Source organism: Tannerella forsythia (genome assembly GCF_003860135.1).
Lineage (GTDB): Bacteria > Bacteroidota > Bacteroidia > Bacteroidales > Tannerellaceae > Tannerella > Tannerella forsythia_A.
Genome location: NZ_RQYN01000014.1, coordinates 1 through 56288 on the forward strand (window position 1 = coordinate 1; position 56288 = coordinate 56288).

Annotated in this window: 45 protein-coding genes; 14 read left to right on the forward strand and 31 right to left on the reverse strand. The window is 47.1% G+C overall.

The genetic code is table 11. The annotated features are described in order from the left end of the window. Positions 1-46: 46 nt before the first annotated feature. The 3 genes from EII41_RS05315 to EII41_RS05325 all read right to left on the reverse strand — a co-directional run bounded on the left by EII41_RS05315 (position 47) and on the right by EII41_RS05325 (position 3041). Entirely contained in the window at positions 47-322 is a 276-nt protein-coding gene (locus tag EII41_RS05315) for a transposase (protein ID WP_411292579.1), read from the reverse strand. Between the two features lie 80 nt (positions 323-402). Continuing rightward, positions 403-717 (reverse strand): DUF4491 family protein, encoded by a 315-nt coding sequence (locus EII41_RS05320; protein WP_124789733.1) that lies wholly within the window; start codon positions 715-717, stop codon positions 403-405. Positions 718-728: 11 nt separating this feature from the next. After that, positions 729-3041 (reverse strand): TonB-dependent receptor, encoded by a 2313-nt coding sequence (locus EII41_RS05325; RefSeq protein ID WP_124789734.1) that lies wholly within the window; start codon positions 3039-3041, stop codon positions 729-731. A gap of 408 nt (positions 3042-3449) precedes the next feature. Here EII41_RS05325 and EII41_RS05330 point away from each other — a divergent pair, with 408 nt between their 5' ends. The 5 genes from EII41_RS05330 to EII41_RS05350 all read left to right on the forward strand — a co-directional run bounded on the left by EII41_RS05330 (position 3450) and on the right by EII41_RS05350 (position 12299). Continuing rightward, a complete protein-coding gene (locus EII41_RS05330; RefSeq protein WP_124789735.1) occupies positions 3450-5483 on the forward strand; it encodes a M13 family metallopeptidase in 2034 nt (677 codons plus the stop codon). A gap of 5 nt (positions 5484-5488) precedes the next feature. Then, positions 5489-6958, forward strand: a complete 1470-nt coding sequence (locus EII41_RS05335; RefSeq protein ID WP_124789736.1) for a T9SS type A sorting domain-containing protein — start codon at positions 5489-5491, stop codon at positions 6956-6958. A 23-nt stretch (positions 6959-6981) separates the two neighbouring features. After that, on the forward strand, positions 6982-8697 hold the full coding sequence (locus tag EII41_RS05340; protein WP_124789737.1) for an SGNH/GDSL hydrolase family protein: 1716 nt from the start codon (positions 6982-6984) through the stop codon (positions 8695-8697). 876 nt (positions 8698-9573) lie between these two features. Next, positions 9574-10800 carry a beta-ketoacyl-[acyl-carrier-protein] synthase family protein gene (locus EII41_RS05345; RefSeq protein WP_124789738.1) on the forward strand — a complete coding sequence of 409 codons (1227 nt, stop codon included), beginning with the start codon at positions 9574-9576 and terminating at the stop codon, positions 10798-10800. 35 nt (positions 10801-10835) lie between these two features. After that, entirely contained in the window at positions 10836-12299 is a 1464-nt protein-coding gene (locus EII41_RS05350) for a phytoene desaturase family protein (protein WP_185711837.1), read from the forward strand. Between the two features lie 25 nt (positions 12300-12324). Here the strand turns inward: EII41_RS05350 and EII41_RS05355 are convergent, their stop codons facing one another. Next, a complete protein-coding gene (locus EII41_RS05355; protein ID WP_124789740.1) occupies positions 12325-13062 on the reverse strand; it encodes a lysophospholipid acyltransferase family protein in 738 nt (245 codons plus the stop codon). Positions 13063-13462: 400 nt separating this feature from the next. Further along, positions 13463-16447 carry a glycoside hydrolase family 3 N-terminal domain-containing protein gene (locus EII41_RS05365; protein ID WP_124789741.1) on the reverse strand — a complete coding sequence of 995 codons (2985 nt, stop codon included), beginning with the start codon at positions 16445-16447 and terminating at the stop codon, positions 13463-13465. A gap of 257 nt (positions 16448-16704) precedes the next feature. Between EII41_RS05365 and rplS the strand changes: the two genes are divergently transcribed. Together rplS and EII41_RS05375 are read left to right on the forward strand one after the other, a co-directional pair. Beyond that, positions 16705-17061: a 50S ribosomal protein L19 gene (gene rplS / locus EII41_RS05370; RefSeq protein ID WP_124751186.1), complete on the forward strand. Its 357-nt coding sequence runs from the start codon at positions 16705-16707 to the stop codon at positions 17059-17061. 345 nt (positions 17062-17406) lie between these two features. Further along, positions 17407-19800: an ABC transporter permease gene (locus EII41_RS05375; protein WP_124789742.1), complete on the forward strand. Its 2394-nt coding sequence runs from the start codon at positions 17407-17409 to the stop codon at positions 19798-19800. 130 nt (positions 19801-19930) lie between these two features. On the opposite strand, the gene dnaA is transcribed toward EII41_RS05375, so the two are convergent. From dnaA to rpsF, 6 genes are all read right to left on the reverse strand, one after another. Further along, positions 19931-21334 carry a chromosomal replication initiator protein DnaA gene (dnaA, locus tag EII41_RS05380; RefSeq protein WP_124751184.1) on the reverse strand — a complete coding sequence of 468 codons (1404 nt, stop codon included), beginning with the start codon at positions 21332-21334 and terminating at the stop codon, positions 19931-19933. A 364-nt stretch (positions 21335-21698) separates the two neighbouring features. Beyond that, positions 21699-22583, reverse strand: coding sequence for an MlaD family protein (locus EII41_RS05385; RefSeq protein WP_124751183.1), 885 nt, complete (start codon positions 22581-22583; stop codon positions 21699-21701). A gap of 22 nt (positions 22584-22605) precedes the next feature. Beyond that, complete coding sequence (locus EII41_RS05390; protein WP_124789743.1) at positions 22606-23751, reverse strand: N-acetylmuramoyl-L-alanine amidase; 1146 nt, start codon at positions 23749-23751, stop codon at positions 22606-22608. A 105-nt stretch (positions 23752-23856) separates the two neighbouring features. Next, positions 23857-24303, reverse strand: coding sequence for a 50S ribosomal protein L9 (gene rplI, locus EII41_RS05395; protein WP_124751181.1), 447 nt, complete (start codon positions 24301-24303; stop codon positions 23857-23859). Positions 24304-24329: 26 nt separating this feature from the next. After that, positions 24330-24608 (reverse strand): 30S ribosomal protein S18, encoded by a 279-nt coding sequence (gene rpsR / locus EII41_RS05400; RefSeq protein ID WP_124751180.1) that lies wholly within the window; start codon positions 24606-24608, stop codon positions 24330-24332. 2 nt (positions 24609-24610) lie between these two features. After that, positions 24611-24967 carry a 30S ribosomal protein S6 gene (rpsF, locus tag EII41_RS05405; protein WP_124751179.1) on the reverse strand — a complete coding sequence of 119 codons (357 nt, stop codon included), beginning with the start codon at positions 24965-24967 and terminating at the stop codon, positions 24611-24613. Positions 24968-25085: 118 nt separating this feature from the next. On the opposite strand from rpsF, the gene EII41_RS05410 reads away from it, so the two are divergent. The 5 genes from EII41_RS05410 (at position 25086) to EII41_RS05430 (ending at position 29991) form a co-directional block, all read left to right on the forward strand. Next, on the forward strand, positions 25086-26624 hold the full coding sequence (locus EII41_RS05410; protein ID WP_124789744.1) for a capsule assembly Wzi family protein: 1539 nt from the start codon (positions 25086-25088) through the stop codon (positions 26622-26624). Between the two features lie 225 nt (positions 26625-26849). Continuing rightward, positions 26850-27281: a hypothetical protein gene (locus EII41_RS05415; protein ID WP_124789745.1), complete on the forward strand. Its 432-nt coding sequence runs from the start codon at positions 26850-26852 to the stop codon at positions 27279-27281. Positions 27282-27309: 28 nt separating this feature from the next. Beyond that, positions 27310-28791 (forward strand): bifunctional metallophosphatase/5'-nucleotidase, encoded by a 1482-nt coding sequence (locus tag EII41_RS05420; RefSeq protein WP_185711838.1) that lies wholly within the window; start codon positions 27310-27312, stop codon positions 28789-28791. 9 nt (positions 28792-28800) lie between these two features. Beyond that, complete coding sequence (locus EII41_RS05425) at positions 28801-29226, forward strand: hypothetical protein (RefSeq protein ID WP_124789747.1); 426 nt, start codon at positions 28801-28803, stop codon at positions 29224-29226. A gap of 18 nt (positions 29227-29244) precedes the next feature. Beyond that, positions 29245-29991 (forward strand): DUF6261 family protein, encoded by a 747-nt coding sequence (locus EII41_RS05430; RefSeq protein WP_124789748.1) that lies wholly within the window; start codon positions 29245-29247, stop codon positions 29989-29991. A 174-nt stretch (positions 29992-30165) separates the two neighbouring features. On the opposite strand, the gene EII41_RS05435 is transcribed toward EII41_RS05430, so the two are convergent. From EII41_RS05435 to EII41_RS05510, 16 genes are all read right to left on the reverse strand, one after another. Beyond that, entirely contained in the window at positions 30166-31512 is a 1347-nt protein-coding gene (locus EII41_RS05435; RefSeq protein ID WP_124789749.1) for a glucose-6-phosphate isomerase, read from the reverse strand. A gap of 37 nt (positions 31513-31549) precedes the next feature. Continuing rightward, positions 31550-32548, reverse strand: a complete 999-nt coding sequence (locus EII41_RS05440) for an NAD(P)H-dependent glycerol-3-phosphate dehydrogenase (protein ID WP_124751195.1) — start codon at positions 32546-32548, stop codon at positions 31550-31552. 32 nt (positions 32549-32580) lie between these two features. Further along, positions 32581-34317 (reverse strand): lysine--tRNA ligase, encoded by a 1737-nt coding sequence (lysS, locus tag EII41_RS05445; protein WP_124789750.1) that lies wholly within the window; start codon positions 34315-34317, stop codon positions 32581-32583. Between the two features lie 426 nt (positions 34318-34743). Further along, positions 34744-35247, reverse strand: coding sequence for a thioredoxin family protein (locus EII41_RS05450; protein ID WP_124789751.1), 504 nt, complete (start codon positions 35245-35247; stop codon positions 34744-34746). A gap of 396 nt (positions 35248-35643) precedes the next feature. Next, positions 35644-36348, reverse strand: a complete 705-nt coding sequence (locus tag EII41_RS05455) for an MgtC/SapB family protein (RefSeq protein ID WP_124789752.1) — start codon at positions 36346-36348, stop codon at positions 35644-35646. A 1-nt stretch (position 36349) separates the two neighbouring features. Further along, entirely contained in the window at positions 36350-37621 is a 1272-nt protein-coding gene (locus EII41_RS05460) for an alpha/beta fold hydrolase (RefSeq protein WP_124789753.1), read from the reverse strand. Between the two features lie 64 nt (positions 37622-37685). Next, positions 37686-39947 (reverse strand): leucine-rich repeat domain-containing protein, encoded by a 2262-nt coding sequence (locus EII41_RS05465; protein ID WP_124789754.1) that lies wholly within the window; start codon positions 39945-39947, stop codon positions 37686-37688. Positions 39948-39959: 12 nt separating this feature from the next. Further along, positions 39960-40874: a dihydroorotate dehydrogenase gene (locus EII41_RS05470; protein ID WP_124789755.1), complete on the reverse strand. Its 915-nt coding sequence runs from the start codon at positions 40872-40874 to the stop codon at positions 39960-39962. Continuing rightward, positions 40862-41641 carry a dihydroorotate dehydrogenase electron transfer subunit gene (locus EII41_RS05475; protein WP_124789756.1) on the reverse strand — a complete coding sequence of 260 codons (780 nt, stop codon included), beginning with the start codon at positions 41639-41641 and terminating at the stop codon, positions 40862-40864. Before EII41_RS05475 ends, EII41_RS05470 begins: the two co-directional genes overlap by 13 nt. 37 nt (positions 41642-41678) lie before the next feature. Further along, complete coding sequence (locus tag EII41_RS05480) at positions 41679-42125, reverse strand: DUF4870 domain-containing protein (RefSeq protein ID WP_124789757.1); 447 nt, start codon at positions 42123-42125, stop codon at positions 41679-41681. 171 nt (positions 42126-42296) lie between these two features. Next, positions 42297-43175 carry an ion transporter gene (locus EII41_RS05485; protein WP_411292580.1) on the reverse strand — a complete coding sequence of 293 codons (879 nt, stop codon included), beginning with the start codon at positions 43173-43175 and terminating at the stop codon, positions 42297-42299. 458 nt (positions 43176-43633) lie between these two features. Beyond that, positions 43634-44233 (reverse strand): IMPACT family protein, encoded by a 600-nt coding sequence (locus EII41_RS05490; RefSeq protein ID WP_124751165.1) that lies wholly within the window; start codon positions 44231-44233, stop codon positions 43634-43636. 41 nt (positions 44234-44274) lie between these two features. After that, on the reverse strand, positions 44275-44493 hold the full coding sequence (locus tag EII41_RS05495; protein ID WP_124751164.1) for a hypothetical protein: 219 nt from the start codon (positions 44491-44493) through the stop codon (positions 44275-44277). Between the two features lie 3 nt (positions 44494-44496). After that, positions 44497-47370, reverse strand: a complete 2874-nt coding sequence (uvrA, locus tag EII41_RS05500) for an excinuclease ABC subunit UvrA (RefSeq protein WP_185711839.1) — start codon at positions 47368-47370, stop codon at positions 44497-44499. 32 nt (positions 47371-47402) lie between these two features. Next, positions 47403-48377: a lytic transglycosylase domain-containing protein gene (locus tag EII41_RS05505; protein ID WP_124789758.1), complete on the reverse strand. Its 975-nt coding sequence runs from the start codon at positions 48375-48377 to the stop codon at positions 47403-47405. Between the two features lie 3 nt (positions 48378-48380). Next, positions 48381-49703: a gliding motility-associated C-terminal domain-containing protein gene (locus EII41_RS05510; protein WP_185711840.1), complete on the reverse strand. Its 1323-nt coding sequence runs from the start codon at positions 49701-49703 to the stop codon at positions 48381-48383. A 161-nt stretch (positions 49704-49864) separates the two neighbouring features. Here EII41_RS05510 and EII41_RS05515 point away from each other — a divergent pair, with 161 nt between their 5' ends. Both EII41_RS05515 and EII41_RS05520 read left to right on the forward strand, forming a co-directional pair. Further along, complete coding sequence (locus EII41_RS05515; RefSeq protein WP_124789760.1) at positions 49865-51655, forward strand: LysM peptidoglycan-binding domain-containing protein; 1791 nt, start codon at positions 49865-49867, stop codon at positions 51653-51655. Next, positions 51652-52341 carry a porin family protein gene (locus EII41_RS05520; RefSeq protein WP_411292581.1) on the forward strand — a complete coding sequence of 230 codons (690 nt, stop codon included), beginning with the start codon at positions 51652-51654 and terminating at the stop codon, positions 52339-52341. Before EII41_RS05515 ends, EII41_RS05520 begins: the two co-directional genes overlap by 4 nt. A gap of 69 nt (positions 52342-52410) precedes the next feature. Here the strand turns inward: EII41_RS05520 and EII41_RS05525 are convergent, their stop codons facing one another. The 4 genes from EII41_RS05525 to EII41_RS05540 form a co-directional block, all read right to left on the reverse strand. Beyond that, positions 52411-53346: a DUF4300 family protein gene (locus EII41_RS05525; protein WP_124789761.1), complete on the reverse strand. Its 936-nt coding sequence runs from the start codon at positions 53344-53346 to the stop codon at positions 52411-52413. A 408-nt stretch (positions 53347-53754) separates the two neighbouring features. Further along, positions 53755-54090, reverse strand: coding sequence for a YegP family protein (locus EII41_RS05530; protein WP_124789762.1), 336 nt, complete (start codon positions 54088-54090; stop codon positions 53755-53757). Between the two features lie 131 nt (positions 54091-54221). After that, on the reverse strand, positions 54222-54824 hold the full coding sequence (locus tag EII41_RS05535) for an RNA polymerase sigma-70 factor (RefSeq protein WP_124751158.1): 603 nt from the start codon (positions 54822-54824) through the stop codon (positions 54222-54224). 89 nt (positions 54825-54913) lie between these two features. Beyond that, a complete protein-coding gene (locus tag EII41_RS05540) occupies positions 54914-56122 on the reverse strand; it encodes a sensor histidine kinase (RefSeq protein ID WP_124751157.1) in 1209 nt (402 codons plus the stop codon). Positions 56123-56288: the final 166 nt, after the last annotated feature.

Genomic DNA, 56288 nt, shown 5'->3' on the forward strand with positions numbered 1-56288 from the left:
ACTTTATGGATATGGTATACTACATAAACGGAGGAAGGAATTTCCATTACCCACTCAAATCAACATAGAGCCAGATTTTTTCTATCGCGGAATCTGGGTTGATTCCGGTTACAAGATGGATGCCGTCATCAAAGAGGCTTTCAAAGAGTTTAGGGGAGATATATCTCTTATCTTCAAAGAGTTTTCCGTATAGTTCTTTAGCCGGAACCTGCCGGACTTTCGGGTTTCTGTCATCCATGTTAGACCCTGTAAGACAAAACGTAATAAACTCTTCACGATCATTGCATACGAAATGAAGTTTCAATCCATGACACCATCCCATGGTACTTTTTCCGTTTGTGGCTATACCTTTGGTTTCTCAGGGGCTTGAGCGTTCGTGCTGTCCTTGTTATAGAGAAGAAGTTATTTCTTTTTTTTTCGTTTCGGATTGGCAGGGAACCAGCCTTTTTCGACACGTTGGGCTTGTTCGAAAATCTCGATAATAGACCAAAAGCACGAAAAAGCGACAACTCCCGCCAAGGTCGATAAAAAAATATGGTCGAGCATAATGGATACTCCTGTTAGAATAAGCCCGGCGATTAAAAATACCCACCAGCAAGCTGTTCCGAAATAATACTCTGTTTTAATGACGATCGGATGAAAAAGTCCGATGATCAGAAACGTTGAAATTCCTGTTGTTAACCCCCAAAGGTTATATGTCGTAAGAAATTCCGTCATGATTGTTAATTTTAAAATGTAATATTAAGTTTAGTGCCGAACTGCAAAGGGCTTCCCTTTTGCATGAACGACTTGTCGAATGATTTGAAATAGAAAGCCGAATAATCCGTATCGGTCAGATTCTTTATCCATAGATCGAGTGAAAAGATGCCTTTGCGCACGCCGGCTTGCGTATGGATCGTTGCATAAAACTTTTGTAAAAGATCGTTGTGTTCTGTCCAGTAGATGGGGCCTGCTCCATTACATTGTGCCGATGCGAAGAATTGGTTGATCCAGCAATGTTTCAATGACTTGGTGTAATGCAACCCGACACCCAGCGTATGTCGAGGGGTATAAGGGATATAACGACCGGAAAAATCTGTGCGACCATCATGATAGTCACGAAACGTAGCATGCGTATAGCCGTAGTTCAGGTCGGCGGTAAGATCATTTGTCAAGATGGCACGTAAAGAAAGTTCTGCTCCGTAACTTTCGGCTTTTCCTGCATTGCTGAGGATACGTCCGTGACCGCTGGTTACGAATTTTGTGATCTGAAGATTCGCAATATCCAGATAAAAGAATGTCAACTCTGCGTGAAGATGATCGCGTATCAATTCACTTTTTACCCCTATTTCATAATTCCAGCTCGTTTCCGGACGATACGAAATAACGTCTTTAACGGCTTCCGGTTCTATTTTCGGAATAGAAGGCATAAATGTGCTGAACACATTCATCATATCGTACTGCATCCGGGCTTGCATGATGTCGGCAGACATTTGCATATTGTATCCTCCCGTTTTATACCCTTTAGAAGCGGAAAGATAAGTTACCGTACGTGGAGAACATTCATATTTGATCGAGATTTTGGGTAACACCTGCCATAAATCGGACGAAATGGATTCGTCGATAACCGAAGCGGGGTAGAGGCTGCTGATATCTTTGGGTTCGGGCATTTTGGGCGGCAGTTGCATCGTCAGGTGCATTTTGCCTTTGGCATTGTAACGCAAGTCTTGTTTTTCGTAATCGAGCCGAACTCCTGCCGTCAGTGAAAGACCTTTGATGAACAGGTTTTTATAGGTGGATTGATGGTAAAGAGCGGCGCCGTACGAAGGCGTCTCGAACGTGCTGGGGATACCGATAGACTTGTCGGTGATAACAAGCGAGGGCATTTTCGGATTAATCGCCTTCAGTCGGTCGAAGATGGGTTGCAGGTTTCTTTTAATGCCGTCCTCCTTGAGTTCGACCGGGGCTTCCGTGCGCATGTCCGTGTAAAATCCGTATGCACCGACTGACCACTGATAATTCTTTTCGGTACGACTTTTAACAGAAACTTCTTGGCTGAAGGCGTGTTGTTTCTGCAATTGATTCAGAACAAAGACGGAGGCTGCCGAAAAGTCCTGATCCATTTTCATGTCATCGTCAAAATACTGGTAACCGGTTGTCGAGGACAAAAGGATTTTTTTTGTCTCATACGTCAATGAAAGGCTTTGATGAAGCATTGTCCGGCGATACGATGAAGGATCATTCATCTTTACTTGTGCTACTTTCCCTGTTGTTAGGTCGTATAATCCGTAAGGGAAGGCACCCTGATCGGAATATTCGCCCGAGAGGGAGTAAAGAGCTTTAATACCGGGAGTAATCTGCCAATGTAGTTTCAGATGTCCGCCGGTTGTCTTTTCGGCATCGGCTTTCTTCCCAGTGTATTCATTCTTGAAAAAACCGTCTCGGCGGCTATAATATGCACCGGCCGACAGTCCGAATGAATGGGTGATCTTCATATAATGCGATGCTTTCGCGCGAAATCTCCCGTAATTTCCATACGCCAGCGAAAGTTTTGTCCCTTGGTAGTCGAGCGGAGAAAGCGTATGAATATTAATGATTCCTCCCATCGCATTGCGTCCGTAAAGTGTGCCTTGGGCACCTCTTAACACTTCGATGCGCTGCACATCGGGCAGCTCGAAATCAAAAGTGCTTTTATCGGGATAAGGTGCGTTGTCGACATAGAGTCCGACAGACTGTCCGCTGCTTCGTGCCCCGACACCACGGATATAAATGGCCGACGTCAGTTTGGCTCCGTAATCGGGCAGATACAAGTTGGGGACGAAAGAGCGGATATCTTTGATAGATGTCATTTGTCGCCCTTTGATCTGCTGGGGGGTAAGAATCGAGACGGCTCCCGGCAGCGTACGTAAGCTGTTCGTTTCTTTCGCCGATGAAGTAATCACCACCTCATCGATGTTATACGTTTTGAGCGTATCGGGCAATATCTTTCCTTTTTCGGCATGTACTTTCGCTGTTGTCAAACACATACAGGAAACCCACCATAACAAATAAAATTTCTTCATTCTTGAACGTTTTTTATGTTGCAAAGGAATATAAAAACGTCTGTCAAGGCAATCACTACATGTAGTGATTTTTTGCTTTTTGTTCGATTATAGTTGAATGATTATTCGTTTTAAATGCTTATGCCGTCCTGATAAAGCACGAAAAATCATCGTTCTTGTTCCGGAGCGATTGCTAAAAGAAAGGCGGGAAAAAAAGAGGAGAATGGTATTGATTCAGATTGTCGTTTATAACGCTTTGTTACCTGAAGACCATCTGCGGTTCAGGTAATAAGTGAGCTCGATATCATCGAGCGAAACATAACTTATCTTCTTCATACCGTCGGATACGGCTTTGCGATACAAAAAAAGGACGATATACGTTTCGTTGATTATAAATAATGTATACCTTTGCCAGAAAAAACAGTTAATATGAAAAAAAAGTATTTATCAGTAGCATTAATCCCATTGATGATGGCTTGGAATTCAAATCCGAAGACGGCTACCTTAACGGACGATGCCGGTATCCGTCTCGAAAACCTCGACACGACCACCAATCCGGGTACTAATTTTTATCAGTATGCTTGTGGCGGGTGGATGAAAAATCATCCCCTCACGGGTGAATATTCGCGTTTCGGCTCGTTCGACAAACTGGGTGAAGACAACCGCGAGCAACTGAAAAGTCTGATCGAAGAAATTGCCGGAAAAGAGCATGAGAACGGTTCGGTTGCACAGAAGATCGGCGACTTGTACCATATCGCCATGGACAGCGCCAAACTCAATACCGACGGAACAGCGCCGTTGAAGCCTTGGCTCGATAAGATCGCAGCCATCAGCGATAAAGCCGAACTGTCCACCTTTCTGGCCGAGATGAAACTGTCGGGTATGTCAGCGTTTTTCAGTGTGTATGTTGGTGCGGATGTAATGGATAGCAAGAAGAACATCTTTTCGACGTATCAGGGCGGACTCTCGCTGGGAGAACGTGATTATTACCTCGAAGAGGATGAAAGCACGATGAAAATCCGTAACGAATTCAGAAATCATGTCGTCAAGATGTTCGAATTGTTCGGGATTTCGGGCGAACAGGCACAGCGGCAAATGGAAGATGTGATGCGTATCGAAACACGTTTGGCCAAGTCACATTTCGACAAGGTGAAAACGCGCGATCCGTATGCGAATTATCATAAAATGACGGTCGACGAACTCCGGAAACTCGTTCCGAATATCGATTGGACGAAGTTTTTGAACACCCTTAACGTCGATGTCAAAGAACTTTCCGTATCGCAGGAGGAACCGATGGTCGAGGTGAATAAGCTGATTGCCGAAGAGCCATTGAGTGCGATTCAATCGTATCTTTCATGGAAAGCGATCAATCATGCCGCTTCCTACTTGAGTGACGAGATTTATGCGCAGAACTTTGAATTTTACGGTAAGGTGCTTTCGGGCAAGACCGAGATGCAACCGCGTTGGAAACGTGCGCAAGCCAGTGTGAACAACTGTCTGGGCGAAGCGGTGGGACAGATGTATGTTGCGAAATATTTTCCGCCCGAAGCCAAAGAGCGTATGGTCAATCTTGTGCATAACTTGCAGAGTGCTTACGCCGAACGGATTCGTAATCTCGACTGGATGGGCGATTCGACGAAAGCCAAAGCGATCGATAAACTGAATGCGTTCTATGTGAAGATCGGTTATCCCGACAAATGGAAAGATTACACGTCGCTTGAGGTGAAGAAAGATTCCTACTTTGCCAATATCGAACGTGCCACGCAGTTTGCCATACGCGAAATGCTCGATAAGGCAACGAAACCCGTCGATCGCGACGAATGGTACATGACACCGCAGACCGTGAATGCTTATTATAATCCTACCACGAACGAGATTTGTTTCCCGGCGGGGATTCTTCAGTATCCGTTCTTCGATATGAATGCCGATGACGCCTTCAATTACGGGGCGATAGGGGTCGTGATCGGCCATGAAATGACTCACGGCTTCGATGATCAGGGACGCCAGTTCGATAAGGACGGTAATCTCAAAGATTGGTGGACGGCATCGGACGCGGAGAAGTTCCAGGAACGTGCCAAAGTGATGTCCGATTTCTTCGATAACATCGAGGTGGCACCCGGTGTGCATGCCAATGGGAAGTTTACATTAGGCGAAACACTGGCCGATTACGGTGGTTTGCAGATTTCCTACCAAGCCTTTAAGAATGCGACGGCCGGTAAAACATTGGAGAATAAACTCGGCTTTACCCCTGATCAGCGTTTCTTCCTTGCGTATGCAGGCGTTTGGGCAGGTAATATCCGGGACGAAGAGATTCTTCGTCGCACGAAGACGGATCCTCATGCCTTGGGTAAGTGGCGTGTAGACGGTGAACTTCCGCATATCGATGCATGGTATCAGGCCTTCGGCATCACGGAGAACAGTCCGATGTATATCGCCAAAGAAAAACGAGTAACGATCTGGTAGTGTAAATGAAACAAATTGTAGTCGTATTTTTAAGTATCGTTTGTCTGTCAGGTGCCTTGCGCCTGACAGCACAGACGTATAACGCGCAGGAAGTAGCCAAGCTGAAAGCGTTTTTAATCCAGAACTCGGCGGAGAAAGGGAAAAAGAATTATGAACAATTGGGGGTTGCTCCACTTGATGCCGTAGACTGGAAGAACGTTCCCGGACTGACATGGAACGCGAACGGGCGTGTGGAGAGCATAAACTGGAACAAGAAGAAACTGGGAGGCGATTTAGATGTCAGTGGCTTTACCGATTTGTTGGTAATGCATTGTGAAAGGAATCAGTTGCAGTCTTTGAATGTCACCGGCAATACGAAGATGACTTATCTCGACTGTTACAATAACGAATTTAAGTCGATCGATATCTCTACCAATGTCAATCTGACACGTTTCTGTTGTCGTTATAATCAGTTGACGAAGCTGGACGTGACCCATAATCCGAAACTTACGTTTCTCTGTTCGAGCGGGAATCGGTTCGAACACATCGATCTCTCGAACAATGCGGAACTCGTAGAATTTTATGCGGCCAACGGTAAACTGAAGCGTATCGATCTTTCTCATAATCCGAAACTGAAAGAGGTGGCTTTGCGTACGAATCAACTCACATCGCTGGACGTCTCGAATCTGACAAAATTAGAAAACCTGACTTGTTACGAGAATAAATTGACAACATTCAAGGCGTCCGGGTGTAAATCGTTAAAATTGATTCGCGCTTACGAAAACAAAATCACGTCTCTCGATGTGTCGGGGTGTACGGCATTGGAGACCTTGGCTTTCTATTCCAACAACCTCGCGGAGTTGGATGTGTCGGAATGCCCGAATATTGAGTTTATTTCGTTGATGAACAATGGGACACATACATTAAAACTTCCGCCTAATCCGTCGGATAAGCTGCGAATCATGTGCGAAAGAAACCGCTTTACTTTTTCCACGTTACCCCGGCCTTCGTTCTTGCGCTCTTATGCACCGCAAGCCAAAGTGACGTTATCGGCGCCATGCGACAAAATCGATCTGAGAAGCGAGTATAAACTGAATGGAGTGGCATCCGTGTTTGTCTGGACGGACAGGGGCGCTCCCGTGATTCCTGAGGCTAATCGAGACGGACTCTTTTCGTTTGCCGAATCGTATGTGGGCAAAACGTTGACGTGTACCGTCACGAACCCCGCATATCCCAAGCTGACGATGACGTATGAGGTGTCGTTGACGGAGCCGGTAGCCAATATCATCGTCGAATCGGAAGTAGCGTTCCGGACACAAAGAGAATTGCTTTGTCTGACGGCAAGTCGTCCTGTGACCGTGCATATTTATACGATCATCGGCGCGCTGTTGCGGAAACAAAGACTGAGCGAAGGCGAGACCTGCTTCACGTTGCCGCAGGGGATATATATCGTGTCGTTGAGCAACGGTACGGTACGAAAAATAGTGATACCGTAAAACAAACAACTTTTTAAACAAGTATGAATAAAATATATACCGTAATAGGTCTGTGCCTGATCTCGATGACTCTACAGGCGCAGACCATGAAGTGGTTTAATCCGCAACAGAGTGAAACACCCTGCATTCAGCAACGCGGCTGGGCCGATGAGATGAAGAACAGTTATGCACGCCTTCCCGACCGTGCCCGCTCCGAGGTGCGCGAACCGGTTTGGAAATTATCGCGCAACGCTGCCGGATTGGCAATTTATTTTTATACGAATGCTTCCGAAATACGCGTGCGATACACGGTCAGTAGTGGGATGAGCATGCCTCACATGCCGTCGACCGGTGTTTCGGGTGTGGATTTGTATTCCATCGACAAGCAGGGACGCTGGATGGATAACGGAGTTAAATACATCTTCGGAGATACGATTCTCTATACGTATACCGATCTGAACACGAAGATGGAACGTGAATACCGGCTGTATCTTCCGCTTTATAATTCGGTGACGTGGATGGAAATCGGAGTTCCCGAAGGATCAGTCTTCAAGGTCGAACCGGTGCGAAGGGAGAAACCGATCGTCGTTTACGGCACTTCGATTGCACAAGGTGCCTGCGCTTCGCGACCGGGCAACGCGTGGACGAATATCCTGGCCCGCAAGCTGGACTGGCCGGTCGTGAATTTCGGTTTTTCGGGTAACGGACAATTGGAACCTGAGGTGCTCAAATATATCAACGAAGTAGACGGAGCGGCCTATCTGCTGGATTGCTATCCGAATCTCGGAAAGTTTACAGTCGAGGAGAAGACGCGTCGTACCATCGAAGCGGTGCGCTCTATTCGTGCGAAGCATGCCGCTCCGATTGTGATTGTGCAGCATACCGGATTTAATCAGGACGAGGTGCAGGCATCGACCCGTATTCAGGTGGCGGAAGCGAATGAGGCGGCACAGAAGGCGTACGACCAACTCAAGAACGAGATCAAAGACCTTCATCTGATGACGTTCGACGAAAGTGTTCGCACAACGGAGACAACGGCCGAAGGCATTCACCCGAACGATTACGGCATGGTCGTTTTGGCCGGTCATCATGAAGCGTTCTTGCGTCGGCTTCTGCGTATGCCGAAAGGAACGAAGAGCACCATGATTCCGGTGACGCAACGCCGTGAGCCGGGTACGTACGACTGGCAGGCGAGGCATCAGGATATCCTGCGCCAGAATGCCGAACAGGCTCCGCGGCGTGTCATCATGGGCAATTCCATTACTCACTATTGGGGAGGAGCGCACAGGATTCAAGACGGCAAGGAAAGCTGGAACAGAGAGTTTGTGCCGGCGGGATACCGCAACATGGGCTACGGTTGGGACTATGTGCAGAATGTGCTCTGGCGAGTGTATCATGGCGAGCTGGACGGATTTGAGGCCGAAAAGGTGGTGCTGAATATCGGTACCAATAATTTGACGTTCGATAGTGACGAAGATATCGTCGAAGGACTACTCTTTCTGCTGGCCGCGATTCGCGAGCGTCAGCCCAAGGCGGCTATTAAAGTCGTTGCCCTGTATCCGCGTCGGGCGATGGAGGAGCGCGTAGCCGGGCTGAATCGCAAGATTGAGCAGGCTGTGCTTCCGTTGGGTTACGAGTACTGCGATGTGGGCAGTTACTTTCTCAAGCCCGACGGAAAAATCGATGAAACGCTCTTCAGAGACGGTTTGCATCCCAATGCGAAAGGGTACGAACGGATCGCCGCGAAAGTAGCGGAATAAGCGCGAAAGTAGCCGAATAAGATAGAGTGAAGAGGAGGGTGTGTCAAAGCGGAATGCTTGGGCACACCCTCTTTAAGAATAGGCGAAAAGCCAATCTCCCGGTATGATTAAGTCTTCCGATGGCCATAATGAAGCCTTCACATCGTTATGGTTAAGCTTGCCGATGCTTATGAGTTATTTAAACCACAGTTGTGTTCCAATTGGAACACAACTGTGAAACAATTGTCTCACAACTTTGATCCAATTGGAACTCAATTGTGGGACAAGTAACCGAATGTGATCCGTCGGCTTAACTGTACGCATCGGAGGGCTAAACTGTGCCGATCGCTTGGGTTACCCCCGGATTCCGCAATGGAACCAAATAAGAATGAATTTAATTCAGGCTTTCAGCCCTCTAAATAGGGTGCGGACATCGATACCCCACCCTTACGGGATGGGGCTGAAATAATTCGGGCTTTCAGCCCTTGGATGCCCTTCGGGGGGGGAGTTGTTGAGTTGTTGAGTTGTTTATTTGTTGATTCGTTGAGTTGTTTGATTGTTGAGCTGAAGGCTGATTGCTGAAAAAGCCCTGCAGGGGCGCGTTAATTCAGCCCAATGTGGAGCGAAGCGAAGCGTTGGGGAAAAAGGCATTGCATCTCGGCGGAGGGCTGTAAGCCTGACATAATGAATGGTTATGAATGATAAACGCCGAACTGTGTATCGCGTAATTTGGGTTAAAAGCAGGGTGGAAGTACCGATAGGTTTTGCCAAAAGGAGCTTAATGGCTGTTATGCTTCGTAAAGAGATGCTTTTTTGTGGGCTCGTATATCGGTATTTCGGCTTTTTTATCTATGTTTGCTGCGTTTTGCACAGACGATAACATTAGAACAGAAGAACGTGAATAGAAGAGTAGTTATTACCGGTATGGGCATTTATTCGTGCCTCGGAAAGAATCTGGACGAAGTGCGGGAATCGCTTTATCACGGAAAATCAGGAATCATCTTTGATCCTGTCCGAAAAGAGATGGGATTTCGTTCGGCGTTAACGGGGCATCTTGAAATCCCCGAATTGAAAGGGATACTCAGCCGCAGTCAACGCGGATATATGCCCGAGCAGGCTAAATATGCTTATGTCGCCACATGTGAAGCGATGGCGCAGGCACGACTCGATGCCGATTATATCGAACGGCACGAAGTCGGTATCCTTTATGGGAACGACAGCACCTCGGAAGCCATGGTCAGAAGCGTGGACATCTTGCGCGAAAAGAAGGACACGACCTTGATCGGTGCGGGGGCTATTTTTCAGTCGATGAATTCGACGGTGACGATGAATCTTTCGTGCATCTTCAAGTTGAGAGGTATGAATCTGACGGTTTCGGGCGCCTGTGCGAGCGGATCGCATGCGATAGGTCTGGGCATGTTGCTAATCCGTGACGGATTGCAAAACTGTGTGGTTTGTGGGGGAGCCCAAGAGATCAATCCATTTGGCGTTAGCAGCTTCGACGGAATCAGTGCGTTCTCGGTCAGAGAAGGTGAGCCCACGAAGGCTTCCCGCCCGTTCGACCGCGATCGTGACGGATTGGTGCCCGGCGGTGGCGCCGCAACGGTTATCCTCGAAGACTATGAATCGGCCGTACGCCGGGGAGCACCGATTCTCGCCGAAGTGTGCGGGTACGGCTTTTCGTCGAACGGCGACCATATTTCGGTGCCGAACGTCGAGGGCCCGGTACGTTCCTTGTATATGGCGCTCAGGCAGGCAGGCATAGACATCCGCGAGATTGGCTATGTGAACGCTCATGCGACTTCAACCATCGTGGGCGATAAGAATGAAGCGAAATCGATCGATACTGTGTTCGGCGACTGGAAGCCCGAAGTGACTTCGACCAAGTCCATGACCGGACATGAGATGTGGATGGCGGGAGCGAGCGAGGTCATCTATTCGATGCTGATGATGAAGAATGATTTTATCGCGCCGAATCTCAATTTTGAAAATCCTGATGAAGATTCGGCCAAACTTAATATTCCCGCGACACGCATCGATAAACATTTTGATATGTTTTTGTCGAACTCGTTTGGCTTTGGCGGAACGAATTCGACCCTTGTCATCCGAAACATGAACGGCTGACCGTTCGTATCACCTACCTGTCAACATATACAACAGTGAATTACGACGTAATTATTATCGGAGGAGGTCTGGGGGGACTGGAGTGCGGTTTCATATTAGCCCGTCACGGACTGAATGTATGTGTATTGGAACAACATACACAGGTTGGCGGCTGCTTACAGACTTTTCGGCGAAAAGGCGTGACGTTCGACACGGGTTTTCATTATATCGGAGGATTGGGCGAAGGCGAATCGCTTTATCCTTTCTTCCGTTATTTCGGGCTGCTCGATTTGCCGTGGCAGCGAATGGACGATCTGTTCGACGAAGTGGTTATCGGAGAACAGTCTTACTTTTTTGCCAACGGACACGAACGCTTCGTCGATACATTGGCAGAATCCTTTCCGCATCAGCGCAAACAATTGGAGACTTATACCGCTTTTCTGAAAACGGTCGGCGAGCATCTGCTCGATGTGTTTGATCCCGACGTGATGAATGGAGAGTATGTGCTTCCCCTGTTCGGACGGTCGGCGTATGAATTTCTGCATGAAACGATCGACGATCCGCTGTTGCGAAAGGTCCTTTCGGGTACTTCGCTCAAGATGGAGCTGGATGCCGACAAATTGCCGCTCTATACGTTCGCGCAGATTCATAATTCCTATATCCAGAGTGCGTGGCGGCTGCGTGGCGGAGGCTCACAGATTGCCGATCGTCTGGTACAACAGATCGAGGCGATGGGAGGTGTCGTTCGTACCCGTAGCGGAGTAACACGGCTGATCGAAACGAACGGACGAATTTCCGCAGTCGAGGTGAACGGTGACGAGCAACTTACCGCCCGCTTTTTCATCTCCAACGCCCATCCGGCCTATACGTATTCGATGCTCGAAGAGAGCCGGTGTATCCGTAGAGCCTTCCGTAAACGCATCACCCATCTGCCTAATACGACCGGCGTATTTACAGCCAACATCCGCCTGCGTCCGGGCTGTGTGCCCTACTGCAATCGCAATATTTACCTTCACGACGAAGCGTCCGACCTCTGGCACTACCGTTTCGACAAAGAACCGTCCGGCATGTTTATCAGCTATAAGACGCCGGAGAACGGTGATTGCCATACGTCGAACATCGATTTGCTCACGCCCATGTCGTGGGGCGAGGTGGAGCGCTGGAAAGACGGCCCTCGCGATGCGGATTATGTTGCCGTCAAGCGCGAAAAGGCCGAGGCATGCCTTGCTTTTGCCGCACGCCGGATGCCTTGGCTGCGCGATGCCGTCGAAGAGATATATACCAGTACGCCTCTGTCGTACCGTCGCTATACGAATACGGTCGACGGTTCGGCGTACGGTATCCGAAAAGACTGTACATCTCCGATCAGTACCGTACTGATGCCGCGTACGCCTGTTCCTAACCTGTTCCTGACAGGACAGAACCTGAGCCTGCACGGCATCCTCGGCGTATCCGTAACGGCTCTCTTTACTTGTGCCGAAATCCTCGGTATGAAGACGGTAACGAACGATTTTGGATAGAGTGGGGGAGAAGAGATGCGGCAGATTACTTGAACTCTTCCCAAAGGGCTGACGTGATCATCTGTTTGGTGGTATCGGCCCACTGTTGCAGATGAGATGAATCGGCCGATTGTTCCGTATCGCAAATCGGCGGATGAATCACCATCTCCATCCGGTGAGGCCGTACACGCCATGATCCGATGGGTAAGACGTGATATGGACCGTTCAGCGTAATGGGCACAATCGGCAGATGGAGGTCTAACGCTATCTGAAAGGCACCTTTCTTAAAACGCCCGACTTTCCCCGTTTCTGATCGTGATCCTTCCGGAAAGACCGCCAGCGATGCCCCGTTCTTAAGCCTCTGTTCGGCTTCGGCGATACTGCGTCGCGCAGCTTTCGGCGATGAATTATCGACAAAAATAAATCCTGCCGCACGACAGGCATATCCCACGAAAGGAATTTTAGCCAGCCCCTGTTTCATCATCCATTTCATGGGGACGCCCAGAAAACCGTATATCAGAAAAATGTCGAATGCTCCCTGATGATTGGCTACAAATACATACGACTGTCCTTTACGCAGATGTTCGCGTCCGCGTACTTTAACCGGACACATGGCGAGCCGGCACGTTACCTTCGACCAAAACATCCCCGGATAGAACGAAAAGAATTTTTCTCCTCCCAGCAGGCAGCCGACCGTTACGATCAGAGCGGTCAGAATGGTATGCACCACAAAAACAGGGGCTGCGATCAACCAGAAATAAACGGTATAAAGTATTCTCAACATCTGTTTGTCTTTTTTCAAGGGCAAATATAAAAGGTTATTTGATTCATTTCATCATTTTTTTGCCGAAATATTTTTCGAATCGAAGAATTATTCCTTTATTTGTGCTTAAAATTAGCATGTAATAATAATTAAAATATCAAACCATGAGTGCATTAAAGTATTTAGGAGTTCTTGTTCTCCTGATTGGAGTGGTCATATTGGCAATCCCTGCAATAAGCGGAAGCGCCGGGAGTAATGTCATGCTTGTTTTAGGTCTTGTGCTCGTTCTTTTAGGATATATAGGTCATATTTTCCTGAATAAGAACAGCAAAAGAATCGAATAGAAGCGATACGTCAACAGGTAGAGAAAAGGGGCTGTCCGATTAAGTCGAAAGACTTTGCGGACAGCCCCTTTTCTCTTTTATTTCTTTATCGCGCGATAAATTGCGTCCTGAATGCGTGTGCGGATTTCGAGCGATGAGAGTTTCCCGTTAGAACGTGTCGGATGAACCCGATTGCTTAGGAAGATATAGATTAATTGATTGTCCGGATCTACCCAGAAAGCCGTTCCGGTATATCCGGTGTGTCCGTAAACCGAAGCAGGTGCTAATACACCACAGGGTGACGCATCCGGATTGCCGGTATCGGGTTTGTCGAATCCCAGCCCGCGACGGCAAGTCGGACTTTTGCTTTCCGTAAAAAGCTTGCAGGTCTCGGCTGAAAGATACGATTCGCCGCCATACGTACCTTTATTTATATACAATTGCAGCAGCTTGGCCAGATCGCCCGCATTGGAGAACAGGCCTGCGTTTCCCGAAACACCTCCCTGAAAGGCTGCGGCTTCGTCATGTACGTAACCACGCAACAACTGCCGACGTATAAACTCGTCGTTCTCGGTCGGAACAACCACCATCGTATCCATTTTATGCAGCGGGTTGTAAGTCGTTGTACGTGCTCCCAATCGATCGAAAAAATGAGTCTGCAACAGCTTGTCCATCGGTTGTCCGGTTTGCTGTTCAACAATCATCTTCAGCAGAATAAAGTTTATGCAACTGTATCTGTACTTGCCGCGCTCACCGAGCTTCGAGTCTTTGATCTCTTGCATGATGATATCCTTGAACGAATCGTGCACATAGATATGCTTCGCAGCTTCGGCTGTGAACCCGGGCTTTTTCGTCTCCGATATCAGATGAGAGAAGAACTTGAAATCGTTACGGGCATAAGTGTGTGCATCCAGACGTACGGGATGGGTAGCGCTTTGGGTACGGCTGTATAACTTGCCGGTGTAACTTTTTTCATCGATGGCATTCATGTAAAAAGGAATGGACGGTACGAGGCCCGACTGGTGATACAACAACTCCTCAACCGTCAGATGCACTTTGTTGCTTTCTCGCAGGGATGGGATATAGGAGGAGACAGGGCTGTTCAACGTGATCAACCGGTCGTCGTAAGTTTTCATCACGGCCAGCAGGGTGCCAGTTGCTTTTGAGACTGACGCCAGATCATACACCGAGCGGCTCGTTACTTTCTGCTTCCGTTGGTAGTCATAATATCCGAACGATTTGTCGTATACGACCGTCCCATTCTTGACTACCAATACTTGACATCCCGGATAGGCCTCTTTACTCAATCCTTCTTTTACAATGGCATCGATTTCTGCCAGACGGGCCGCATCCATCCCGACCTCTTCGGGAAGATGATAGCCTAAACGTGTCTTTTCCGTGAAAACGCCTGTTCCCGCGTAAAACATACCGGGGATGGTGACAGCCAATTTGCCCTTCGTCGGGATACCGCCGAACACTGCCTGCGCCGCGTATTTCTGTGCGAAAGGAGTGCCTTCATAAGCCATGACTACAGCCTTCGCATGCTTGATAGACACTTTATACTCTTTGCAGAAGTAGGGCAGAGTGAAGAAAACATATATCCAATCTTTCCGTGCGGCGAGTTTGGCTAATGCGGGATGTTCGTTGATTCGTACCGTATAGACACCGCAGATAATCACATCATATTTCTCTAAATCACGCACGATGGTCTCGATTTCTGCTTCCTTTGTCGAAAGCGTAATCCTATAATGGTCAATGGCGTCATATTTACCGAGTGTCGATTGAAACTCTTCGTCATATAAATCGCCGACGGAAAGCAAGGCAATCTTTTTCTTTTCGAGTTGCTTCAAAGGCAGGTAGTCCGATTCGTTTTTCAATAACGTAATCGATTCTTCGTTCAACTTGGCTGCGAGCCAAGTGGCATGGGCGGAGTTTAATCGTTCCGGAAGGCCTTCGATCTTAATCGGACGATAATTGTTCAATCCGGCAATATATTTATACGACAAGACCTTTTTGCACTTCAAAGCGATATCATTCTTACTAAGCGTACCGTCGGTAATCGCCGCTTTTACGGCTTCTATTTCTTTGGCTAATTTATTCGGAGCAAGGGCAATGTCGTTTCCTGCCTTTAAGGCCAGAACCGAAGGACTTTCCTGCTTGTTGCGTTCGGCACCTTTCATGGCCAAAGCATCCGTAAAGCAAAGTCCCTGAAAGCCGTCTTTCTTCTGTAGTAGATCCGTAACGACCGCATCCGACAACGAAGCCGCTCTTCTCTCTTTTTTGTCGAGGGCCGGCACATACAGATGAGCTGTCATGATACCTGCAAATCCGGCCTTGATATAATGACGAAAAGGAGACAGTTCAATGCTGTCCATCTCTTTTAGGGAACGGCGTAAAACGGGTAAGGTATGATGCGAATCGTCCGACGTATCGCCATGCCCCGGGAAATGCTTCGCTACGGAGAAGATGCCTGTGCTTTCAAGTCCGCGCGCATACGCTACCCCTTTTTCCGCTACAGCATCGGGATCTTCACCGAATGAGCGGAGACCGATAACGGGATTATCCGTATTGCTGTTCACGTCGATAGTCGGTGCGAAGTTGATATGGATGCCCATCTCTCGGCATTGTCGTCCGACTTCGGCGCCGTAAGCTTCAATCAGACGGATGTCTTCAATAGCCCCCAGCATCATGTTTTTGGGAAACCGTGTAGTTTCGCTCAGACGCATCGATAAGCCCCACTCTCCGTCGAGAGCGATGAACAGCGGAACGCGTGAAACTTTTTGCAACCGATTCGTCACCTCGGCCTGTGTCAACGGATTGCCTTTTTGAAAAAGTACGCCGCCCACTTTCTGATTTGTGATATAACTTTCGATCTTCCGCATATTCGCAGCATCAGATTTCGGTTCGGCTATGACCATAAATAATTGTCCGATTCGTTCATCGTCAGTCATTGTCCGGTATACGGAATCGACCCAATGGTTCATCTTCGCTTTATCTGCTTTCCGAAATAAGGCAGGCTCTACTTGCGACGTCATGCTCATCCCAAGCAGAAAAAACAGCAAAATATAATTGATCTTATTCATGCGTTACGTTTTTATATCCCGCAAAAATACACGCCCGGGGACAAAAAACAACAATAATTTGTTTGCTTTTTATCAACAAGCGGTGATAAGAGCGACTTTTCTCGTTCGAACAGGCCGTAAAAACATACTTAGAAAATGCGTGTATATCTGTTTTTTTTGTATCTTTGCAGCCGCTTTACGTAATCGCTGTCGGGAAAGAGTGAGACCCGTTATGTTGCGTTTTGTTCGAATTATAAACATATAAAGAGCTATAAACAATGGATTTAATTAAAGTCGCAGAGGAAGCATTTGCTACGAAAAAAGAACATCCCGCGTTCAAGAGCGGCGATACGATCACGGTTTCGTATCGAATCAAGGAAGGAAACAAAGAGCGTATTCAGCAGTATCGGGGCGTGGTAATTCGCATTTCGGGACAGGGTGACAAGAAGCGTTTCACGGTTCGGAAAATGTCCGAAAATGTCGGTGTAGAAAGAATTTTCCCGATCGAATCTCCTTTTATTGAGAGTATTGTACTTAACAAAGTCGGTAAAGTTCGTCGTTCTAAATTGTATTATTTGCGCAAGCTTACCGGAAAGAAAGCACGTATCAAAGAAAAAAGAGTTACTACGATTTGATCGATTTCGTAACAAAATTAAAACAAGGCCGTCTCGAATCTGTAACGAGGCGGCTTTTTCGTTATAGCAACCTGAAAATCATTTTTTCCTACACCGGAAAGTCTACTGTGTTTTATGCTCTTGAAGTCGGTTTCAACTCAAGTGCCTAATTGAAGCTAAAAAGGTTGTTCAAAACATTTGTCTTGGTACAAAAGACTAAAGTGTCCAAAAATTAGACATCGTTGTCCAATTTTTGGACACCATAAAGCAAATAGAGTTTTTACAACTGACTGATTCGTTGATTGATTGCTGTATTGGCATTGTTTTTGAAAGAACATGACCGAAAGAATCTAAAAGCGAAAAAAGATGTTGTTAAGGCGATTAAAGAAAAGTAAATCATTGCGATTAGTCAACTTATTGGGACTATCGGTTATTTTTGCGTGTCTGCTACTTTCGTATGCCTATATCTGCAAGGAAACAAGCTATGACCGGTTTCACCCGTATGCCGAGCAGATCGTCCGGTTATCTTTTCGGACAGATAACGAACCGATCGATGTGCGTATTCACGGATTCGGACCATCCGATCCGGCATTAGCAGGCATTACAGGAATAGAAGCCGTCGTCAGAATGCACAAAAGCGAGAGTGGAGAATTGCGGCACGAAGGAAAAAATTACCTGACGGATCATTTCTATTTTGTAAGTAAAAATTTCTTTGAAGTGTTTGATTTTAGTCTTTTGAACGGTGATCCGCATACCGTCCTGAACGCTCCGGAGAAAGCCGTAATCAGCCGCAGTTATGCCAATCGACTGTTTGGCGATACTTCCCCCATAGGGAAAGAGTTGGAGCTTGTTAACGGACGTAAATTTGCCGACCGTAAAGTGTTTATCAGCGGCGTTTTTGAGGATTTTCCGGAAACGTCTCACTTCCATACGGATTTACTTGTCCATTTACCGGACGATGCTATAAGTTTGTTTTCATACGTTTATCTGTTGCTTCATCCTCAGACCAATATGACAGACTTGGAGCAAGGTATTGCCGCCAATCTGGAAAAACTGAACAGCAATGCTCCGCGTAAGGTATCTCCCTTGTTATTTCCGCTAACCGATATTCATTTGCATAGCCATTTCCAACGTGAACACGAACCGAATGGAAACATTTATTACATTTACTTGATTATCGGTGCTAACTTGCTATTGTTACTAATTGTGCTCTTCAATCTTTGGCTGAATGCCGGACTGATTTTTTCGTTCAATCGCCGATATTATCAGTTGTTACGGCTTAACGGAGCATCGTCATGGCGCGTCTTTTGGGACGAATGCTTGCTGGCGATCATTCTGGGAGGCGCAGCGGTGTTTGCCGGGCTGCTTTCCGCACAATCGGTGATGCCCGATTTATTTTCCGAAGCTGTATCAAACACAAAGGCTCTAATCTTGCTTTGTACTTTATTTCCGATCTTGGTGATGGTAACGTCTGTCATACCGGTTATCCGTCATATGTCTTCTACGCGCTTTTTAAGTATGCGCTTCCATCCTCACGGTGCGGGATTTGCTTTATCGAATATCAGGTATATGTTGATCGGGCAATATGCGATTGTTATGTTTGTGGTCATTGTGAGCGTCTGTATTTCAAGACAAATCGGGCTGATTCGTATCAGCCAGATCGGAGGTAAAGAGCGAACTATTTTGGTGATGAGAGAACAGCCGTCGAGCGTGATACGAGGCTACGGGTTGTTGAAAGCCGAATTGGCTAAGCATCCCGAGATTCATCGGGTTACCTCGGCTATGCAGCTGCCCGGCTCAGCCATTCGGGACGGCGTGTATGTACGTACTGACCAGGAAAGCGAAGAAGAAGGTCGACGACTTCCTGTACTCGTTGTCGGTGAAGATTTTGTTCCATTCTTCGGCATTCGTCTTCTCTCGGGAACAGATTTTAGCAAAGGATTACATACCCTCGAAGAAGAAGAGCAAATGCTTTTTGACTCGATAGACGGCCAACCTGCACCAGACCTAACGGAAGAATATATTATTAACCGAAAAGCGGTGGAAGTGCTTGGATTTGAAACACCGGAAGAAGCTGTCGGGCAACAGCTGCATATTCGTCATGGGAAAGGAGGGATCGATTATATTAATAAAGGAACAATCGTCGGGGTAACGGAAAATTTCAACTATACGACGACTTATGACGATGCGATCCCTCAACTGCTACTGCAACGTGCCCTCTTTCAACATTGCCTGATGGTCTACCTCTCACCCGATAATACGGAAGAAGCTCTCCGCACATTTAATCGTGTCTGGCAGCAAATTAATCCGGATTATCCGGCACACTACACTTTTCTGCACGATGTATACGACGGCATCTATTACAACGAACTGCATGCCGAACAACTGACCCATATCTTTTCTGCACTATGCTTGCTGGTGGCTACATTAGGCTTGATTATTGTAATGGCTTTCATCGTGAAACGGAAGACAAAAGAGATAGGTATCCGTAAAATAAACGGAGCGCAGCCTTCGGATATTCTTCGTATGTTGAACTATCGCTTTGTACTTTGGATTGGAATCGCTTTTTTGTTAGCCGTACCGGGAGCTTATTTCGTGTTGGTGAAATGGTTGGAAATCTTTGCTTTCAAAATCTCACTGGATTGGTGGGTATTCCTATTGGCAGGATTGTGTGTACTGCTGCTTTCGGTTGCGGCCGTTTCGTGGCAAAGTTTGCGTGCCGCTACGATCAATCCGGTTAAAACGCTGAAAAGCGAATAGAAACTTATTCAAAAGAATATAAAAAACGTTCCGAAAAACTGACTGTCGGGCGAAAGCGCATATATGCTGCGTGTTTCACCCGATAGTCAAACGACATATTCTTTTATTTCAATTAATTACCGGTTGGATATTAGTTTCTTAAACAGCCTTCAATGGTTTCCACGGTCGAACGGAAAGTTTTATTTATTTCCATTTGATCTTTCACAGTCTTACAAGCATGCAAAACAGTGGCATGATCTTTTCCTCCGACGATTTTACCGATATGTGAAAACGACGACTCCGTGTATTTTTTGGCCAGATACATCGTGATTTGACGTGCCTGTACAATTTCTCTTTTTCGTGAGGGGGTTTGAATCAGCGCCTCCTCGAGGTTAAAATAGTGACATACGGTCTCTTGAATCTTCTCGATAGAGAGCTGCTTCTCCTCGATTCTTACCGTCTGGGCAATCACCCGCTGAGCCATTGCCATATCGATACTTTTGTTGTTTATCAACGAATGGGCCATGAGAGAGACTAAGACGCCTTCCAGATCACGAACATTATCCGTTACGTTGTCAGCGATATAGTTAAACACATCGTCGTTGATTACTAATCCTTCGTGGGCGATCTTGTTACGTAGAATTTTTCTGCGCAATTCCGGATCGGGACGTCCCAATTCGGCCGTGAGTCCCCATTTCAGACGGGTAATCAGTCGCTCTTCCATCCCTTGCATATCAACCGGAGCCTTATCCGATGTCAGCACCAGCTGTTTTCCCAGCTGGTGTAGGTTGTTGAATATGTGAAAGAAGGCTTGCTGTGTCTTGACGAGTCCCACCAACTCATGGATATCGTCCAGAATCAAGACATCCAGACTTTGATAAAAATTCAAGAAGTCGTTCGATGTATTTTTTCGTACGGCATCCGTATATTGTATGCGGAAACGGTTAGCCGACACATATAATACACGTTTCTCGGGATGTAACTCCCGAATGCGAACACCGATGGCATGACAGAGGTGAGTCTTTCCGACCCCTGACGGCCCATAGACAAACAACGGATTAAAGGTTGTTTTTCCCGGATCGTTCGCAATAGCTTCGCCGGCTGTCCGTGCCAATTTGTTGCTGACTCCTTCGAAGAACGTTTCGAAAGTATATTTCCGGTTCAATTGTGAATCCAGATCTTGCGGAGCCACCTGTGAAAAGGGGGTGAACGGGACTTTGTTCACATCAAGCGGCGTATTCCGTTGAGGAGCGGCAACGCCGTTTTCGGTCGGGTAATCTACCGTACCGTTCGAAGAACCTTGATCAACCATTACGCGGTAATTCAGAATGGTTCCCTCGCCAAAGACACGAGGAATCGTCATCTTGAGTACACTGACGTAGTTTGCTTCCAGATATTCGTAAAAGAAAGGACTGGGTACCTGAATCGTGACCTTACGATCTTCGTAAGACAAAGGGACAATTGGCAAAAACCATGTTTTATAAGCCGCTTCCGGTACAATATCCTTGATAATGGACAAGCATCTACTCCATAATAATTGACAGTCTGATTCCATATTTTAACAATATATAAATAATCTCACAATATCCAATTCGATTTTCGAGTTGTAAAGGTCGGCATTATTTTCAAAATAAAAAATGAGGTGTGTCCCTACATAAGCAGGTTGAGCGTCAGTAGGCGATTGTATCATAGCTGTTTGTGTATATTGTGCTGATTCTTTATGCCTTATGACTGCTTCGAGAACATGACTTCTTGATAATACGGCTATTTTATGCCGGCGTGTTCTTTTTTACACATTGCGTAAGTTTTTCTTTGTTTTCCGGAAAACTCGCCAATAAACCGTCTGCGGTGCCATTTTCAAAAAAACAAGTGCCTTTTTAAATATAGAATGGCTCTAAGTTTGTTTTGCTTTTAAGGAGCTAAAACAATGAAAAACGAACATACCGTTTCGGGTTCTGTTTCAAGTCAATAAGCAGATCAGAAGCGTTTATAACCGTCTTATTCAAATTGTTATAGAGCAATGTGTCGTTAAGTAAAAGCCCCAATGAGTTATCTTTTGCATTTAATTTCGTGGTTGTTTGTCCCAAATTGTCGATCGTTAAATTCAACGACTGAATGCTACCTTTTAAATTCAGATTTTTCATTTCCTCACTCAAGGCTGCAAAATTATCCGTTGTCGTTTTTAAATTTGAGGCAATCACCGGCACATCATTACCGAGTAATTGATTTAATTGCCGCGACGAGACTTCAAGGCTGGCCGTTGTTTTTTCGATATGGTCTAATGACCGCGAGAGCGCCGGATGGCTGACTAATAATTGCAAGCTGTATAAGATCGAATCCAATTTGGGGAGCAGGTCGATAATCTGAGGAAGCATTTTCTCTTGTACCGAGGTCATCATATCTTCAGGAGACCGCCCTTCGATCGTATCACCGGATTTCAGGTATTCGTCTACATATTTATTCAAATGGATATGCAGTTCTCCTCCGCTCAGAAGTGTTTTTTCCAGAGAAATATAGCTTCCTTTATTGATGCGCATGCTCTCTTCCAGGCTGATCTCAACCATGATTTTTCCGGTTGTTGAATAGTCATAAGAAATACTGCGTACGAGTCCGACTTTAAAGCCTTCAACAAAAACAGGACTTGATATGGTTACGTCTTTAACATTCGAGCAGGCGACGTAATAATGATTGGCCGGGCGAAAGAGGTTAATCCCTTTCAAATAATTCACACCGATATATAACAATACGAGGCTGATGATGGTTACGATACCGATTGTTACCTCTTTACTAAACTTCATCTTCATTTTCTTTCGCTGTTTTATAAGTTTATTTTAAACGTTTTCCGTCTTTCATCCGGATGATGAAAGCGTCTCGGAAGTCTTTGGATATTTTTTTCTGAATCTTCTGAATTTCTTTGAAGTCCGATGATTCTCCGTACGTATATTTATAGGTTTTACCTTCCTGATAGAAATCTGCTTTGTAACCTTTCAGTTTGGGAGAATGTGCCGGCAACCGTCTGTCCGAAGTCAGAATCTGTACTTTATAAACGACTTTTCCGCTTATCTTTTCATTTGCTTCAGGACGAGGCGTCTCTGTCCCTGTTTTCTTTGCGTTCTGCTGTTCTTTTTTCCGGAGCGTCGGTGGATCTTCGTTGGTCTTTTCGGTTATTTGCGTATTCGTGATTCCTCCCTGTTTACGAACATAATTCCGCTTATAACGCGAAAAAGCACTATAAATCGCTTTGGCCAATTTGTTTTGTCCTTCGGTCGAATGCATGTAGCGTTCTTCTTCATGATTGGAAATAAATCCCAATTCGATAAGTACACTGGGCATACTGGTGGCTTTCAGCACGAGAAATCCGGCTTGCCGAACTCCACGATTTACACGCCGGGCTGCTACGAATTCTTTCTGAATCTCCGAGGCAAACGAGACGCTCTGTTCTACATGCTTATTTTGCATGAACTCGAAAATAATATATGATTCCGAAGAATTCGGATCGAAGCCCTCATAACGTTGTCTATAATCATCTTCTAACAGAATAACGGAGTTTTCGAGCATGGCGACTTCCAGATTTTCTTGCGTCTTCGCCAAACCGAGGGTATACGTTTCAGCCCCTTTGACGGAGGCATTTTTTTTCTTTAACGAATTGGTATGGATAGAAATAAACAGATCGGCTTTGTTTCGGTTGGCGATATTGGCACGTTCGCTCAACTCTACGAATTTATCCGTTTTACGGGTATAAATCACCTGCACGTCGTCGTGTCCGGCCGAGATCAGATTTCCTAACTTGAGGGCGACGGCAAGGTTGATTGTCTTTTCGTTCGTCTTTACCCCTTTAGCTCCGGGGTCTTTCCCGCCGTGACCGGCGTCGATTACTACGATAAATGTATCTCCTTTAGCTAAAAGAGGCAGAGCAATCCCGCACAACACACAGATTACCGGTATGACGAAAAGAAACCGTAATCTGTTCATCGTATATATCTTTTACGAATCATGCAGCAAATATAGTAATTTCCGAATAGATATGAAAAAAGGCCTCAATGGAGGCCTTTTTAACATGTATGGCAAATCGGAATATCAGGCTTCCGATATGACTTCGAACGGAATTTCGACCGAAACTTCTTTGTGAAGCTTCAGCACGGCATGATATGAGCCGACTTCTTTTACCGCATCCTTGATAAGGATTGTCTTACGGTCTATTTCGAATCCTTTCTTGGCCAATTCTTCAGCAATCTGAATATTCGTTACTGAACCGAAAATGGTACCGGTCGAACTTGTTTTTGCACCGATCGTCAACGAAACACCTTCGAGTTTTGCAGCCAATGCCTGTGCATCTTCTTTGATCTTGGCCAGTTTGTGAGCACGTTGTTTCAGGTTTTCAGCCAGCACTTTCCGTGCCGACTCCGAAGCAATCACTGCTTTACCTTGCGGGATTAGAAAGTTACGTCCGTAACCGTCTTTCACGTTTACGATATCGTCCTTGTAGCCTAAGTTCGCTACATCTTCTTTCAAAATAACTTGCATATTCTGTCTCCTCTTTACGTTTAAAATTATTTCATCAAATCGGTTACATAGGGCAGCAATGCCAAATGGCGTGCTCTCTTCACGGCCTGTGCCACACGGCGCTGAAACTTCAGTGACGTACCGGTGATACGGCGCGGAAGGATTTTTCCCTGTTCGTTCAAGAATTTCTTCAGAAACTCAGGATCTTTATAATCGATATATTTGATTCCGCTCTTTTTGAAACGGCAATATTTTTTCTTCTTTACATCCGACGACATCGGGGTCAGATATCTGATTTCCGTCTGATTGCTATTTGCTGTTGCCATAATTAATTCTCTTTTTCTGTTTCTTTCGATGCTTTCTTCAAACCTCTTCTCTTCGCAGCATATTCAGCCGCATACTTGTCTTGACGGAAAGTCAGGAAGCGGATAACGCGCTCGTCGCGGCGGAATTGTGTTTCCAATGTCGTAATCGTTTCCGGATTTGCCTTAAACTCAATCAGCCAATAAAAGCCGGTTGTCTTTTTCTCGATCGGATAAGCCAGTTTACGCAAGCCCCAATCTTCTTCATTCACAATCTCCGCCTTTTCGGCAGAGAGCACTGCTTTGATTTTGTCTACCGCTTCCTTCATCTGTGCGTCAGATAAAACGGGAGTTAAAATGAAAACGGTTTCGTAATTGTTCATAAATGTTACTGTTTTAAAATTTGCGGTGCAAAGGTAGTCATTTTCTTGACATATCCAACTTTTCGCGATGAAGTTTTTTTTCGTAGCTTTGCGGTCGTTTATCATGTAATGCTCGATAATGAAACGATATTTTCGCTTTTTTTTATGTGTTGCCGGTATTCTTTGCTATATCGGAGGATATGCCGAACAAGCGGATACGCTACGTCTATATACATTATATTATACAGGAGCGTTCGGCTCCGTAGCTTCGAATGATCTGACGCCTTTCGGTATCGTGAACGGCCGGTACGGCAAAGTTCCTTTGAAAGCGAACAATGGCTATCTGTATGGTTCCGTATATCATCGGCAACAGTTGGGGAAAGGGTTGGGCTGGCATGCCGGGGTGCAATTGATCGCTTCAACATCGCGTTATCGGAATATATATCTGCAAGAACTTTATGCAGAGGTATCGTATAAGAACCGATTTTATCTGAGTGCCGGAAGTCGTGAGGGGAGAGACGATGGATACAATCCGTCGCTTTGGGATCGGCAGTTGAGCAGTGGTGATCTGGTGCTTTCGTCGAATGCTCGTCCTATTCCGGAGATCAATTTCTATATCCCGCGTTTCCTGACGATTCCGCGCACCGCAGGCTGGTTGCAGGCGAAAGGAAATTTTGCCGTCGGGCGTTCGTTCGATACGGACTATTTGGAGTCGTTCCGGGGGGCACAGCAGACATACGTTCGGAATGTGTTGTGGCATCATAAGTCGATGTATCTGCAAATACAAGATACGCGCGGAGATTTTCCCGTCTCGCTGATACTCGGCGCGCGTCATTTCGCGCAATGGGGTGGCACATCAACACATCCCAAATTGGGAAAGCAACCTCGATCGGTGAAAGATTTTCTGCGTATTGTGGCGGGTACGTCGGGAGGAAGTGACGCGAGTATTTCCGACCAGATCAATGTGTTGGGGAATCATTACGGCTCCTACGATTTTCGTCTGGCCTACGAGCCCGGAGACTGGTCGATTTTCGGGTACTATCAGCATTTTTTCGACGACCGGTCGGGTATGGAATGGTATAACGCATGGGATGGCCTGAAAGGGATTCAGCTTCAGCTACCTCGTCTGCGATGGATGAATAAGGTGGTTGTGGAGCGTCTCTCTACGATGGATCAGAGCGGGCCGTTTCATTTTATCGAGTTCGACCATGACAAGTATCCGGGCTACGGAGGAGGAGCGGACAATTATTACAATAACGGCGAATATACGACGGGGGCTTCGTATTTTAACCGTTCGCTCGGTTCTCCGCTTCTGATTTCGCCGGAATATAATACAAACGGAGTACTTGGTTTCCGTCATAACCGGGTACGTGCATGGCATCTCGGCATCGAGGGAGAAGTGTCCGGGAACGTGGCTTACCGGGTAAAAGCCTCTTCGGTCGAGAGTTTTGGAACACCGTATGCACCGACCTTGCGTAAGCTGACTCTTTTTTCGATCGCGACCGACTGGCGTTATACTTATCGTTCACGTTGCGCGAAGAAAGAACACGAAACACCCGGCTGGGAGTTCGGAGTAGCTGCCGGAATGGACTGCGGTTCGTTGCTTGGAAATCATTGGGGAATAAGCTTCTCTGTAACAAAAAGCGGAGTGATCAGCCGCACGTTCCAACGAAGATAAACGTTCGGTACATCCCCTGAGCAAAGGCGTTTTCGGAACGCTTTTCAGACACCTATCCATCGATCGTAACGAAAGCGGGGAATCGCCTCCTCAAAAAAAATGAGTAAATTACTCATACGAAAATGAGTAATTTTACTCATTGACGTACCCCTTATACCTCTTTATCTTTGTACCGTGATTCTTAATAGAACTTTTTGAACGTTGAACCTGTAAAAAAACAAGACAATGAAAAAGACGAAGCGTAATTTAGCAGCAAGTATGCTGTGTGTGTTATTGATCATCGTATGGGGAACCGGTTGTGGTGGTACTCAGAAAGAGCAAGCAGACGGTGAAGAAAAAGCGGCCACGTTTGTGTACGAGATTGAAGACATCTTCCAGCTCAAAGACAACGGAGTCGTGGTGGTAGGAGAAGTATTGGACGGGAAGTTAAAGGTGGGCGACAAAGTGAATTATTACGATTCGGTCGGCGATAAAATCTTCGTTTGTACCGTTTCGGCCATCGAGCAACCGCCTCAGACAGGACTGAAAGAGGCTTCGGCCGAAGGGGAACACACGCATTATGCGTTTATGATTGAAAATAAAGGAAAAACCGATTTCGAGATAAAAGGATATCTCGTCAAAGGCGATTTACACAAGTGGCTTGCCCAAGAAGAATAAGGAAACTGCATTTAAAATGAACAATAGAATGAAAACGATTCAAAGAAAAACGTGGGCAGTCATTACGCTGTCCGTTATCGTACTGCTCTCGTGGACAAGTTGCGGTACGAGCCGCAAACAGGCACTTGTGCCGCAGGAGCCGAAAATGTTGCATATTCTGGCGGTAAACGATATGCATGCGGCGATCGACAATTTTCCGCGCTTCGCTTTTATAGTCGACAGCCTGCGCGCGTTGTATCCCGACATGCTGCTTTTCTCGGGTGGCGACAATCAGACCGGTAATCCGATCAACGATCAGTATTCGCCCAAAGGATTACCCATGATCGAATTGATGAACGCCCTGCGGTTCGATGTTTCGGCCGTCGGTAATCACGAGTTCGACTGCGGTCCCGAAGGCTTCCGGCTCTTGCTCGAAAAGGCATCGTTCGATTTTCTCTGCGCCAACCTTGCGCCTCCGACCGGGAAAACGTACCGTATCCTTCCGAACAAAACGATCAAGATGCCTAACGGACTGACGGTCGGCGTGACGTCGGTATTGGCCATCAACACGGGAGGAATTCCCGATACGCATCCCGACAATGCGGTGGGATTCACTTTTTACGATCCTTTTGAAACGGCATCCAAACAATTAGCGATGCGCGACCGTTGCGATGTCTTCATTTATCTCAACCATTTGGGATTCGAAGAGGATATGGCGCTGGCCGGTCAGTTGCCGAAAGACGCGGCCGATCTGATAATCGGCGGACATTCGCATACGAAGATCGACAACGAACAGTTTCATCACAACATCCTGATTACGCAGGCCGAGAACAAACTCAAATATGCGACGCTCATCACGGTCAAGGTAAATCCCGACGGTACGAAAGAACGCCACATGAAACTGCTGCCTGTGGGGAAAAAAGGCAACGAACAAGCGACCGTTCGTGCGATGGTAGACAAGTACAACGATAATCCGGCCATGAAAGAACTTCTGGCCGAAGCGACGGACGAATTTACGAGCTACGAACAGGTAGGCTACCTGATGGCCGACGCGCTGCGCGACGGTACGAAAACCGAGATCGCGCTGATTAACCACGGAGGCGTGCGCATTGAGCAACTATCGAAGGGAGGGATTACCGTGCGTGATGTGTACACCATGGATCCTTTCGGCAACGAATCCGTCCTCTTTAAACTTACCGGACACGAACTGAAAGCGCTCTTTATCGCCGCCTGGCCGCTCGACGAGGAACTGCCCATCTATCCTTCGGGATTGAAAACACGCTACCTCTTCGCGCCCGACGGTACCGTCAGCAACGTGGAACTGTTTATGCCCGACGGCACACCGGCCGATATGGACCGTACCTATACCGTAGCGATGAACAACTATATGGCTTCGGTCTACAAGTACGAGCATCAAGATCCGGGTACAGGGCTTTTCCAGCCTACGGCCGAGAATATGATCCGGTATTTGAAAGCGTTGAAAACCGTTCCCAGCTATCGGAACGAACAACGCGTAGAGCTGAAGAAGTAAAACAGCCTGTTGACTTATAGTCAAAGCACCGAAAACGGAAAAAAGCGTGTCTTGACTATAAGTCAAAGCACCGAAAACGGAAAAAAGTACCCATTGACTATAAGTCAAAGCGTCGAAAACGAAAAAAAGCGTCCATTGACTATTAGTCAAAGTGTCGAAAACGAAAAAAAGTGCCCATTGACTATTAGTCAAAGCGTCGAAAATGGAAAAAAACGTGTCTTGACTATTAGTCAAAGCATCGAAAACGAAAAAAAGCGTCCATTGACTATTAGTCAAAGCATCGAAAACGAAAAAAAGCGTCCATTGACTATTAGTCAAAGCGTCGAAAACGAAAAAAAGCACCCATTGACTATTAGTCAAAGTGTCGAAAACGAAAAGAAAGCATCCGTTGACGAATCGTCAACGCGAGAAAAAAGGAACAGATATGAATCATAAACGAGAGGAGATAAAACAATGAATGAAGAAAAAGTAAGAGGTCTCAACATTGCAAGGCTTCAAAATCATGAACAATTTGGTTTCATCACCGAATTTAAGATGGAGTTGCAACGGTCGAATATCGGCCCGCTACTGCCGTTTGTTGACCAACTAACGCCGCTTGTGGAAGAAGAAGATCGGGCGCTGGAGTGGATCAGACGCAGTGAGCATACCCGGCAGCTGGCCGAACTCGATACGGCATGCGACAATTGTTATCGGGGCTTGATAAAAACGGTTCACGCGGCGCATCACAGCCCCGAAACCGACGAACGCGATGCGGCCGAACTGCTGGAAATCCCGTTGCAGACATACGGCAATTTCACGGTCGAGAGTTATGAGATACAGCACAGCAAAACGCGGAATTTGATTCAAGACCTGCGGCTGCCCAAATATAAGCCGGCGGCCGATCTGCTTGGCGTCAGCCGATGGGTAGAACGTCTCGAAAAGGCCGACGATGCGTTTATGACGCTCTACCGTATCCGTCGCGACGAGCAGGCTCAGACGGCTCAGGAGCATCGTCCGCTGCGGGTCATCCGTGGCGAAGTGGAGCGAAAGTATCGTGAAATCGTGCGGCATATCAACGCGTTGGCCGTGCTCCAGCCTCATGCCGAATTGAGCGCGCTGATTGCTCGCATCAATGTGCATATCGACCGTCTGAACGCTGCGATGGCTACGCGCTCTACGCGCGCCCGCAAGAAGCAGGAAGACGAAACGAACGAAGGATAAACGGGCCGGAGAGAGAATCCCTGAGGGAATTTTCTGCGCGGCGCGTACTTTCATAGGCGGGGAAGTTCGGAAGAGCCGTTCGGAAAAATAAACCACAGTCTCCGGCCTACCTTTAAAAAGCCCCCCTTCCCGGTTCACAACCGAAAAGGGGGGCTAACTTTTTTACCCTCTCCTTTATTTAAGTTTTTTGCGGATGGCTTTACTTTCTTTTTCGTAACCGGGCTTGTCGAGCAGAGCGAACATATTCTTTTTATACGCCTCTACGCCGGGTTGGTCGAACGGATTAACTCCCAACATATAGCCGCTGATGCCGCATGCTTTCTCGAAGAAATAGAACAATTGACCGATGTAGTAGGCGTTGAGTTCGGGCAAGGTGATTTTGATGTTGGGCACGCCACCGTCTACGTGTGCCAGCTGGGTACCGAGCTCCGCCATTTTGTTGACCTCATCCACCCGCTTACCGGCCAGAAAATTCAGGCCGTCCAGATCGGTTTTATCGCTCGGAACAGTCATTTTATGATCGGGCTTGGCAACCGAGATGACGGTTTCAAAGATCGTACGTTCGCCTTCCTGTATCCATTGTCCCATCGAGTGGAGATCGGTCGTCAAATCGACCGATGCGGGGAAAATCCCTTTGTGGTCTTTTCCTTCGCTTTCGCCGTAAAGCTGCTTCCACCATTCGCCGATGTAGTGCAGTTTCGGATGAAAGTTGGCTAAAATCTCGATCTTTTTGCCTTTGTCGTAAAGGGCGTTGCGCGTCGCGGCATACATCGCCGCGATGTTCCGGTCGAACGGTTTTTTTACATCGGTCGCTTTTTCCATGTCGCCAGCTCCTTGCACAAGGGCGCGGATATCGATACCTGCCACCGCGATCGGGAGCAAGCCCACCGGAGTGAGCACCGAGTAGCGTCCGCCTACATCGTCGGGGATTACGAACGTCTTGTACCCTTCCTTGTCGGCCAGCGTGCGAAGCGCGCCTCGCGAACGGTCGGTGACGGCCACGATGTATTTCCGGGCTTCGTCGACACCGATATTCTTTTCCAGTTGTTTTTTCAGGATGCGGAACGCGATGGCCGGCTCGGTCGTCGTGCCCGACTTGGAGATGTTGATAATACCGAACTTTTTGCCTTCCAGCGTAGCGCACAGTTCAAAAAGATAATCTTCGCCGATATTGTTTCCGGCGTAAAGCAGCACCGGATTCTTGCGTTTCGACGTTTGCAACCAATCGAAGCTGTTGTTCAACGCCTCGACGACTGCTTTCGTGCCGAGATAGCTGCCACCGATACCGATCACAACGACAGCCTTGCATTTGCGCAGTTGAGCCGCCGTTTTCTCAATGTCTTTCAGTTCCTCTTCGGTGATGGATGAGGGCAGGTTCAACCAACCGAGAAAATCGCTTCCCGGTCCTGTACCTTTGTGCAGCATTTCCATGCTTTGGGTCGCTTTCGGGGCCAATGCCTCGATTTGTTTGCGAGTCACCGCACCGAGTGCTTTATCAATGTCTAACGTTATTGTTTTCATCTTTCTGTTTTATATATTGGTTTTCAACGTTCCGTTTTTATGTGAAAGTTTCTGCCAGTTGGCGGATGATGGTCATCGGCGATTTCCGTTCGTAGAGAATATCGTACAGCGCGTTCAGAATAGGCATATCGACCTGATACTTCTCGTTGATTTCGTGAATACACTTGGCGCCGTAATACCCTTCGGCAATCATCTCCATCTCCAGTTGTGCCGTTTTGACCGAATAACCTTTCCCGATCATTGTTCCGAACGTCCGGTTGCGGCTGTAACGTGAATAGGCCGTCACTAATAGATCGCCCAGATAGGCTGATGCGGTAATGTCGCGCGGCAGAATATGCGCCGAGTCGAGAAAGCGCTGCATCTCTTTGATCGCGTTCGACAGCAGAACGGCTTGAAAATTGTCGCCGTACTTCATGCCGTGGCAGATACCCGCTACAATCGCGTACACATTTTTCAGGACAGAGGCGTATTCAATTCCTTTTACATCCTGACAGCACGATGTTTTCAGATAATTGTTGCGGAATATGCGGGCCAGGTCTTCGGCCTTTTGCAGGTCTTTACATGCCAACGTGATATACGAAAGCCGTTCGAGCGCGATTTCTTCGGCATGACACGGCCCCGCGATGATGGCAAGATTCTCCAACGGCACCTGATAACACTGCGCGAAATAGTCGGTAATCAGCATATTTTCGTCCGGTACAATACCTTTGATGGCCGAAACGATTATTTTATTCCTTAGAGGCGTTTCGAGTTTTTGCAGATGCTGCTTGAGGAAAGGAGAGGGAGTGGCAAAAATCAGGATGTCGGACTGTTCGACCACTTCATTGATGTCCGAATAAAAACCGATTCGATCGGTATCGAACGATACGGCCGACAAGTAGCCGGGATTATGCTTCATCCGCCTGAAATCTTCGATTGCTTGCGGACGACGCATATACCAGTGAATATTCGGCTGAGTAGACAGTACGATTTTGGCCAACGCCGTAGCCCAGCTTCCGCCTCCCATAATCGCCACCTTTCCGAAAATATCTTTCATGTCGTAGAATTTGGTAGTTGATGATTTGTTGTTTAATGCCCCGTAACGACCTTGATCCATGCTTCGACCGTTTGTAACGGAGGCAATTCCAATCCGAGATTGTATTTCTTGTTCAGCTCGAACAGCGATTGTCTTAGCAATTGCGGATTAGCTCCTTCCAACATCTCGACCGTTACAAAGCCTGCTTTCTGTATCGCCGGTACCCATTCGGCCGGTATTCCTAACGGAGCATATTTTTCGGGTGCATCTTTCTTCACCGTCTTCTCCGGACGCATTTGGGGGAAGAACAACACCTCCTGAATCGTCGTTTGTCCGGTCATCAACATCACCAGCCGGTCGATGCCGATTCCCATGCCGCTCGTCGGAGGCATGCCGTATTCGAGCGCACGCACAAAGTCCATATCGATAAACATCGCTTCATCGTCTCCTTTCTCACTCAGGCGCAGCTGTTCCTGAAAACGCTCCAGCTGGTCGATCGGATCGTTCAATTCCGAATAAGCGTTACAAAGTTCCTTGCCGTTGACGATAAGCTCGAAACGTTCGGTCAGGTCGGGATTGTCGCGGTGACGCTTGCAGAGGGGCGACATCTCGATCGGATAGTCGGTGATAAACGTAGGTTGGATATAATTTCCTTCGCATTTTTCGCCGAAGATTTCGTCGATCAGTTTACCTTTACCCATCGTTTCGTCTACTTCGATGTCGAGCTGTTTACACGTTTCACGTAACTGGGATTCATCCATTCCCGTAATGTCGATTCCGGTAAATTCACGAATGGCTTCGATCATCGTCACTCGTCTGAACGGCGCCTTGAAGCTGATGGTCTTATCGCCGACCGTTGTTTCTGTCGTACCGTTTACGTCGAGACAAATCTTTTCAATCATCTGTTCGGTAAACTCCATCATCCAATGGTAATCCTTGTACGCTACATAAATTTCCATGCAGGTAAATTCGGGATTATGCGTACGGTCCATACCTTCGTTGCGGAAGTTTTTCGAGAACTCGTAAACCCCCTCAAATCCGCCGACGATCAGACGCTTCAAATATAACTCGTTGGCAATGCGAAGATACAAATCGATGTCGAGCGCATTGTGGTGCGTGATAAACGGGCGCGCCGCAGCTCCTCCCGGAATAGATTGCAGAATCGGCGTCTCTACTTCCAGATAGCCTCGGGTGTTGAAATATTCACGCATCGAAGCGTAGATTTTGTTACGCTTGATGAAAATATTTTTCACGTCGTTATTGACAACCAGATCGACATAGCGCTGCCGATAGCGCAACTCCGGATCATTGAAGCCGTCGTACACCACACCGTCTTTTTCTTTGACTATGGGTAACGGACGTAACGACTTCGAGAGTACCGTCAGCTCTTGTGCATGAACGGATATTTCGCCCATCTGTGTGCGGAAAACGAATCCTTTGACGCCGACAAAATCGCCGATGTCGAGCAGTTTTTTGAACACGGTATTGTACAGTTCCGTGTTGTTTTCGTCCGGGCAGATGTCATCACGAGTGATATATACTTGAATACGTCCGGTCGAATCCTGCAATTCCATAAATGAGGCTTTGCCCATGATGCGACGGCTCATGATACGTCCGGCAATCGTTACTTGCCGTGGTTGGGCATCGTCGTTGAAGTTTGCTTTTATTTCATCGGCATATCCGTTAACCGGATACGCGGCAGCCGGATACGGGTTGATATTCATCTTGCGCAACTGTTCGAGACTGCCGCGCCGGATGATTTCCTGTTCGCTTAAATCTAATACGTTCATTACTTGGTCAAAAATGGTAATAATCGTGCAAAAGTACAAAAAAATATTCGGATAGCCCATGTATTTCTTTTTTTTGATGCCACGGCTGACGCATTAAAATTGTAAACTTGCTTTTTGGGGGAATCATCATTATAACGATTTATATGTATCAGCTCCTGTCTTGTTAGAAACGTTCTTCTTAGTCGAAGATTCACGCTTAGAGCGAAGAATGATTCACTTACCAGACTTCCTGATTTTAATCGTCTTTCCTTCGACTTTCTCGGACAGTATCCCTCTTGGTATGAAGTCGAAGCAGCAACTTCTTGAATGTCGAAGCCCAAACCAAAATTTTGCCGGAGAAAAACATCAGTTTGTCGCTTGAATAAAAAAGAGGCTGTCTTAAAATTAAAGACAGCCTCCTTTCTAATGCGATTAAAATGAATGTAGTTACACACTTTTGTGTACGATTCGGGATACGGCTTCGGGAGTCAGGTCTACACCTACAATCACCCCTTTAGCGTCTATCAGAAAGTTTCTCAGTCCTTTCTTCAAACCGTACGCTTTGTATAGCGACGACGATTTTCCCTTTCCATCGTACCACTGATTCGCCGATTCCAGTCCATCTGTTTTCAAAGTCTCCGTAAATACGGATAATTTTTCATCCATCGAAACGGAATACACTGTAATACGTGTCGAATCCCAATCTTTCACTTTGTTCCAAAGCGCTATGTTGCGAACACGGGAATCAGCGTCGTAAGCTGCCCAGAAATTTACTAACGTGTAGCCTTCGGAACGATTTCGGAAATCAATATCTCTATTGTTTTCCAAAGACTCTATCCTCGGAGCAAGGTCTCCCAAACGATATCCTTCGGTCATCCCTGCTTTATCCGTCCCGGCCGATAAGAATAACCCAATCACCGCGGCGGAGAGTACACAAGTTCCAATCTTCATACTTTATATTTATAGTGAAAAAAACATCGAAAAACATATCGGGAATACTCGCCCCGCTTGTCTGTTCAGACCGCAAGAAACGCTTATTTCTTCTATATTTTTCGACCCCCTGAGTTTCAGGAGTGAGAAAAAAAGACCGCCTTCGCTAAGGCCGGTCTTTTACCTCAATTCGCATGCAAAGATAATGCAAAATTTCAGAGCAGAAATCGATTTAACATTACTTGACGCCTGAAAGTCAGGCCTGAAATCGTCTGCGACCAACGACTTTTCTTATTTTATCGGCTTTCTGAACCATTCCTGCTTTTCAAACGGCCGATTTATATGGAGATGATTACGAATATCTTTCATAATATTCCGTTTTCGATTGATATACAAACAGGAAGAAGATAAAGTTTGTCAGGCTAAAATCTTAATTTGTGTTATGTAACCGTTTTTACGAATGGCCGTGAACAGGCTGATATAAGAAGAGCGCGGTTTGACATTAACTTTATACGTAAGTACAGCCGTGTCGGTCTCGTAGTTCAATTCGTAAGAATTACTCATGACGTAGACATTTTGCTCTTCCAATGTCTTGCGCATCAATTTCAAATCAGGCTCTGACGTCGAACAGGTAATCACCAGAATTTTATTCACTCCGTCGAGCAAAATCCGTTTCTCGAAACGCTCCAACGATATCAGAACCGTTACGGTAAGCAACGTCACGATAATAGCGGCCGTGAACATACCGGCCCCCACGGCCAGTCCGATGACGGCTACCACCCAAATACACGCTGCCGTCGTCAGTCCGTACACGCTGCCGCGACTCTGGATAATCGCGCCGGCACCCAGAAAACCGATACCGGTCAATACCTGTGCGGCAATACGCCCCGGATCGCCGTTCAGAAAATTCGGATAAATCTGCGGAATCCAGATCGAGATCAGCATCGCCATGGTAGAACCGAGGCAGATGAGGGTGAACGTGCGCAAACCGGCTTCCCGACGACGCATCTGACGCTCCGTACCCACGATCGCGCCTAACATAAAACTAATGATCAATCGCAGTATGGTAGTCCATACATCGATCTTTGTACTGCTCATCACTTCATTTAACCATTCCATCATTTTACTTGTATTTGGGAAGATACGACATCAGATAAATAAAATAAGAGACGCCCGCACCGGTATGGTTACCCGGCACATCGATGAACTTCACTTTGCCTCTGGAAGCATGATGTTTCGCCGCATATCCTTGTGCGTTTTCGAAATGAACCGTCCGGTCGTCTTTTCCGTGAATCAGTACGAACTCGCACCGGTTATCCCAAGGTTGCAGGCTGTTCGCTTCGAGTATCGCATCAATTTGCGCATTCGCATGATGCGTGTTATGTATAAACGCGTCTGTAAACAAGTCGTGCGTCTTGTCGGGGAACTCCTTATATGTATGACTCTTTCCGTCGAAGTAAACGGCCAGCCTCGACGCGTATGGCTCTTTCAGCAGGCGTCTCACATCCAAATCGGGATAACTGTTCTTTTTATACCCGTAAATAGCAAGAGGCAACAGATATGGCTCCGGCATCGTTTCCGAAGTCCTTACCTCGTCGGCGATATTTTTCAGCAGACAAGGCGTACCCCCGGCCAGCAGTAGATCGACCGTTAGACCGTCTATCGGATTAACTTCCAGTTCGCGTGCCACTTGTGTCGCGACGAAGCCGCCCAACGAATAGCCGGTGACAAGTACATTTTTCTTTTTGGCATAATGATTCTCCTGTAGCACTTTCTGTGAGGCTCGCATGAAATCGATCGTGGTACGCACCATCGATTTTTTCTCGATATATGGAATAAAACATTTTTGGTACGAGTCGCCAAACCCTGGGTAATCGGGAATCATAACGATATAGCCTTTCGATGCCTGCCACATCCAGAAAATCAGGTAAGCCTCCAGAGTGGAAGCGTCGTAGTCCGTCAATTGTCGGGTAGGGGCCTGTTTGTCGAGTACATACGTGTAGGGAGGCGCAAGTATTTGCCGATGGAGCGTCGCCGAGTCGATGGCCGGCGGTACCAACAACACGCCGGACAGGGTGATTTTTTCGTCGGATCCGTTCGGATTCGCAGAGGTGCATATAACCTTGAATGCACGCAACTGAATGTCTCCATCAAAAACAGGCGTATTACCGATCAGACTAAACGCCGAAAGTCCGAGTCCTTTTTCCGCAGCTTTCAGTTCGGCAAACGTGAATTCTTTTAAAAGCTTCCATTTTACCCCTAATACCTCTTCCGGTTTGAGAGGGTTATCCGGCCGGTCGATAATCGAAGGAAGATTTTCGTCGCAGGCTGTAAACAGATACAGCGATGCGATAAACCATCCCAGCAGATATTTTATTAGCCTCTCTTTTTTCATGCCCTCCGTTTTTTACATACGTTATGGAGGGTAAAAATAGGCATTTCCGCCCATACCGACAAATTTACCGATAATTTACCTGTGCTTTAATCGGGTAAGCCAGTTTTGAATAGACCACCTCGCGAGGACAGTAAAGCGTTTCTAACGCAGGCATCGGAGCAGATTCCAGAAATTTGAGCTTTAAGTTTTGACGCACATCGATTACTTTTAACTCATTGCCCATGCATTTCAGTCGCTTGAGCATCGGATTCTTGCTGACATCCAAATCACTTAATCGGTTGTGCGAACAATTGAGCGACTCTAATGCGGGATTCTTCGCAAGGTTCAACTCGCTGATCGCATTTCCGTTGCACGCCAATTCGATGAGTGCGCCGTTATGCGAAACATCGACACGATCCAGTGAATTACGTCCGCAATCGAGAATCCGAAGTGCGGAATTACGGCTTACATCGACCGAGGTGAGCTGGTTCTCACTGCATACCAAACCGGTTAGTGCCTGATTGCGTACCACATCAATCACCGTCAGTTGGTTCGCACTGCAATCCAGATAGTTTAAGCCGCTATTCTGCGATACGACGAGCATCTTCAATTTGTTTTTTCCACAGTTCAGGGTGTCGAGTTGTTGATTCTTCGTGATATCAAGTGCCGTCAGATGGTTGTTATGGCAGCTCAACACACGGAGAGCAAGATTCTTAGCAATGTCCAACTTGATAAGACGGATGCTGTTGCAATGCAAGCTCTTCAACGACGGATTATGGCTTATGTCGAGTGTGATAAGGTTGTTCTCGGAGCATTCCAGATCGGTCAGCATCGGGTTTCTACGAACATCTAACCGGTGAAGTTTATTGCGGGAACAGTCCAGCGATTTCAAGGCCGGGAAATAACTCATGTCTAATGCCGTGATACGGTTATCGCTACATTTCAGTTCTTCGAGCGATGAGAAATATTCAAGTCCTTCGACGGATGTCAGTCCCAGTCGCGAGCAATCCATCGTTTTGACGGCACGCGCTTCCGCCCCCGACAACTCGCCGTCGCCATTCGTATCGTACCGTCCGAACAGGAAAGCAGCCAATACGGCATCGGGTACGGTGATGTTTCCGGTGTATGTTCGTATGGCGGTGCGGCGTTGCTCTTCCGCTATACGCTTTTCTTCTTCCAGTTTACGCAACTCGGCCTGTCGGCGGGCTTCATCGTAATACCTCTCACGGGCGGTAAGCGGACGCTCCGCAGAGGCTTCTTCTCCGCTTTTTACAGCCGTTTCGGGAGCTTTCGTCGTCTCTTCTTCCTTTGTCTTTTCCGTTGCGGCAATATATGTTTCAATTTCCGCCGTTGCCGTCTCCGTATCTACGCGATAGGTCGTTACCGAAGCAACCAGATAACTCAGGTTTTGATACTCCGAACCTTTGATCAGGTAGACAGAAGTTAGTGATGGCATCGCGTTGCAATACAGATTTTTGAGTGCCGGATTATGCGAGACGTCTAATGTTGTCAGACGATTGATACTGCATTCCAGATCGGTCAATGCCGTATTTCGCGAGAGATCGAGAGCCGTTAAACGGTTGCTGCCGCAATCGAGATCGGTCAGCGCCGTATTGTGAGAGACAACGAGCGAATCCAGTTTGTTGTGGCCGCAATAGAGTTGCGACAAATGGATATTGGTTTTCAGTTCCAAAGTTGTCAGCAGGTTATTATTGCAAAACAAATGCTCCAGATTGGCATTCTGTGCCACGTCGAGCGAAGTCAACCGGTTTTCCGCACAATTCAGCCATCGTAGCGATGGGCACGAACTGACATTCAGCGATTCTAAACGGTTCGTACCGCAGTGGAGTAGTGCAAGGGCACGACAATCCTCAAGTCGCAAATGCGTCAAGCGGTTATTGTCGCAGAGCAGCTCCTCCAATACTCTATGACGACCGACATCGAGCGATCGTAACAGATTATTCCGACAATGCAATTCGGTCAATTCTACGTTCTGACTGACGTCGAGCGAATCGAGCCGGTTATTATCGCAATGCAGTTTTTTTAGCGCCTGATTGCGGCTGAGATCAAGCGAAGTAAGGCCGCCGCGTTGGAAGTAATTCGCATACGAACAGTCGAGTTCTTCCAAGGCCGTAAAATATTCAATTCCCTGCAACGAAGTGAGCGGTTTATCCGTACATTCGATTTTCCGCACGGTACGTGCCTCCTCGACCGATATTTCACCGTCGTTGTTCGTATCGAAGTTTTCCAGCAGATACGTTTTGAAGGTTGTATCGGGAATGGTAATCTGTTGCGCGCCGGCGTACAACGACGTGGCCGCAAAAAATAGAAGAATATTTTTTCTCATTTGAATAAAGTCTTAATCTATGGTCAATGCACCGACCAGCTCGGCAACAGAGGCGAACCCGTAACGCTCGCAATAAGCCTCGATCCCTTCGATGACACTCACCGAAACCGTCGGATCGATGAAATTATACGTTCCGATCTGAATGGCTGTTGCGCCGGCAAGCATAAATTCGATGGCGTCCTGCCATGAAGCGATCCCTCCCATACCGATCACCGGAATCCGCACTGCCGAAGCCGTTTGCCATACCATCCGAAGAGCCACAGGTTTGACACAAGGGCCGGACAATCCTCCCGTCACGGTCGAGAGCAAGGGACGACGACGCTCGACATCAATTGCCATGCCGAGCAACGTGTTGATCAGCGACACCGCGTCTGCTCCTTCGGCCTCCGCCGCACGAGCGATCTCGGTAATATCGGTTACATTGGGCGAGAGTTTTACAATCAGTGTCTTAGGGTAAACTTTACGCACTGCGCGCACCACTTCGGCGGCCGACGACGCGCAAACCCCGAACGACATGCCTCCCTGCTTCACATTGGGACAGGAAATATTCAGTTCGATGGCGGGAATCCGGTCCAGCGCGGCCATTTTTTCGGCACATTCGACATACGTCTCGATGGACGAGCCGCTGACGTTGACAATCATATTCGTATCAATCTCGCTGAGTCGCGGATAAATCTCACGCGCAAAATAGTCGGCGCCTTTGTTTTGTAATCCAACGGCATTGAGCATCCCCGACGGTGTCTCAGCCATACGTGGATAGGGATTTCCTTCGCGCGGTTCCATCGTCGTACCTTTCACAACGATCCCGCCGAGTCGGGCGATATCGAACAAATCGGCGTATTCGATCCCGTAACCGAACGTTCCCGATGCTGTCATTACCGGGTTTTTCAATGTCAAACTTCCTATGGTCGTTGTCAAATCTGCCATGTCAATCGATTGATGTTAAATACCGGACCTTCGGTGCAGGCGCACACATTGCCTTCGGTGGTGCGCTCGACGCAACAGAGACATACGCCGAAACCGCATGCCATCATATTTTCGAGCGATACTTCGCAAGGTGTTCCGACTGTCTTCGCATATTTCGCCACAGCCATCATCATCGGCTTGGGGCCACAAGTATAAATTTGTCCGAATGTTTTCTCTTTCAATATGGAATGTTGTGTGACCAATCCTTTTTCTCCCATCGATCCGTCTTCGGTCGTAATGTATACCGATCCGTGCTTCTCGAAATCTTCACGTTGCAGGATGTCGCTTCCCGAACGGGCACCCAAGAGGAATACGGGGGTAAACCCCGCCTTCTTCAACGACTCACCCAAGTAGAGCATCGGTGCCGTTCCAACTCCTCCGCCGACCAGCAGTAGTTCCGGCGACGACGGTTTCTGCGGTATCGAGAAGCCGTTGCCCAAAGGCAACAACACATTCACCGTTTCGCCTGCTCTATACCGCGCCATGCGTCGCGTTCCTTCACCGATCAGACGTATCAGTAGCCACAGCTCGTTTTGTATTCGATCGACATAGTTGACCGAAATCGGACGGCGCAGAAAAGTCGATGGCGAGTCGTCGACACGCACCTCTACGAATTGTCCGGGAACCATTTCGGGTAATGTCTGTTCGGTCGTCAATTTCAACAAACAATAGTCATGGTGTAACGGCTCGTTCGATGTCACCGTCATATCCAGCAAGTATTTCTTCATCCTCTCCATTTTACTCCACAGGTGCCAAGTGTGCGGTTTATTTCAGGAAACGGATGGTCAGCGGATATTTCCATGATTCGCCATTCAGCGCCTTGACGATGGCGATAATGATCATCACAAAAATAGCAATGCCCACTACGGGAACGATGACAAGGCCCACAATCGTTATACATAACACGATAATATATAATGTATAGCTGATTTCGAAATTGAGAATTTCTTTGCCGGCCTCGTCTACTTTTGCACTTTTGTCTTTATACAGTAACCAAACGATCAGCGGTGCGATAAAGCTCGACAGAAACTGTGAGGCATGCATCAGTCCGACGAATGTCCGTTCGTCTATTCCCAAATCCCATGCCGGCTGTCCCGGCGAAGAAACGGGTGGAGTGAGAAGTTTCGCCTTTTCACGTTCATATTCCTCGTGCGTAATGGCACCTTCGTCCAGCAATTTCTTCAATTGTTCCAGTTTTCCGTATGTATCCATCCGTATCTTTTTTCTAAATGTCTATATTTACTTTTTGATATTCTTCTGTTTGTTTTCTTTGAACGGACAAAGATAAGCATTTCCGCAAAATACGACAGACTCCGCCGTCAAAAGTGAACGGCCGGACAACAAGCGGAAGCGCACCGGTACAAACCATCCTTTATATGAATATCAAGAGGATGACTCTTCTGTTTTTACATTGACCGGTTGCCCGCAATACTTGCAGTACGAAGCGTCGAGGTCGTTATTTTTTTCGCAATGCGGACATTTTTTATTTCGGGTGCCGGATTTTTGCATCATCGTTGCCGATACGATGCCCGTCGGTACGGCGATAATCGTGTAGCCCAACAGCATGACCAATGCGGAGAGGAAACGTCCGGCACCCGTCATCGGGGTAATGTCACCATAGCCGACGGTGGTGAGCGTCACGATCGTCCAATATATACTATTCAAGATGTTATCGAACCCCGGCGTGTGATTCGCTCCTTCGATCATATACATCAGCGTACCGAGCGAGATGGTCAGAATCAGGACAAAGAGGAAGAAAACGAAGATTTTGCGACGACTCTCCTTGAGTGAATGAAGCAGAACATTCCCTTCGGAGATGAATCCGAAAAGCCGGAAGATGCGGAACACGCGTATCAGACGGAACGAGCGTGCAATGACCAGATAAGCGGCCGTATGAAAAAAGAAGGTCATATAAAGCGGCAGCGTCGATATTAGATCGACAATGCCGTAGAAACTGAATATATACTTCTTGGGCTTTGGCGAACAATAAATTCGAAGCACGTACTCTACCGTGAAAAACAATGTGATGATCCACTCCAGCACATGCAATATCTGGTTAAACGTGTCCGTAAACAAGTGTAAACTGTCGACGATGATCAACAGGATACTGACGAGAATAAAGACAAGCAATACGACATCGAAGAGTTTACCTTCACGGGTATCTGCCTCGAAGATGATTTCGTATATCTGCTCTTTCCGAGTCATTCCCGACAAGGATTTCTTCGGCAATAAACTTTTTCGACTTCGTTTTTTATATTTCATGATCCGTATTATTTATTCCGCACTTTTCTCCGGAATCGGTTGCCGGAGGATGTTGTAACTTCACCCGATTAATTTTCGGAAAACCAAAGAAGATTTCCTCAAAATATACACAAAAATACAATTTATTCGGAATATACGTTATCATATTCTGTGTGGATTGTTTATTCTTTCTGATTCATTGTCGATATGGCGAGGGATCGGGTAGCGATCGTTTTTTACCTGAAGGATTGCTTCCTTAAGATGAAGGAACACTTCTTTAAGGTCAAGGAACGCTTCCTTAAGGTCAAGGAACGCTTCCTTAAGGTGAAGGAGCACTTCCTTAAGGTGAAGGATTGTTTCCTTAAGATGAAGGAACACTTCCTTAAGGTGAAGGAGGCCTTTCTTAGGATAGGGGGTGAAAGAAAACGTTGAAAATTGGGAGAGTGGTGGATGATGGTTTCCCGATGGGGTATTTCGGGTTAGCTGTCTTTTAGGTAGGCTCCTTCGATCATGAACAAACGGTTCTTTAACGTCTCTTCCTGACTTTGGCGGATACGGAGTGTCATCTCGCAATTCGCTTCGAAGGTCTGTGAAACGATAGCCGGTTGCATCTCTTTCACCACACGCATGATGTCATTCAAAAAAGGGTATTCGAAAACCACGGTACATTCGGCATCTACGGTGCGCTCTTCGACTTCGGCAGCCGCAATCGCTTCGGCCGCGGCCGAACGATAAGCAACGATCAGACCGCTCGTGCCCAATTTGATGCCCCCGAAATAACGCACCACAATCACGAGAATATCCGTCAATTCGTTCGCATTGATCTGTCCGAGTATCGGTTTGCCGGCTGTCGACGAAGGTTCTCCGTCGTCGTTGGCTCGAAATGTGGTACGGTCGGCACCGAGCATATAAGCCCAGCAGACGTGACGCGCGTCGTAATATTTCTTTCGGCAGGCCTCCACCTGCGCCTTCACCTCTTCGGGTGTACGCACAGGGATGGCGAACGAAAGAAAACGACTGCGTTTCTCCGTATAATAGCCTTCGCTTGCGGCACGAATGGTTTTGTAAAGATCGGACATCGGTTGCGGTTATGCTTCGTCGTTTTTTTCCTCTCGGCAGGTCAGTCCGGCACGTGCGTTTGCTGTTCTTCCAAATAGGCGCGGAAGTCTTTCATGATTTCTTCGATCTCTTCGATAAAACGCGGATCTTTCACCTTGTCTTTGACGTTTTCGTAATAAGTTTCGATGGCAGGAAGCGCACAAATGTCCTGACCGCGCAACAGAAAATAGGGTTCGTCCTTCTCGTTGCATTGCTTGATCATCTGTATCGGATTCTTCATTTTTTATTTCATCTTTTTATGGTCTGATAATTCTTCTTTCAGAAAAGGGGCTGTAAAGCTTTTTGTCCGGGCTTTTACCAACGCTTCCGGTGTTCCGGCAAACAGGAGCTGTCCGCCTTGTTTCCCACCGTCAGGCCCCATGTCGATTAAGTAGTCGGCACATTTGATGATGTCGAGATTATGCTCGATCACGATCATCGTGTTCCCTTTGTCGACGAGTTTGTTGAGCACGCCCAGCAGCACGCGGATATCTTCGAAATGCAATCCTGTAGTCGGTTCGTCCAGAATATAGAGTGTGCGTCCCGTATCGCGCTTCGACAGTTCGGCCGCAAGTTTCACCCGTTGGCTTTCGCCCCCCGATAATGTCGTCGAAGGTTGTCCCAGTTTGATATAGCCCAGTCCCACATCTTGCAGCACCTTGATTTTATTTAGGATAGAAGGTATGTTCTCAAAAAACTCGACAGCCATGTTGATGGTCATATCCAGCACGTCTGCGATCGATTTGCCGCGATAGCGTACTTCCAGCGTCTCACGATTATAACGTTTGCCGTGGCAATCTTCACAAGGTGCCAATACATCGGGCAAGAAGTTCATCTCAATCGTTTTATATCCGTTTCCTTTACACGTTTCACAACGCCCTCCCGAGACATTGAACGAGAAACGTCCGGGTTTATACCCGCGTATCTTCGCCTCCGGCAGTTCGACAAACAAATTACGGATATCCGAAAACACTCCGGTATACGTGGCCGGATTGCTGCGGGGAGATCGTCCTATCGGCGACTGATCCACATCCACCACCTTATCGATATGCTCCAATCCTTCGATCGACTGATAGCCGAGAGGCGAGCGGAGCGAACGGTAGAAATGTCTGCTCAAAATTGGTTGAAGGGTGGCATTGATAAGGGTCGATTTGCCGCTTCCCGAAACGCCGGTGACGCAAATTAGCGTACCCAGCGGAAACGATACATCGACCTTCTTCAGGTTATTTCCGGTAGCTCCTTTCAATACAAGCCAATGGCCGTTCCCTTCGCGGCGAACGGCCGGTACATCGATCGATCTTTTTCCGTTCAAGTATGAAGACGTCAGCGTGTCGGTTGCGATCATCTCTTGCGGAGTGCCGGCAAAGACGATTTCGCCCCCCAGACGACCGGCCTTAGGCCCCATATCGACCACGTAGTCGGCATTCAGCATCATGTCTTTATCGTGTTCTACCACAATCACCGAGTTGCCCATGTCGCGCAATTCCTTGAGCGAATCGATGAGCCGCTTGTTATCCCGCTGATGTAATCCGATGCTCGGTTCGTCGAGGATGTACAGTACATTCACTAATCGGCTACCGATCTGCGTAGCCAGTCGGATGCGCTGGCTCTCTCCGCCCGAAAGCGTGGCCGAAGGTCGGTTCAGAGACAAGTAATCGAGGCCGACTTCCAGAATAAATTCAAGTCGGGAGCGAATTTCTTTCAATATCTCCACCGCGATTTTCTGTTGCGATGGCGACATCTTTTTCTCTACCGCGTTGATCCATCTCGCTAATTCGGCAATATCCATCTGAGCCAGCTCGGCAATATTCTTTCCATCGATGCGATAATGTAAGGCTTCTTTATTCAGGCGTTGTCCGTGACATTCCGGACATTCCGTCATGCTGATAAACTGCTCCGCCCATTTCTGTGCCGACGCCGGAGCATCATCGTCCTGCTGCATCAGAATGTATTTGGCAACTCCTTCGTACGAATAAAAATAATTGGAGCTTCCCAATGATTCGTTCCGAATATGAATCCGCTCTTCGGTACCGTTCATAATCTCATCCATAGCCTCTTCGGGAATATCTTTAATGGGCGTTTTGATCGTGACGCCATGCTTTTCGCAAAGCGCCTCGATTTGCCAGAAGATGAGTGATTTTTTATATTTCCCTAATGCCACGATACCTCCGTTATAAATACTCAGTGAAGGATCCGGGACAATTTTTTCCATATCCAGAATATTCACTTCTCCGAGTCCTTTGCAGCGCGGACACGCGCCATGCGGAGAATTGAACGAGAAGTTATGCGGCGCCGGTTCACTGTAAGATAGTCCCGTCACGGGGCACATCAATTGCCGGCTATAATAGCGTGTCTCGCCACTGTCGGCATCGAGCAGAAGGATCAATCCGTCGCCTTGCTTCATCGCCGTACGGAGACTTTCTTTCAGGCGTTGTCCGTCGGTTGCGGAGACAATCATTTTGTCGACTACCACCTCGATACTGTGCATCTTATAACGATCCAGTTTCATCCCGTGACGTATCTCCTGCAACTCGCCGTCGACACGGACATTCAGATAGCCTTTCTTGCGTATCTGTTCGAAAAGCTCCTTGTAGTGTCCTTTCCGGTTACGCACCAGCGGAGCAAGCATATACGTTTTTTTGCCTTTATATTCCTCAAGGATCAGTTCCAGAATCTGCTCTTCGGTATATTTGACCATCTTCTCTCCGCTCAGATAGGAATAGGCATCGCCGGCACGCGCATAGAGCAGACGCAAGAAGTCGTATACCTCGGTGGTTGTCCCCACTGTCGAACGCGGGTTCCGGTTCGTCGTTTTCTGTTCGATCGAGATGACCGGGCTCAATCCGGTTATCTTATCGACATCGGGCCGTTCGATGGCTCCTAAAAAGTTCCGGGCATAAGCCGAAAACGTATCGATATAACGCCGTTGACCTTCGGCAAAAATCGTATCGAACGCCAACGACGATTTACCGCTTCCACTCATACCCGTGATCACGGATAAACTGTTACGGGGCAGTACGACATCAATATTTTTCAGGTTGTGAACACGTGCACCCCAGACGCCGATACTTCCCTTTTCGACTTGCTCGCTTTGACTGTTTTCTTTCTTTTTCGCCATAATTGTTTACCGAAACATTTCATAGCCGGTATTCACCGTACCACCCAACGTTTGTCGTGCACCGTTTGATTCGGTTCGTTATAATACATATCTTTCTTGCGCGGAATCGAGATGGTGAAACTTTTTCCGTTAACAACCAGCTTCGTATCTCTCAACCACGAATTAAAACGTTTCAGGTCGGCATACGTGATGTCATGCGATTTGGCAAATGCTACCAGATCGGGAATATCGTTCGATACAATCACTTTTTCGCACGAAATCGGACGGTATAAATCTTTCGCGTGCATCACAAAGCCGTATTTATACGGATTCTCGAAAATCTGCTTGATGGCGAAGATTCGATAGACATAGCGCGATGTCTCTTCGACTAACCACAAATTCAGTGCCGATGCTTCGTTTTGACGGGCATATTCGGACGAGATGCGTCCCATTCCGGCATTGTACGAGGCGGCTACCGAAATCCAGTCGCCATACTTGGCATACGCGTCCCTGAGGTAACGGCAGGCGGCTTCCGTAGCACGTTCCACATGGTACCGTTCGTCTACTGTCGGGGTAACGATCAATTGGTATTGTTTGGCGGTTGCCTCCATAAATTGCCACATGCCCGCAGCTCGTGCCGGAGACACGATGCGTGGATCGAGATGACTCTCGATAACGGCCAGGTACTTGAAATCGTCCGGAATGCCATTGGCTTTCAGAATCGGTTCGATCACGGGGAAATAACGGTTCGCCCGTTTGATCATCAGCATGGTCGTTGAATGAAAGTAGGTGAAACTGCTCAACTCCCTGTCCATACCTTCATACATATTGTATCGGGTCAGATCGACTTTCTCTCCGCAAAACGTAACGTGCGTAGGGACAGTCGGTGTCATGGTGACTGACGAAACGGCCGGTCGTTCCTGCATCACCTGTTCCGAGTCTTGCGAACTTACCGACAGACATGCCGTCAAGCCGATTCCTCCGGTCAGCAAAAGCGCTATACTTATTGTTTTTATATTTTTTCTCATTCGTTAGGGTGTTTGACTGTTCATTCTATTAGATCTTACGACATTAATATCTCCACTCAGTTTATGCGTTTTTCCGTCGGTTCCCGTATATTCGATCACGTAATAATAAGCTCCCGCAGGTACATATTTTCCGCGATACTTACCATCCCATCCTTCGTTCGGGTCTGTCCAGTGATATAACTCATTCCCCCAGCGATTGAATATCCAAGCCCGGAAACGTACCACCGATTTATGAACTACCTTAAAAATATCGTTCACCCCCGGCGAGTCGCCCGGAGTAAAAACATTCGGCACCTTAACGATGGTCTCCGTAATGTGGATGTTGTATGATGTTTCGTTGTGCGTACATTTTCCTGATCGATCGCTTACTTCGAGTGTTACCTTGTATTCGCCGGCTGTATCGAACGTGTAATCCATTTCTGCTTCCGTGAAGCGGACGAGCGGTCTGTCGCCCGTCGGCTCTTTCTTTACAATCTGCCAGACGAACAGCGAAGCGACAGGAGTATTGGCATAAGCTTTGAAATGCACATGGGCCGGGGCCAGCAACTCGCCCTTTTTTCGTGACAGATTCGTTTTACTTTCCGACGAAACAAGCGTATCGGCATGTACTTCGATGGCTACGGTTTCGAATAAATCGATCGCAGCCGATTGCTCTACCCCGAAGTGACGTGCGAATAAATCGCCAGTCAACTCGATTTTTGTATCGCGCAGAGGCGGACGAATCTGGGTCGCGAACGGATTGCCCCTGAGCGTATCGATGGCCAGCTCTTCGATAAACCGTTTGCCGGATTTACTCCATGCTTGCGTCAGGTAGCTTACTTCAAATTCGCGTTTTACCTCCATCTCTTTACCATCCGGAAGAAAATATTTCAGTGCAGGCATTTCTGCCGATCCGTCGAGGCGGAGACCGGAGCAGCGGTCGGACGATTCGCCTACCTTCAGGTGGCTGATGTTAAACGGATATTTACTGTAGTCAATCAGCCAGATATAATGTTTCATCCCGCCGTCGTTCACGAAATAGCCATATCCTTCGGTCAGATTGGTTACGGTCGAAGTGGTGCCATTCTGTGTTGAAGGAACAGCTTCCCATTCATCTTCGAGGGCTGCTTTTGTTTTATAGCGGTACCAACGGTGCGAAGCAGATGCCGAGGTATAACTGATTGTTACTCCTTCCATACCGTAGACCAAATAAACCTGCAATTTATAGGCCGTATTTTCCACCACTTTCAACGGCTTTTTGGCACCACTGTCTACCTGATACTGTGCCCACAGTTTAGCTTCCGAAAGCATCAATGCGAGCATACAGCTCACGATTATCCTAAACATTCTTTTTCGCATACTCATTCCGAATCAGCTTACAAAAGTACAATTTTATCCCGCAACCACAAGGAGGCTTCACCAACTTTCCTTCGCGAGCTTTTTTCTTTCGCCGGTTGCTCGGATGAAAAAATATATGCTATCTTTGCCTAAAAAATAATTGAAGAACGATGAACAGATTTACTATTCACCTGCTCACCTTTTTATTTAGCCTGTCGATAGCGTTTGTTTCGGCACAGGAAAATCGGTCACAAATTCATACGAATAACGTACAAGACGAAAATATATTTCATCATACGGTCGAACGCGGCCAGACGGTATATGCCATTTCGGCCATGTATAATATAGATAAAGAAGATATCTATCGCCTCAACCCGACGAGTCGCGACTATATCAAAGTGGGTGAAATATTGAAAATCCCCCAGAAACACGTCGCTGATCATCCCGATACGGGAGCAGAAGACTTACACACGTATCATACCATCCGCTCCGGCGAAACCTTGTACGGCATATCGAAACAATATAACGTACAGGCTGCAGCCATCACCAAGGCGAATCCCGGACTGACTTCTCTGACTTTCTCTGCGGGAAAGACGATCCGTATTCCGGCTACTCAGATTGAGGCGTTACCGACGAGAGCCATCCAAAAGGTCACAAAAGAAATCGAATATAAAGTCAAGAAAAAGGAGACGATGTATCGCCTCTGTAAGAAATTCAATACGACCAGTCATGAGCTGATCAGACTCAACCCGGAGCTGAAAAGCGGACTGCAAGCAGGTATGATCATCAAAGTCCCGGTGGAAACGGAAGAGACCGTCACGACGCAAGCGCATGAAACGAATGAATTCGATATCAATGCTCTGATCAAATATCGGAAAGAAATGCAGCGGGTAGACGTAGCGAAGATCGCTTTGCTGCTACCGTTTCAAACGAGCGACACTAAGAATTCAGCGCGTATCGTCGAGTATTACGAAGGCTTTTTGCTGGCGGTGGACAGCTTGAAAAAGATGGGCTACTCGATCGACCTATCGGTGTTTGATATCGGCGACGGTGTACAGAAAACGCAGGAGGTGCTCAAGAACGACCGTCTGGCGGACGTGCATCTGATGATTGGAGGGGTTACGAACGAACAAATCGAACTGATTGCGAATCATGCCAGAAAGCATGAAATTAAATACGTGATCCCCTTATCGTCGAAGAGCGACCGTGTGACCTCGGGGAATGCCTACGTTTTTCAGGTCAACACCCCACATTCCTATCTTTATTCGCTGGCCACAATGCGTGCTTGTACGTTATTTGCGAATTACAACGTGATATTGGTCAATACGGGCGACAAAGATCCGAAAACGGAGTTCATCCGTACATTTAAGGCCGATATGAATCAGAGAAATATTCCGTTCCGTGAGATAAACTATAACGAACGGACATTCCGCAATGATATGGCTGGCATACTGAGCAGTACGAAACCGAATCTTGTTATGCCATTGTCCAGTTCGATGGAAGCGCTTGTAAAAATCAAAGGCCCGTTGCGCATGCTCGCTGAAAAAAATCAGGGATATCAACTGACTCTCTTCGGCTATCCCGAATGGCAAACGTACACGAATGAATGCATCGAAGATTTCTTTGCTCTTAACACATACATTTACACACCGTTTTATGTGAATCGATTTTCGAATCAGACACGAGACTTTAGTGCTAAATACAGACAATGGTATAAGAAAAATATGAGTCAGACGTATCCCAGATATGCAATGCTTGGATTCGACACGGGCATGTATTTTATGAGTGCGATCAGTAAACTCGGCTCTAATTTTGAAGACCATCTTCGGCAGATGCAATATAATAGCTTACAAACCGGACTTCGTTTCGATACGCGCACGAATAATTGGGGGGGATTTATGAATATGAATCTTTATTTTGTGCATTACAATAAAGACTTATCCATCATACGAACCGAATGATGAAAGGGCTGGTCTTTCTTTTTTTCGGTCTGACATTCGTCTTTTGTTCTCCTATTCAAGCACAGGAAACGTTTAGGAGGGAGTGGGCAGTCGGTGTTTCAGGTGGCATCAATGCTTCGTCGGTGTTTTTTGCGCCCAAGGTACAGCAAAAAATGCTACTGGGATACAACGGAGGGCTGACGGTACGATGGATCACGGAGAAAAATCTTGGTCTGCAACTCGAAGCCAATTTCAAACAGCAGGGATGGAACGAACGCTTCGAAGTTCCCGAAGGATATCCGAACCCCGAAACGTATCCCGATTATCGGTATATTCGCCGGATGAACTATATCGAACTGCCGTTTCTGACACATATTTATTTCGGCAGTGAGCGGGTGCGCTTCTTCTTCAACATGGGCCCTCAAATCGGACTCTTGACGGGCGAAAGTACGGAAGAAAACCTGCGGGGAGCAACCCCGAACAAAACGAACGCCCAGCATACGATGGCGGCCGAAAAGAAATTCGCATGGGGATTATGTGGTGGGCCGGGACTTGAAGTCCGTACCGGAATCGGCTACTTTTTACTCGAAGCACGCTATTACTATTCGTTAGGTGACTTTTACAACACCCGCCGTCAAGACGTTTTTTCCAAAGCCTCGACGCAGGTGTTCTCAGCCAAACTGTCTTATCTGATTTCCTTTCGCTGAGACCGGCTTAGAGAGAGACGAAGAATATATAGAGTAGCTTGACCGAGCTGAAATCTCTTGTCTTCGCTTTCAGTCTTCTGCTCTCTTATCGGGATTCGGGCGATAGCCTTCCAGCAGACTGTCGTTTTCCATTAGGAAGGGCGATGCGGTGGGTTGTCCCCATTCGACGTCATACATCTTCATCAAATAATCGTTCAGCTCGCTGCGGTTGTTGAAGCGGATGACCTGGTAGGGAGCTTGAAATGTCAGTTTTTCGACAAAAAGCAGTTGATTGCTGACAGGAAGCAGTACACCGGCGTGTCCCACAAAGAGGAAGCTCTCCTCCGGCGTAATAGCCGAATGCATCACTACGGATATCAGCGATGCCTTAGCCCGGTCGTTTTTATGAATAAAGCGAATGCCTTTGCGCTGCCAATAATCTTGTATGTTTTTCAGATGCTTGTCGATCTCTTTTTCGTTAGGCGTGGGCACAGGGGCGAAAAGGTTTCGGAAAGCTTGCCTCTCGACGGAAGAGAAGAGGGTGCGACCGCAGTTGTCGAGCGTCTCTTCATCGAACATCAGTGTTGTGGGATGTTCGTCGGCAGGCTGATCGACAGCGATGAAGTCTTTCAGCAGATCGTAGGAAGTGATTCGGCAATTGTAACCCGCAAACTCCGGATGTTTCTCATCCCAATTTGTCTGTATGGCTACTTCGTCGTAGTGAGGAAGTATGCTGTCTAACTTCACAAAACCGCTTGACACAAGTCCATGCCCTTCGATAGCGTCGTTGAACTGCTTCACATTTTGCAGAAACGATGCGACGTTTTCGGACGCTATGCCGGCATGGGTCATGGCTTTGCTTACTTCCTCCTGCGTCTGCTTGTCCAGTAGGTTCGAATAAGTAACGGTTGGGGTGTCTTGCGTAGCTTCCAAAGCATTATTTTTTTGTTTGTTGCTCCGACATCCCCAAGCTATCGTCATCACAAATGCCAAAGTTGCTGCGATATAAGTGTAATGTCTGTTCATATTGTCTGTGTTTAAATTGTTTGATTGTTCTTTTACTTGACTTTGTTGCAATGTTATTGAAGGATAGGGGGGATATTTTTGTATTTGCAAATGAGGTTGCGTCATAAATGTTTTACCGGATTGTGATACCTTAAAATTACGAAAGCGGGGTTTCATAACAGGCGAATTGCTTCGTTGCTTACGGCAAGTGAGCTCGGTCACATACGTTCGTATGCTCCCTCGCTCTCATCCTTAGCGCCCCTAATTTTACCCTTTCTTACACACCTAAAGAGGGTATGCCCAAACATTACGTTTTGAACATCCCCCTTTCCGTGTCATTGGCTTTTTCGGTCATAGATTCCCCTAAAAAGTCAATGCTAATGCGTATAAAACTTCAACGGTTGTCAGATCAAGTCGTCGTTCATTGCATTATGCTAACGTTTGATCATCGATAGTTGCATCGGGAGCGTTCTTTTGTACCGATTTGATACCGTTATCGCAAGAGACTTCACTTTCGTACATTTGACTACTGCCAATTACTTGTCCGTTTGTAGCCTTCAGGTTAAAATAAAATTTACCATTTTTTGCGATGCCCTTCTCATAACGACTCTCAGTCGGTGCATTTTTCTTTACCGATTCTACCCCGTTCATGCATGCAGCTTTGGTTGTATAACCTTCACTCGATAAAATCACCTGCCCGTTTGTAGCTTTCAGATTGAACTGAAATTCACCGTTCTTACGGGTTGAAATTACAAATTTTCCCATTGTCTTTATTTTATTTTGTATGATAAATATTTTTTGTCATTGTTTAAACAAACAAGATGTCAGGATTGTTCAAAATCGACAGACGATCATTACATGAGACCGTTCTTTATTCACCGAGTTAAAAAACTCATTTATCCGGGTGGGAGATTCCCCATTGCATCGATATGCGCACACAGCAAAAGCAGCAATGGGTAGTAGTCTTTCAGTTCATGCCGTAGGGTTTTCAGGGCTTTGCTCATGCGGGCTTCGACGGTTTTGGGGGAGACATCGAGTTGTGTGGCAATTTCGTGATACGTCAGTCCGTTGAAGCGGTTCATTTCAAATACTTCACGCACATCGCTCGATAATTTTTCCAACGCTTGGTGAAGGAGGACTTCGAGTTCGCTCAACGTGTAGAAATCTTCGGGCGACATGGATGCATGGGAAGGCTCAACTTGACCGGTATATCGGGCTGTAACCGATTCTTTGCGCAGATAATCCGTACAACTGTTGCGGACGCTGGTAAGCAGGAAGTTGCGAAAAGAGAGCCGGATATCGATGGTCTTTCGATTTTTCCAGACTTTTAGAAAGGTTTCTTGCACGATGTCTTCCGAGGTTTCCCAATCATTTACATAACGTTGGGCAAAGACGCACAAAGCGGGGTAAAACTCAAAAAACAATTCCTTGAAAGCCTCGCGACTGTCATGAACGCCTATTTTCCTGAAAAGATTTTCGATGTATGCATCGTTTTTCATGTTTTTTGTTTCTGCCCTCGAATATTACGGATGATTCACCGCAAATGTATAACATATCGGGCATATCTGCAAACCATTCATGCCGCTTTTTATGCGGGTTTGCCACGCAAAGTGAGCGACGGAGAATCTTCTCTTATTGGGTGGTGGGGGCGTAGGCGCATCTCGATACGGAAGGTGGTGCCTTTGCCGATCTCGGAAGATTTTACATAAATTTCGCTGCCCGGTGTCGTCTCCACAATGCGGCGGACGAGTGATAAGCCTAATCCCCAGCCGCGTTTTTTGGTCGTATAGCCGGGGTTAAAGATAGTTTGAAAGCGTGACTTTGGAATACCTTTGCCTGTGTCGGTCACCTCGATCCAGACACGTTGTTTTCGGCTGCCTGTACGGAAGGTGATCACTCCCTGTCCCTCCATGGCATCAACGGCGTTCTTCGTCAGGTTTTCAATCACCCACGAGAAGAGCGATTCATTCATCATCACGAACAGGGCCTGGTCGGAGAACTCGGTTTCAATGCGTATTTTCGACGAGATACGCGTGCTCATGTAGTCGCAAGCCGAGCGGATGGCTTCGTTTACGTTAAGCGGTTTCAATGCGGGATCGGATCCGATTTTGGAAAAGCGGTCGGCGATGACTTCAAGTCGTTTCACATCTTTCTCCATCTCGTGCAGGTAGGTGCCGTCCACTTCTTTTGTTTTGAGGTATTCGATCCATGCGATCAAGGATGAGATGGGGGTTCCGAGCTGATGGGCTGTTTCTTTCGAAAGACCGACCCATACTTTGTTCTGCTCGGCTCTTTTAGTACTGGCTAATGCCAGAAAGGCGAGCAGGATAAAAACGAAGACGACCGACAGTTGTACATAAGGATACATTAGTAACCGTTTGAGGAGGATAGAGTCGTCGTAATAGAGGTATTGGTATGAGTTGGGACCGATCTCGACGGAGATGGGGGGATTCTTCGATTTAAATTCGGTGACTTTTCGTTTAAGAAAAGCGTCTTCGTCGCTGCCGCGCACATCGATGTTACGGTGACTGAGAATATTTCCGGCATCGTCGCAAAGGATAACGGGGATGGAAGTATTGCCTTCGATGATGCGCAGGACAACCATCAGGTTTTGATCTGTGTTCTCGGTGGTCAGGACACGATACGCTTCCGTCCATATTTCCATCCGTACGCGCTCTTCGTGTGCCAGTTTTCGGATTAGCATATCGGAGACCACGACCGACGCGATGGCAATCAGTACGGCTCCGATAATAAAGGCATATTTCAAATTCCGGCGCGACTCATATAAATTATTCATAACTTATCGTCTTGTATCACTACGTTAGTAAACGATGAGAGATATGAAATATTATACGCGTCGCGCCGGAATGGTGGAACGGTGTTTTTTTATGGCTCTATGTTGATTTGAGTGGGTAATGGAAATTCCTTCCTCCGTTTATGTAGTATACCATATCCATAAAGTT

Excerpts from the sequence above, each read along its gene's own strand:
- EII41_RS05315 (WP_411292579.1), bottom strand. The coding sequence starts at position 322 with ATGGGATGGTGTCATGGATTGAAACTTCATTTCGTATGCAATGATCGT.
- EII41_RS05320 (WP_124789733.1), bottom strand. The coding sequence starts at position 717 with ATGACGGAATTTCTTACGACATATAACCTTTGGGGGTTAACAACAGGA.
- EII41_RS05325 (WP_124789734.1), bottom strand. The coding sequence starts at position 3,041 with ATGAAGAAATTTTATTTGTTATGGTGGGTTTCCTGTATGTGTTTGACA.
- EII41_RS05330 (WP_124789735.1), top strand. The coding sequence starts at position 3,450 with ATGAAAAAAAAGTATTTATCAGTAGCATTAATCCCATTGATGATGGCT.
- EII41_RS05335 (WP_124789736.1), top strand. The coding sequence starts at position 5,489 with ATGAAACAAATTGTAGTCGTATTTTTAAGTATCGTTTGTCTGTCAGGT.
- EII41_RS05340 (WP_124789737.1), top strand. The coding sequence starts at position 6,982 with ATGAATAAAATATATACCGTAATAGGTCTGTGCCTGATCTCGATGACT.
- EII41_RS05355 (WP_124789740.1), bottom strand. The coding sequence starts at position 13,062 with ATGTTGAGAATACTTTATACCGTTTATTTCTGGTTGATCGCAGCCCCT.
- EII41_RS05365 (WP_124789741.1), bottom strand. The coding sequence starts at position 16,447 with ATGAATAAGATCAATTATATTTTGCTGTTTTTTCTGCTTGGGATGAGC.
- rplS (WP_124751186.1), top strand. The coding sequence starts at position 16,705 with ATGGATTTAATTAAAGTCGCAGAGGAAGCATTTGCTACGAAAAAAGAA.
- EII41_RS05375 (WP_124789742.1), top strand. The coding sequence starts at position 17,407 with ATGTTGTTAAGGCGATTAAAGAAAAGTAAATCATTGCGATTAGTCAAC.
- dnaA (WP_124751184.1), bottom strand. The coding sequence starts at position 21,334 with ATGGAATCAGACTGTCAATTATTATGGAGTAGATGCTTGTCCATTATC.
- EII41_RS05385 (WP_124751183.1), bottom strand. The coding sequence starts at position 22,583 with ATGAAGATGAAGTTTAGTAAAGAGGTAACAATCGGTATCGTAACCATC.
- EII41_RS05390 (WP_124789743.1), bottom strand. The coding sequence starts at position 23,751 with ATGAACAGATTACGGTTTCTTTTCGTCATACCGGTAATCTGTGTGTTG.
- rplI (WP_124751181.1), bottom strand. The coding sequence starts at position 24,303 with ATGCAAGTTATTTTGAAAGAAGATGTAGCGAACTTAGGCTACAAGGAC.
- rpsR (WP_124751180.1), bottom strand. The coding sequence starts at position 24,608 with ATGGCAACAGCAAATAGCAATCAGACGGAAATCAGATATCTGACCCCG.
- rpsF (WP_124751179.1), bottom strand. The coding sequence starts at position 24,967 with ATGAACAATTACGAAACCGTTTTCATTTTAACTCCCGTTTTATCTGAC.
- EII41_RS05410 (WP_124789744.1), top strand. The coding sequence starts at position 25,086 with ATGAAACGATATTTTCGCTTTTTTTTATGTGTTGCCGGTATTCTTTGC.
- EII41_RS05415 (WP_124789745.1), top strand. The coding sequence starts at position 26,850 with ATGAAAAAGACGAAGCGTAATTTAGCAGCAAGTATGCTGTGTGTGTTA.
- EII41_RS05420 (WP_185711838.1), top strand. The coding sequence starts at position 27,310 with ATGAAAACGATTCAAAGAAAAACGTGGGCAGTCATTACGCTGTCCGTT.
- EII41_RS05430 (WP_124789748.1), top strand. The coding sequence starts at position 29,245 with ATGAATGAAGAAAAAGTAAGAGGTCTCAACATTGCAAGGCTTCAAAAT.
- EII41_RS05435 (WP_124789749.1), bottom strand. The coding sequence starts at position 31,512 with ATGAAAACAATAACGTTAGACATTGATAAAGCACTCGGTGCGGTGACT.
- EII41_RS05440 (WP_124751195.1), bottom strand. The coding sequence starts at position 32,548 with ATGAAAGATATTTTCGGAAAGGTGGCGATTATGGGAGGCGGAAGCTGG.
- lysS (WP_124789750.1), bottom strand. The coding sequence starts at position 34,317 with ATGAACGTATTAGATTTAAGCGAACAGGAAATCATCCGGCGCGGCAGT.
- EII41_RS05450 (WP_124789751.1), bottom strand. The coding sequence starts at position 35,247 with ATGAAGATTGGAACTTGTGTACTCTCCGCCGCGGTGATTGGGTTATTC.
- EII41_RS05455 (WP_124789752.1), bottom strand. The coding sequence starts at position 36,348 with ATGATGGAATGGTTAAATGAAGTGATGAGCAGTACAAAGATCGATGTA.
- EII41_RS05460 (WP_124789753.1), bottom strand. The coding sequence starts at position 37,621 with ATGAAAAAAGAGAGGCTAATAAAATATCTGCTGGGATGGTTTATCGCA.
- EII41_RS05465 (WP_124789754.1), bottom strand. The coding sequence starts at position 39,947 with ATGAGAAAAAATATTCTTCTATTTTTTGCGGCCACGTCGTTGTACGCC.
- EII41_RS05470 (WP_124789755.1), bottom strand. The coding sequence starts at position 40,874 with ATGGCAGATTTGACAACGACCATAGGAAGTTTGACATTGAAAAACCCG.
- EII41_RS05475 (WP_124789756.1), bottom strand. The coding sequence starts at position 41,641 with ATGAAGAAATACTTGCTGGATATGACGGTGACATCGAACGAGCCGTTA.
- EII41_RS05480 (WP_124789757.1), bottom strand. The coding sequence starts at position 42,125 with ATGGATACATACGGAAAACTGGAACAATTGAAGAAATTGCTGGACGAA.
- EII41_RS05485 (WP_411292580.1), bottom strand. The coding sequence starts at position 43,175 with ATGAAATATAAAAAACGAAGTCGAAAAAGTTTATTGCCGAAGAAATCC.
- EII41_RS05490 (WP_124751165.1), bottom strand. The coding sequence starts at position 44,233 with ATGTCCGATCTTTACAAAACCATTCGTGCCGCAAGCGAAGGCTATTAT.
- EII41_RS05495 (WP_124751164.1), bottom strand. The coding sequence starts at position 44,493 with ATGAAGAATCCGATACAGATGATCAAGCAATGCAACGAGAAGGACGAA.
- uvrA (WP_185711839.1), bottom strand. The coding sequence starts at position 47,370 with ATGGCGAAAAAGAAAGAAAACAGTCAAAGCGAGCAAGTCGAAAAGGGA.
- EII41_RS05505 (WP_124789758.1), bottom strand. The coding sequence starts at position 48,377 with ATGAGAAAAAATATAAAAACAATAAGTATAGCGCTTTTGCTGACCGGA.
- EII41_RS05510 (WP_185711840.1), bottom strand. The coding sequence starts at position 49,703 with ATGTTTAGGATAATCGTGAGCTGTATGCTCGCATTGATGCTTTCGGAA.
- EII41_RS05515 (WP_124789760.1), top strand. The coding sequence starts at position 49,865 with ATGAACAGATTTACTATTCACCTGCTCACCTTTTTATTTAGCCTGTCG.
- EII41_RS05520 (WP_411292581.1), top strand. The coding sequence starts at position 51,652 with ATGATGAAAGGGCTGGTCTTTCTTTTTTTCGGTCTGACATTCGTCTTT.
- EII41_RS05525 (WP_124789761.1), bottom strand. The coding sequence starts at position 53,346 with ATGAACAGACATTACACTTATATCGCAGCAACTTTGGCATTTGTGATG.
- EII41_RS05530 (WP_124789762.1), bottom strand. The coding sequence starts at position 54,090 with ATGGGAAAATTTGTAATTTCAACCCGTAAGAACGGTGAATTTCAGTTC.
- EII41_RS05535 (WP_124751158.1), bottom strand. The coding sequence starts at position 54,824 with ATGAAAAACGATGCATACATCGAAAATCTTTTCAGGAAAATAGGCGTT.
- EII41_RS05540 (WP_124751157.1), bottom strand. The coding sequence starts at position 56,122 with ATGAATAATTTATATGAGTCGCGCCGGAATTTGAAATATGCCTTTATT.